Annotated in this window: 53 protein-coding genes, 2 tRNA genes, 1 pseudogene and 1 riboswitch (2 of these 57 running past the window's edge); of the genes and pseudogenes, 30 read left to right on the top strand and 26 right to left on the bottom strand. The window is 60.6% G+C overall.

The genetic code is table 11. From position 1 onward, the window contains the following. Positions 1 to 765, bottom strand: partial view of a GNAT family N-acetyltransferase gene (locus tag DMO26_RS25960; RefSeq protein ID WP_162895061.1) — the 5' portion only. Its footprint begins 75 nt before the window's first position; 765 of the gene's 840 nt are visible here — the first part of the coding sequence; its start codon is at positions 763 to 765; the stop codon falls past the left edge of the window. 28 nt (positions 766 to 793) lie between these two features. Then, a complete protein-coding gene (locus tag DMO26_RS25965) occupies positions 794 to 1,744 on the bottom strand; it encodes a D-2-hydroxyacid dehydrogenase (protein ID WP_117195236.1) in 951 nt (316 codons plus the stop codon). Positions 1,745 to 1,889: 145 nt separating this feature from the next. On the opposite strand from DMO26_RS25965, the gene DMO26_RS25970 reads away from it, so the two are divergent. After that, on the top strand, positions 1,890 to 3,005 hold the full coding sequence (locus DMO26_RS25970; RefSeq protein WP_205421264.1) for an NAD(P)/FAD-dependent oxidoreductase: 1,116 nt from the start codon (positions 1,890 to 1,892) through the stop codon (positions 3,003 to 3,005). A gap of 74 nt (positions 3,006 to 3,079) precedes the next feature. Here the strand turns inward: DMO26_RS25970 and DMO26_RS25975 are convergent, their stop codons facing one another. Next, positions 3,080 to 4,006 (bottom strand): dihydrodipicolinate synthase family protein, encoded by a 927-nt coding sequence (locus tag DMO26_RS25975; protein WP_117195237.1) that lies wholly within the window; start codon positions 4,004 to 4,006, stop codon positions 3,080 to 3,082. Further along, the gene (locus DMO26_RS25980; protein ID WP_117195238.1) at positions 4,003 to 4,710 is read right to left on the bottom strand and encodes a ribonuclease activity regulator RraA; all 708 of its coding nucleotides are present in this window, start codon (positions 4,708 to 4,710) and stop codon (positions 4,003 to 4,005) included. Before DMO26_RS25980 ends, DMO26_RS25975 begins: the two co-directional genes overlap by 4 nt. 174 nt (positions 4,711 to 4,884) lie before the next feature. Here DMO26_RS25980 and DMO26_RS25985 point away from each other — a divergent pair, with 174 nt between their 5' ends. From DMO26_RS25985 to DMO26_RS26005, 5 genes are all read left to right on the top strand, one after another. Then, positions 4,885 to 5,916: a uroporphyrinogen decarboxylase family protein gene (locus DMO26_RS25985; RefSeq protein ID WP_117195239.1), complete on the top strand. Its 1,032-nt coding sequence runs from the start codon at positions 4,885 to 4,887 to the stop codon at positions 5,914 to 5,916. Positions 5,917 to 6,138: 222 nt separating this feature from the next. Next, complete coding sequence (locus tag DMO26_RS25990) at positions 6,139 to 7,056, top strand: metal-dependent hydrolase (RefSeq protein WP_162895062.1); 918 nt, start codon at positions 6,139 to 6,141, stop codon at positions 7,054 to 7,056. A 14-nt stretch (positions 7,057 to 7,070) separates the two neighbouring features. Continuing rightward, positions 7,071 to 7,889 carry a class I SAM-dependent methyltransferase gene (locus DMO26_RS25995; RefSeq protein ID WP_117195241.1) on the top strand — a complete coding sequence of 273 codons (819 nt, stop codon included), beginning with the start codon at positions 7,071 to 7,073 and terminating at the stop codon, positions 7,887 to 7,889. A gap of 244 nt (positions 7,890 to 8,133) precedes the next feature. Then, positions 8,134 to 8,367: a helix-turn-helix domain-containing protein gene (locus DMO26_RS26000; RefSeq protein WP_117195242.1), complete on the top strand. Its 234-nt coding sequence runs from the start codon at positions 8,134 to 8,136 to the stop codon at positions 8,365 to 8,367. Next, complete coding sequence (locus tag DMO26_RS26005; protein ID WP_117195243.1) at positions 8,364 to 9,218, top strand: hypothetical protein; 855 nt, start codon at positions 8,364 to 8,366, stop codon at positions 9,216 to 9,218. The genes DMO26_RS26000 and DMO26_RS26005 overlap by 4 nt, the downstream gene beginning before the upstream one ends. Here DMO26_RS26005 and DMO26_RS26010 read toward each other — a convergent pair. From DMO26_RS26010 to DMO26_RS26020, 3 genes are all read right to left on the bottom strand, one after another. After that, entirely contained in the window at positions 9,196 to 10,677 is a 1,482-nt protein-coding gene (locus tag DMO26_RS26010; protein ID WP_117195244.1) for an Eco57I restriction-modification methylase domain-containing protein, read from the bottom strand. The two genes, DMO26_RS26005 and DMO26_RS26010, sit on opposite strands and share 23 nt — an antisense overlap. Positions 10,678 to 10,936: 259 nt before the next feature. Continuing rightward, a tRNA-Thr gene (locus DMO26_RS26015) sits at positions 10,937 to 11,012 on the bottom strand. A 131-nt stretch (positions 11,013 to 11,143) separates the two neighbouring features. Then, a complete protein-coding gene (locus tag DMO26_RS26020; RefSeq protein WP_117195245.1) occupies positions 11,144 to 12,100 on the bottom strand; it encodes an NAD(P)H-dependent flavin oxidoreductase in 957 nt (318 codons plus the stop codon). A 265-nt stretch (positions 12,101 to 12,365) separates the two neighbouring features. On the opposite strand from DMO26_RS26020, the gene DMO26_RS26025 reads away from it, so the two are divergent. Further along, positions 12,366 to 13,634 carry a hypothetical protein gene (locus DMO26_RS26025; RefSeq protein ID WP_162895063.1) on the top strand — a complete coding sequence of 423 codons (1,269 nt, stop codon included), beginning with the start codon at positions 12,366 to 12,368 and terminating at the stop codon, positions 13,632 to 13,634. Between the two features lie 10 nt (positions 13,635 to 13,644). Here DMO26_RS26025 and ppk2 read toward each other — a convergent pair whose 3' ends face one another. Continuing rightward, complete coding sequence (gene ppk2, locus DMO26_RS26030) at positions 13,645 to 14,526, bottom strand: polyphosphate kinase 2 (protein ID WP_117195247.1); 882 nt, start codon at positions 14,524 to 14,526, stop codon at positions 13,645 to 13,647. 211 nt (positions 14,527 to 14,737) lie between these two features. Between ppk2 and phoR the strand changes: the two genes are divergently transcribed. The 8 genes from phoR (at position 14,738) to DMO26_RS26070 (ending at position 23,255) form a co-directional block, all read left to right on the top strand. Further along, positions 14,738 to 15,973, top strand: coding sequence for a phosphate regulon sensor histidine kinase PhoR (phoR, locus tag DMO26_RS26035; protein WP_226951427.1), 1,236 nt, complete (start codon positions 14,738 to 14,740; stop codon positions 15,971 to 15,973). Positions 15,974 to 16,167: 194 nt separating this feature from the next. Continuing rightward, a complete protein-coding gene (locus DMO26_RS26040) occupies positions 16,168 to 17,202 on the top strand; it encodes a substrate-binding domain-containing protein (RefSeq protein WP_117195248.1) in 1,035 nt (344 codons plus the stop codon). Positions 17,203 to 17,391: 189 nt separating this feature from the next. Next, complete coding sequence (gene pstC, locus DMO26_RS26045) at positions 17,392 to 18,876, top strand: phosphate ABC transporter permease subunit PstC (protein ID WP_117195249.1); 1,485 nt, start codon at positions 17,392 to 17,394, stop codon at positions 18,874 to 18,876. Next, positions 18,873 to 20,192, top strand: a complete 1,320-nt coding sequence (gene pstA, locus DMO26_RS26050; RefSeq protein WP_117195250.1) for a phosphate ABC transporter permease PstA — start codon at positions 18,873 to 18,875, stop codon at positions 20,190 to 20,192. Before pstC ends, pstA begins: the two co-directional genes overlap by 4 nt. A 16-nt stretch (positions 20,193 to 20,208) precedes the next feature. Then, positions 20,209 to 21,024, top strand: coding sequence for a phosphate ABC transporter ATP-binding protein PstB (gene pstB, locus DMO26_RS26055; protein ID WP_117195251.1), 816 nt, complete (start codon positions 20,209 to 20,211; stop codon positions 21,022 to 21,024). A gap of 46 nt (positions 21,025 to 21,070) precedes the next feature. Continuing rightward, entirely contained in the window at positions 21,071 to 21,784 is a 714-nt protein-coding gene (gene phoU, locus DMO26_RS26060; RefSeq protein ID WP_117195252.1) for a phosphate signaling complex protein PhoU, read from the top strand. A gap of 29 nt (positions 21,785 to 21,813) precedes the next feature. Beyond that, positions 21,814 to 22,497, top strand: a complete 684-nt coding sequence (gene phoB, locus DMO26_RS26065; RefSeq protein ID WP_113125638.1) for a phosphate regulon transcriptional regulator PhoB — start codon at positions 21,814 to 21,816, stop codon at positions 22,495 to 22,497. A gap of 104 nt (positions 22,498 to 22,601) precedes the next feature. Further along, positions 22,602 to 23,255, top strand: a complete 654-nt coding sequence (locus DMO26_RS26070; RefSeq protein ID WP_117195253.1) for an NAD(P)H-dependent oxidoreductase — start codon at positions 22,602 to 22,604, stop codon at positions 23,253 to 23,255. A gap of 9 nt (positions 23,256 to 23,264) precedes the next feature. On the opposite strand, the gene DMO26_RS26075 is transcribed toward DMO26_RS26070, so the two are convergent. Then, entirely contained in the window at positions 23,265 to 23,699 is a 435-nt protein-coding gene (locus DMO26_RS26075) for a PACE efflux transporter (protein ID WP_117195254.1), read from the bottom strand. A 215-nt stretch (positions 23,700 to 23,914) separates the two neighbouring features. After that, positions 23,915 to 24,451 (bottom strand): GcrA family cell cycle regulator, encoded by a 537-nt coding sequence (locus tag DMO26_RS26080; RefSeq protein ID WP_117195255.1) that lies wholly within the window; start codon positions 24,449 to 24,451, stop codon positions 23,915 to 23,917. Positions 24,452 to 24,849: 398 nt separating this feature from the next. Between DMO26_RS26080 and DMO26_RS26085 the strand changes: the two genes are divergently transcribed. The 3 genes from DMO26_RS26085 (at position 24,850) to DMO26_RS26095 (ending at position 28,189) form a co-directional block, all read left to right on the top strand. Then, on the top strand, positions 24,850 to 26,046 hold the full coding sequence (locus DMO26_RS26085) for an aspartate aminotransferase family protein (RefSeq protein WP_117195256.1): 1,197 nt from the start codon (positions 24,850 to 24,852) through the stop codon (positions 26,044 to 26,046). Between the two features lie 53 nt (positions 26,047 to 26,099). Beyond that, positions 26,100 to 27,017, top strand: coding sequence for an ornithine carbamoyltransferase (argF, locus tag DMO26_RS26090; protein ID WP_117195257.1), 918 nt, complete (start codon positions 26,100 to 26,102; stop codon positions 27,015 to 27,017). Between the two features lie 182 nt (positions 27,018 to 27,199). Beyond that, a complete protein-coding gene (locus DMO26_RS26095) occupies positions 27,200 to 28,189 on the top strand; it encodes an Hsp33 family molecular chaperone (RefSeq protein ID WP_117195300.1) in 990 nt (329 codons plus the stop codon). Positions 28,190 to 28,332: 143 nt separating this feature from the next. Here the strand turns inward: DMO26_RS26095 and apaG are convergent, their stop codons facing one another. Both apaG and DMO26_RS26105 read right to left on the bottom strand, forming a co-directional pair. Then, on the bottom strand, positions 28,333 to 28,725 hold the full coding sequence (gene apaG, locus DMO26_RS26100) for a Co2+/Mg2+ efflux protein ApaG (RefSeq protein ID WP_117195258.1): 393 nt from the start codon (positions 28,723 to 28,725) through the stop codon (positions 28,333 to 28,335). A 159-nt stretch (positions 28,726 to 28,884) separates the two neighbouring features. Further along, positions 28,885 to 30,069, bottom strand: coding sequence for an O-succinylhomoserine sulfhydrylase (locus DMO26_RS26105; protein ID WP_117195259.1), 1,185 nt, complete (start codon positions 30,067 to 30,069; stop codon positions 28,885 to 28,887). A 44-nt stretch (positions 30,070 to 30,113) separates the two neighbouring features. Beyond that, positions 30,114 to 30,192: riboswitch (SAM riboswitch) on the bottom strand. 84 nt (positions 30,193 to 30,276) lie between these two features. Between DMO26_RS26105 and DMO26_RS26110 the strand changes: the two genes are divergently transcribed. From DMO26_RS26110 to DMO26_RS26120, 3 genes are all read left to right on the top strand, one after another. Further along, positions 30,277 to 31,371 (top strand): 2'-deoxycytidine 5'-triphosphate deaminase, encoded by a 1,095-nt coding sequence (locus DMO26_RS26110; protein WP_117195260.1) that lies wholly within the window; start codon positions 30,277 to 30,279, stop codon positions 31,369 to 31,371. Between the two features lie 151 nt (positions 31,372 to 31,522). Then, complete coding sequence (locus tag DMO26_RS26115) at positions 31,523 to 32,956, top strand: COG3904 family protein (RefSeq protein ID WP_117195261.1); 1,434 nt, start codon at positions 31,523 to 31,525, stop codon at positions 32,954 to 32,956. A 236-nt stretch (positions 32,957 to 33,192) separates the two neighbouring features. Further along, positions 33,193 to 33,266: transfer RNA gene (locus DMO26_RS26120), tRNA-Gly, on the top strand. 389 nt (positions 33,267 to 33,655) lie between these two features. On the opposite strand, the pseudogene DMO26_RS26125 reads toward DMO26_RS26120, so the two are convergent. The 3 genes and pseudogenes from DMO26_RS26125 to DMO26_RS26140 form a co-directional block, all read right to left on the bottom strand. Then, positions 33,656 to 35,346, bottom strand: a pseudogene (locus DMO26_RS26125) (hypothetical protein). Positions 35,347 to 36,261: 915 nt separating this feature from the next. After that, complete coding sequence (locus DMO26_RS26135) at positions 36,262 to 36,750, bottom strand: three component ABC system middle component (protein WP_117195262.1); 489 nt, start codon at positions 36,748 to 36,750, stop codon at positions 36,262 to 36,264. Positions 36,751 to 36,756: 6 nt separating this feature from the next. Next, positions 36,757 to 37,923, bottom strand: a complete 1,167-nt coding sequence (locus tag DMO26_RS26140; protein ID WP_117195263.1) for an ABC-three component system protein — start codon at positions 37,921 to 37,923, stop codon at positions 36,757 to 36,759. Between the two features lie 339 nt (positions 37,924 to 38,262). Here DMO26_RS26140 and DMO26_RS26145 point away from each other — a divergent pair, with 339 nt between their 5' ends. The 3 genes from DMO26_RS26145 (at position 38,263) to DMO26_RS26155 (ending at position 40,632) form a co-directional block, all read left to right on the top strand. Further along, positions 38,263 to 39,369 (top strand): nucleotidyltransferase family protein, encoded by a 1,107-nt coding sequence (locus DMO26_RS26145; protein WP_117195264.1) that lies wholly within the window; start codon positions 38,263 to 38,265, stop codon positions 39,367 to 39,369. Positions 39,370 to 39,514: 145 nt separating this feature from the next. Next, a complete protein-coding gene (locus tag DMO26_RS26150) occupies positions 39,515 to 40,096 on the top strand; it encodes a hypothetical protein (RefSeq protein ID WP_117195265.1) in 582 nt (193 codons plus the stop codon). Next, positions 40,093 to 40,632: a hypothetical protein gene (locus DMO26_RS26155; protein WP_162895064.1), complete on the top strand. Its 540-nt coding sequence runs from the start codon at positions 40,093 to 40,095 to the stop codon at positions 40,630 to 40,632. Before DMO26_RS26150 ends, DMO26_RS26155 begins: the two co-directional genes overlap by 4 nt. Before the next feature lie 235 nt (positions 40,633 to 40,867). On the opposite strand, the gene DMO26_RS26160 is transcribed toward DMO26_RS26155, so the two are convergent. From DMO26_RS26160 to DMO26_RS26170, 3 genes are all read right to left on the bottom strand, one after another. Then, on the bottom strand, positions 40,868 to 41,137 hold the full coding sequence (locus DMO26_RS26160; protein ID WP_117195267.1) for a hypothetical protein: 270 nt from the start codon (positions 41,135 to 41,137) through the stop codon (positions 40,868 to 40,870). Between the two features lie 121 nt (positions 41,138 to 41,258). Beyond that, on the bottom strand, positions 41,259 to 43,253 hold the full coding sequence (locus DMO26_RS26165) for a methyl-accepting chemotaxis protein (protein ID WP_117195268.1): 1,995 nt from the start codon (positions 43,251 to 43,253) through the stop codon (positions 41,259 to 41,261). Positions 43,254 to 43,418: 165 nt separating this feature from the next. Next, complete coding sequence (locus tag DMO26_RS26170; protein WP_117195269.1) at positions 43,419 to 45,362, bottom strand: glycosyltransferase family 2 protein; 1,944 nt, start codon at positions 45,360 to 45,362, stop codon at positions 43,419 to 43,421. Between the two features lie 60 nt (positions 45,363 to 45,422). Between DMO26_RS26170 and DMO26_RS26175 the strand changes: the two genes are divergently transcribed. After that, the gene (locus tag DMO26_RS26175; RefSeq protein ID WP_117195270.1) at positions 45,423 to 46,307 is read left to right on the top strand and encodes a transporter substrate-binding domain-containing protein; all 885 of its coding nucleotides are present in this window, start codon (positions 45,423 to 45,425) and stop codon (positions 46,305 to 46,307) included. Between the two features lie 80 nt (positions 46,308 to 46,387). On the opposite strand, the gene DMO26_RS26180 is transcribed toward DMO26_RS26175, so the two are convergent. The 3 genes from DMO26_RS26180 to DMO26_RS26190 form a co-directional block, all read right to left on the bottom strand. After that, positions 46,388 to 47,053, bottom strand: coding sequence for a S24 family peptidase (locus DMO26_RS26180; protein WP_117195301.1), 666 nt, complete (start codon positions 47,051 to 47,053; stop codon positions 46,388 to 46,390). A 189-nt stretch (positions 47,054 to 47,242) separates the two neighbouring features. Then, on the bottom strand, positions 47,243 to 47,890 hold the full coding sequence (locus DMO26_RS26185; protein ID WP_117195271.1) for a response regulator: 648 nt from the start codon (positions 47,888 to 47,890) through the stop codon (positions 47,243 to 47,245). Positions 47,891 to 47,979: 89 nt separating this feature from the next. Beyond that, positions 47,980 to 48,378 carry a hypothetical protein gene (locus DMO26_RS26190; protein ID WP_117195272.1) on the bottom strand — a complete coding sequence of 133 codons (399 nt, stop codon included), beginning with the start codon at positions 48,376 to 48,378 and terminating at the stop codon, positions 47,980 to 47,982. A 122-nt stretch (positions 48,379 to 48,500) separates the two neighbouring features. Between DMO26_RS26190 and DMO26_RS26195 the strand changes: the two genes are divergently transcribed. Together DMO26_RS26195 and DMO26_RS26200 are read left to right on the top strand one after the other, a co-directional pair. Continuing rightward, a complete protein-coding gene (locus DMO26_RS26195; RefSeq protein ID WP_117195273.1) occupies positions 48,501 to 48,851 on the top strand; it encodes a DUF952 domain-containing protein in 351 nt (116 codons plus the stop codon). Next, on the top strand, positions 48,848 to 49,939 hold the full coding sequence (locus tag DMO26_RS26200; protein WP_117195274.1) for a quinone-dependent dihydroorotate dehydrogenase: 1,092 nt from the start codon (positions 48,848 to 48,850) through the stop codon (positions 49,937 to 49,939). Before DMO26_RS26195 ends, DMO26_RS26200 begins: the two co-directional genes overlap by 4 nt. Here the strand turns inward: DMO26_RS26200 and DMO26_RS26205 are convergent. From DMO26_RS26205 to DMO26_RS26215, 3 genes are read right to left on the bottom strand one after another with little or no spacing between them, the layout of a single operon-like run. Beyond that, on the bottom strand, positions 49,915 to 51,267 hold the full coding sequence (locus tag DMO26_RS26205; RefSeq protein ID WP_117195275.1) for an MATE family efflux transporter: 1,353 nt from the start codon (positions 51,265 to 51,267) through the stop codon (positions 49,915 to 49,917). The genes DMO26_RS26200 and DMO26_RS26205 overlap by 25 nt on opposite strands. Before the next feature lie 18 nt (positions 51,268 to 51,285). Beyond that, positions 51,286 to 51,768, bottom strand: coding sequence for a CAP domain-containing protein (locus tag DMO26_RS26210; RefSeq protein ID WP_117195276.1), 483 nt, complete (start codon positions 51,766 to 51,768; stop codon positions 51,286 to 51,288). A gap of 1 nt (position 51,769) precedes the next feature. Beyond that, complete coding sequence (locus tag DMO26_RS26215; RefSeq protein ID WP_117195277.1) at positions 51,770 to 52,036, bottom strand: DUF6460 domain-containing protein; 267 nt, start codon at positions 52,034 to 52,036, stop codon at positions 51,770 to 51,772. A gap of 138 nt (positions 52,037 to 52,174) precedes the next feature. On the opposite strand from DMO26_RS26215, the gene DMO26_RS26220 reads away from it, so the two are divergent. The 3 genes from DMO26_RS26220 (at position 52,175) to DMO26_RS26230 (ending at position 54,514) form a co-directional block, all read left to right on the top strand. Further along, positions 52,175 to 53,119 (top strand): class I SAM-dependent DNA methyltransferase, encoded by a 945-nt coding sequence (locus DMO26_RS26220; protein WP_117195278.1) that lies wholly within the window; start codon positions 52,175 to 52,177, stop codon positions 53,117 to 53,119. Between the two features lie 193 nt (positions 53,120 to 53,312). Beyond that, positions 53,313 to 53,873: a YitT family protein gene (locus DMO26_RS26225; protein WP_226951428.1), complete on the top strand. Its 561-nt coding sequence runs from the start codon at positions 53,313 to 53,315 to the stop codon at positions 53,871 to 53,873. Then, positions 53,873 to 54,514, top strand: coding sequence for a YitT family protein (locus tag DMO26_RS26230; protein ID WP_117195280.1), 642 nt, complete (start codon positions 53,873 to 53,875; stop codon positions 54,512 to 54,514). Before DMO26_RS26225 ends, DMO26_RS26230 begins: the two co-directional genes overlap by 1 nt. A 52-nt stretch (positions 54,515 to 54,566) precedes the next feature. Here the strand turns inward: DMO26_RS26230 and DMO26_RS26235 are convergent, their stop codons facing one another. Both DMO26_RS26235 and DMO26_RS26240 read right to left on the bottom strand, forming a co-directional pair. After that, positions 54,567 to 55,031: a carboxymuconolactone decarboxylase family protein gene (locus DMO26_RS26235; RefSeq protein WP_117195281.1), complete on the bottom strand. Its 465-nt coding sequence runs from the start codon at positions 55,029 to 55,031 to the stop codon at positions 54,567 to 54,569. A 28-nt stretch (positions 55,032 to 55,059) separates the two neighbouring features. After that, positions 55,060 to 55,440 carry the 3' portion of an RrF2 family transcriptional regulator gene (locus tag DMO26_RS26240; RefSeq protein ID WP_117195282.1) on the bottom strand. The gene runs 120 nt beyond the window's last position, so the window shows 381 of its 501 coding nt (coding positions 121-501); its start codon lies off the right edge, out of view; it ends in the stop codon at positions 55,060 to 55,062.

The raw sequence follows: 55,440 nt of genomic DNA on the forward strand, positions 1-55,440 counted from the left end.
CAGAAGCCCTGCGGGGACGTTTTCGATGAAGAAGAGCCTGCGTCCCGGATAACGGGCGGCGAGCGCATCGGTCGCCGCCCTGCCGATGCCCTGGCGACGACGGACAGGATCGACGGCCAGCCCGAAAAGACGGACGTCCTTGCCCGTGTCGTCCAGCAGCGCCACGGCTTTGCCGTCAAAGGAAAACCCTTTGAGCGGCGGCCCGGCCGCCGCGAAACTGAGCGGGTCGGTCTGCCAGGAAAGATCCGCATCGGCAAACCGGGCAAGCAGGCTGGTTGCCGTTCCGAGATCGCATTTCTCCGCCGGCGCCACGTCCGGCGCAGCGTGTTTGCGGCTCCGGCCGAAACCGACCAGCTTGCGGGTGATGGAAAACCCGAGCGACAGATAAAGCGCGCGCGCCCGTTCGTTGGAGTCGATCACTTCGAGGACGAGTTTCCGGTCTCCGCGCGCCCTGGCCGCATCGATCGCCTCCCGCATGACGCGGCTGCCGAAACCCTGGCCGCGGATCGTCGGTCCCATACCAAGTGCGCCGACCCTCGAAATATCGCCGCGCCGGCCGATCAGCAGGATGCCGCTCGGCGCCTCGCCGTCGAAATAGACGAAGCTCTCGTCGGGATCGACATGGTCGCGATCAATCCTGAGCTGGATCGAATGCGGCGTCGCGTTAATAGGCACCACATAACCCGAGAATCCGACGGTGAAGCCGGTCGCGGCGTCTTCCAGGCTGCATTCCGAAAGGCGCCGGCGGGATATGGCGGATGTCATGGTCGCTCTCTCCGGTTTCTGCCCCGTATCACAGCACGTTCGTCGGCATGCCCTTTTCGAAATTCTCGACATGGCTGATGACCTGCGCCCAGAGGGTCTGCATCGCCTCGTCGCTGGCCCAGGCCACATGCGGCGTCAGGATGAAGTTCGGGCGTTCGAGGATCGTCAGCAGCGGATTGTCCGGAGCCGGAGGCTCCTTGGTCAGCACGTCGAATCCAGCGCCGGCGATCAGGCCCTCGTCTAGCGCTGTCACCAGATCGGCCTCGTTGACCAGCCCGCCACGCGCCGTGTTGATGATCAGCGGGTGCCTCTTCATCCTGCGGAATTCAGCGATGCCGATGAGGTTGCGGGTGGCAGGCGTCAGCGGCATGTGAAAGGTGATGATATCGGCGGTTTCCAGCACCTCATCGAACGCCGTGTAGCCGGGCTCGATTGTCTCCGCATCCTTGCGGGCCGCGAAAAGGACCTTCATGCCGAAGGCTTCGGCGATCTTCGCCACCGACTTCCCGAGCGTGCCGCGGCCGAAAATGCCGAGCGTCGAGCCGGCGAGATCCTTGATCGGATGGTTGAAGAAGCAGAACTGGTTGGCGCGCTGCCACTCGCCGGCGATCACGTCCTGGCGGAAACCGACGATCGAGCGGCGGAGCGCGAAGATCAGGCCGAACGTATGCTCCGGCACGGTGTTGACCGCGTAGCCGCGCACGTTTGAAACAGTGATGCCGCGCTCCTTGGCAAAGGCGAGATCGATCACGTCGTAGCCTGTGGCGGCGACCGCGATCATCTTGAGTTTCCTGGCGTTGGCGATCGATTGCTCACGGACGGGCGCCTTGTTGGTGATGACGATATCCGCGTCGGCGATACGGGCCGCCACATCATCGGGCGCCGTCTTGCCGTATTCCACCCATTCATGCGTAAAGGCCGGCTTCGTGACCGTCACCGATGGGCCGATCGTGTCGCGGTCGAGAAACACAACCTTCATCGCGAAAATTCCTGCATGATTTGAAATTCCTCCCCAATTGAATCTCGGCCCTGGCGAACCCCAAAGCCACCGAAACGCTGGCCGGGATGGTTTTCTCGTATATCATCCCGCCTGATAATCGGAAGGCCAAATTGCGGAGAAGTGCATGGGGGAGGTGCTGGAGCTTGATTGCGTCGTCATTGGCGGCGGCGTGGTGGGGCTGGCAATCGCGCGCGAATTAGCAATCTCCGGGCGTGAAGTCGTGCTGCTCGAAGCCGAGCCGATGACCGGCAGCATCACCTCGGCCCGCAACAGCGAGGTCATCCATGCCGGACTTTATTACCCGACAGGCAGCCTGAAGGCCGAACTCTGCGTACCCGGAAAACGAAAGCTCTACGACTATTGCAAGGAGCGCTACATCCCGCACCGGCGCTGCGGCAAGCTGGTCGTCGCCTCCGACGAAAGGGAGGTCGCCTATCTCGAAAAGCTGCTGAAACAGGCCGAAGCGAATGACGTGAACGATTGTTATCTGATCGACGGTACCGAACTTGCCCGGCTGGAGCCGCAGATAAAGGGTTTCGCGGCCCTCGTTTCTCCCTCGACCGGCATCATCGACAGTCACCGCCTGATGGAAACCTATATCGCCGACATAGAGGCACATGGCGGCGCGATCGTACAGAGTTCGCCCGTTCTGCGTGGTGCGCTCCTGGCGGATACACTCCGGCTTTCGGTGGGCGGCCGCGATCCGGTGGAGATCGAGGCAAGTCTGGCGGTGAATGCCGCCGGCCTCAACGCTTGGACGATTTCCGAAAACATCGCAGGCCTCGACCCGGCGACGATACCCGGGCGTCACTACGCCAAGGGTTGTTATTTCTCGCTTGCCGGCCGCGCCCCGGCCAGCCGCCTGATCTATCCGGTGCCGGAACCGGGCGGCCTCGGTGTCCACCTGACGCTCGATCTCGCGGGCCAGCCGCGTTTCGGCCCGGATGTCGAATGGGTGGAGACGATCGACTATGATGTCGACCCGCGCCGGGCGGATAAATTTTACGCCGCGATACGCCGCTATTGGCCGGCCCTGCCGGACGGCGCTCTGCAGCCGGCTTATGCCGGCATGCGGCCCAAGGTCGCCGGGCCGGATGGGGGAGGCGGCGGCGATTTCATCATCCAGGGATATGAAGCGACCGGCCACCCGGCCTATGCCGCGCTCTATGGCATCGAAAGCCCCGGCCTCACCTCATCCATGGCGATTGCGGAGAGAGTGAAAAGCCTGATGCTGGCCTGATGCTGGCCTGATGCTGGATTGAGCTCTGGCCGCATGGCCGTGTTCGACCCGACTATCATTGGGCGCTATCGAAATCAAAAGGCTGCACGCTTGTCCTTCTTCGCCATCCGGGCAAGCAGGTAATCCACCTCCGCCTTTGCCGTGGCCGACAGCATCTGCGACGGCTTGCGCTGGGCATCGGTGGCGATCACACCCCGGCGTTTCAGCACGTGCTTGCGAATGGCAAGGCCGACGCCGAGTTGCTGCTCATAACGGATCAGCGGCAGATGCGTGTCGAACAGGTCATGTGCCTCGTCCCGCTTGCCGTCCGCGAAGAGCTGCACCAGTTCCGTCAGCATGTCCGGGAATCCGTAGCCGGTCATTGCGCCATCGGCGCCGCGTTCCGGCTCGAAGTCGAGGAACAGGCCGCCATTGCCGCAGAGGATCGAGAATGGCCGCAACTCGCCGGCCTTCTGCATGGCCCGCAGCCTCGAAATCTTTTCGAGCCCCGGCCAGTCCTCGTGCTTCAGCATCAGGCAGGACGGATGGTTGGTCATGATCCTGGCGACCACGCCCGGCGACATGACGACCGTCAGCGTCAGAGGATAGTCCTGCAGCACCCAGGGTACGTCCTCGCCGACCGCTTCGACGGCACCGGCAAAGTAATTGACGATCTGGTCGTCGGTGCGCAGCGAAGGCGGCGGCGCGATCATCACGCCGGCGGCGCCCATCTCCATGGATTCGCGTGCCAGCGAGCGCATGCCGGCAAAGCCCGGCGCCGAGACGCCGACGATGACCGGCACCTTTGCACGCGACACCACCCGTTTGACGATCGCCCGGCTTTCCTCCGGCTCCAGCTTCGGGGCTTCGCCCATGATGCCGAGAATGGTGATGCCGGTGCAGCCGCTTTCCTCGTAAAAATCCGTCAGCCGGTCGATCGAGGTGAAATCGATCGAACCGTCTTCGAAGAAAGGCGTGGTGGCGATGGCATAGACACCCTTGGATTCAATATTGAATGTCATTTCTGGCTGTCCTTCCAGGCCTGGTAGCGGGCCTTGGTTTCCGTATTCATGGGATAAAGGCCCGGCAGTGGCACGCCGCGATCGACTTCGGTCATGATCCAGGCTTCCATGCGTTCCTGCTCCGGTGCCTCGGCGAGCACCGCGTCGAGAAGTTTTGCGGGGATCAGGACGGCGCCGTCCTCGTCGACCACGACAATGTCATCGGGGAAGACCGCGACGCCGCCGCAGGCGATCGGCTCCTGCCAGCCGACGAAGGTCAGGCCGGCGACGGAGGGCGGCGCGGCGACGCCGTTGCACCAGACATTCATGCCGGTGCCAAGCACGCCTTCGGCATCGCGCATCACGCCGTCGGTGATGAGTGCGGCGACACCGCGCTTCACCATGCGGGCGCAGAGGATATCGCCGAAAATGCCGGCATCGAGCACGCCCATCGCATCGGCGACCGCGATGCAGCCTTCCGGCATGGCTTCGATGGCGGCACGGGTGGAGATCGGCGAAGCCCAGCTTTCAGGCGTGGCGAGGTCCTCGCGGGCCGGCACGAAACGCAGCGTGAAGGCGGGTCCGACGACGCGGCCCTGGCCCGGTTTGAGCGGCTTGGTGCCGCGCATCCAGACATTCCTGAGCCCCTTCTTCAAAAGCACCGTGGTCAGCGTTGCGGTGGAAACGCCCTTCAGCGTCTCGATGATCTTCGGGTCCAGCGACATGAATGCTCCTTGCGTATCGAGGATGCAGCCCGGGCAGGCGGCGGCGCGATATTCCTGCGGTCGCCCGCGTTCGTCAAGGAAAGTAACGCCCTGCCGATTATTGACTTGACGATGACCCGTTGCCGTATAACGTCTTTCAACATTGGCACATGCAATACCTGGGGAGGATGAACGGTGCTTTTTCCAACGACACTCGTCGGCAGTTACCCGCAACCCGAATGGCTGATCGATCGGGCCAAGCTTGCGGGTCGTTTCCCGCCGCGCGTCCGCGCCCGCGAGCTCTGGCGCATTCCCCAGGAATATCTTGCCGAAGCCCAGAATGACGCCACCATCATGGCGATCAAGGCGCAGGAGGAGGCGGGCCTCGACATCATCACCGATGGTGAAATCCGCCGCGAAAGTTATTCCAATCGGTTTGCCACCGCGCTCGAAGGCGTCGATCTCGACAATCCCGGCACCGCGCTCGACCGCTCCGGCCACCCTAACCCCGTGCCGCGCATCACCGGCAAGATCCGCCGTAAGCATGCGGTGGAGGCCGAGGACGTGAAATTCCTGCGCAGCCACACGGACCGCAAGATCAAGATCACCGTTCCCGGCCCCTTCACCATGTCGCAGCAGGCGCAGAACGATTTCTACAAGTCGGAGGAAGAAGCAGCCTACGACTATGCCGACGCGGTGAATGCCGAAATCCGCGATCTTTTCGCCGCCGGCGCCGATGTGGTGCAGATCGACGAACCCTATATGCAGGCCCGCCCGCAGAAGGCCGAGCAATACGGCCTCAAGGCATTAAACCGCGCGCTGGACGGCATCACCGGCACGACAGCCGTCCACATCTGCTTCGGTTATGCGGCGATCATCCACGAGCGCCCCTCGGGTTATTCGTTCCTGACCCAGCTTTCCGGCTGCTCCTGCCACCAGGTTTCGCTCGAAACCGCGCAGTCGAACCTCGATTGCTCGACGCTGACCGGTCTTTCCGGCAAGACGTTGATGCTCGGCGTCATCGATCTCTCCGACATGAATGTCGAAACGCCGGAAACGGTCGCCGGCCGCATCCGCCGCGCACTCCCTTACGTGGAGGCCAAGAACATTATCGTGGCGCCCGATTGCGGCATGAAATACCTGCCCCGCGAGGTGGCCTTCGGCAAGATGAGAGCCATGGTCGAAGGCGCAAAGATCATGCGCCGGGAACTCGGCGAAACCGCCTGAGGCAGCTTCGGAAGCGTCAGAGGTGCGGGGGCAGGGCCAGCACTTCTGACAGTCGAGTCAGCCCGTCTTTTTTGCCGCAAACGAAACGGCACATGGCGCGGCGTCGGTCGATCGGTTCGGCCGATGTTGCTCGCTTGTGCGGTATTGGCTATTGTCCGCCCGGATGAAACCACATATCGGCCGGTCCTTGCGGTGCCTTGGCCAGAATACGGGATGACGGCTATGGCGACGGCGACTTCCGGCGAAAGCGGCAGCGCGAAATGGGATGGTGCTTCTCCCGGCAATGACGACGAGGACATCATCCCGCGCGACATCCGCTTCGGGATTCTCGACAATCCGACACGGCATTGGCTGGAGGGCGATTTCCACAAGACCGCCCTGATCGACGGACTTTCGATCTTCCTGCCGGAAGGCGAACGTTACTTCATCCGCTCGCTGAAACATTACGCGCCGAAGCTCGAAGACAGGCAGCTGGCGGCGGAAATCAACGGCTATGCGGTGCAGGAGGCATTCCACACCCGCGAACATGTCGATTACAATCGCGCGCTGGCCAAGCTTGGTTATGACGTAGACGCGATGGAGGAGCCGGTACGAAAGACGCTGCACAGCGACAAGATTCCGATTTTCCGGCTGGCCGTCACCTGCGCCATCGAACATCTGACGGCGACGCTCTCGACCGTCACGCTGCGCAATCCGCAACTCCTCGACAATGCGGCGCCTGCCTATCGCCGCCTGTGGATGTGGCACGCGCTGGAGGAACTCGAGCACAAGGCCGTCGCATTGGACGTTTTCGCCTTTGCAACCCGGAACTATTCGAGCTGGCAGCGCTACATGCTGCGTACCATGGCCTTCAACGCTGTCGCCATCAAGTTCCTGATGATCACCCTGCGCAACCTGAAGCTCTTCGCCAGGGTCGACGGTGTCAGGACCGGGCCGAAATTCTGGCTGCGGCTGGTCTGGGTCCTGTTCTTCTCCCCAGGCTACTGGCGCAAGTGCGGGCCGCTCGTGTTGAAATATTACATGCCGGGCTTCAGTCCGCTGAACAAGGACGATCACGACCTGATCCGCAAGGGCCGGGACTGGCTCTACAAGGAGTTCACGGCGCTCAAGGCGCAAACAGCTCCGCCGCAGGCGGGCTGAAGGTTGTCGCGCACATGAGCAGCCGGTTGTTTTCCAGCGTCCTTGACATCGCCACACCCGGAAAATTTCCGCGGGCCCAGAAATGGGTCTGGCGGCGGGTCTACAATCTTCTCTCTCTGTTCTGGAACGATGCCGACTGGCGCTTCATGAACTATGGCTACCTGGCCGAGGGCGAGCCCTTTCCGCTGAAGCCGGAGGACGAGCCGGAGCGCGTCTTCATCGGTCTCTATCAGCAGGCGGTCGCGGGCTTGCCGCTTGAAGGCAGGCTCGTGCTCGAAGTCGGTTCGGGCCGAGGTGGCGGATCGCGCTATATCGCGCGTTATCATGCGCCGGCTTCCGTCACCGGCATGGACTATTCGCCCGAAACCGTGCGTCGCGCCCGCCAGCTCAATGCCGATACGCCGAACCTCACCTTCGAGAACGGCGATGCCGAGGGCATGCCCTTTCCAGACGGCTCTTTCGACATCGTCGTCAACATCGAATCCTCGCATTGTTACGGCGACGTGCCGGCTTTTGCGAAAGAGGTTGCCCGCGTGCTGAAACCCGGCGGCTGGTTCACCTTCGCCGATATGCGCCCGAAGAGCCAGCTCGCCGCCCTCGACGGCCATCTCGGCGCTCCCGGACTGCAACTCATCGAACAACGCGACATCAGTCCCCGCGTCGTCGCGGCCCTCGATGCCGCCGAAGGCCGCAAGAGCGAACGCATCGGCAAGGCCTGGGCCCTCCGCCGCTTCATGAGCGAGTTCTCCGGCTCGAAGGGCTCGATGCTCTACAAGGGCCTGAAGGGCGGCAGCGTGGTTTACGTGGCGCGGCGGTATCTGAAGGCGGAGTAGGAAAAGGCCTTCGCATCAAGCGGTCATTTCTTGGCTGGCAAGCCATCTCTGCTGGGTCATTAGATCGGACGTATTCTCAGCAATTTCATCAAAATTACTGGTACCGCTTACGTGAGATACGGAACAACGCGCCAACAGGGAAGCGCCGCCATTCATCTGCCCGCTTATTGCCTCGCCGGCCCAAGATCCCCGATGATACTTATCGTCCGTCGACTCATCATCGTCAACACTCAACTTTGTGTCAATGGTTTCCAAGGAACATGACCAAAGGATTTTGAAGAAGTTTGGCGCAAGAGTTCGAGCGCTTCGACTAAGCCAGTCTCTGTCGCAAGAGGTGCTTGCCGACCGAGCTGAACTCGACAGGACCTATATTGGAGGCGTCGAGCGAGGTGAACGCAATCTCAGTTTGATCAATATCTTCAAGCTCGCAACGGCTCTGGGCACCTCAATCACAGACCTAATGCGAGGTGTGGAATGAGCGTAGTCAAGAAGCTCAAAGGCGATTTTTCCCAGGAATTTCAGAGACTGGTTTCGGAACCCGTCGAACGAATTGCCAAACAAAAGGATAATCTCAGAAAGAAAGCCAAAGCAGTCAACACGATAGTTGCCGATGCCCGCGCAGTCATTGAGAGTAAGCTGGGCGCAACGAACCTTTCAAAACAAGATGAACTTATTATTCTAGAATATTGCACGACAGTCGCCAATCTTGAGTACAGAAACAAGGTGTGGCCATATGAGTACATGGCCCTATCTCGCCGCATGGGTGAGCTTTGGGAGCGGTTCTGCAAGTCTGCTTGGGAAAACCCAGCGAGGCCTGGCGTGAAAAGGGTAGGCGCGCCGAACTTCACTGAGGTAATGGCGAATATACACCGGCGTGTCGAGCCATCTGTGCCAAAAGGGATCAAAGACGACTTTAACAACCTGATCGGCCTAATCGATCCGATCAATATGCGCGAAGATGAGGTATTTGAACGCGATGGCAAGCTGTGTGTCATCGATTTCAAGAGCGGATTTGGCTCAAACGAGAAGGGGAATACATTACGCCTTCTGGCCGTTGGACGCGCCTACAAGCTCTACGACCCTGAGGTGTCGCTCATGTTTTTGGTTCGCCAAAAACAGAACAACAACTACCTTAACCGAATTCGCTCCTCAAAACTCTGGGAAGTGCATACAGGTGCAGACGCTTACGAAAAGATTGACGAGCTTACGGGTTCTAACATCTCGAAGTTAAGAGGGGAAATGATCGACTTTCAGAACGATCTCACCGGCGAGTTCTGGGGCAGCCTCGGATCTGAAATTGATGAGGTTAGGAAGTACTTCGATTGGTAAGGAGGCCGCTAATCGCATCGTCAATTGCACTTAGGCGCTGTTTTCGATCAGGTAAGGCTAGGATTTTTTGGTACTGCTCGTTTTGAGCGCATGCTTCTGCGTACCCTTCTGGCAGCGGAATGCGAGAGATATAGCGTGCGGAGTTGTTGGCGCTTGGGTTGATCGTCTCTTTCAGTACCCTTGATACGTACGTCGAATTTAAGTAGACCAGCAAAAACGGGAGAAGGTCCTTGCTGCGAGGGAAAACGCCGACCACTCCCTGATCAAAGACTGAGTTTTCCATATACGACGCAGTTAGGCGTCCGCTGGTAACCATCGGCAGAGCAATACCCTCACGGAAGTAGAAACGGGAGTTCTGTAGTCTTGCCTTCTTGTCTGTCCGGTAATGGTGGACTGCTGCATGATCCCATTTGATTGCCCAGAATGTTTGTTCGAACGGCTCGCGGTGTCCCCCACGTATCAGCGGAACATACAATTGCGCCGGAAAGCCGTTTGTCTTCTCGTCTTCCGTCAAGGGAGCGAATCGTACCTGTTCGCTCCAGCTGATGGCATGCCCGTTGGCCCTGCGCTGCAGCCTCATGGGATCAAATCCGAGATAAGCGGTGTTGTCGCCGGTGTATATTCCAGTTCTGCATTCGGCGACATCGCCTAGAGTTGTTGAATGAGCCACCATCGATGCCCGTCTCTTAGTCGGCGGAACCCAGCCGGTAGTTGTATGGGCGGCGAACTCATCTGCATTTTCGAAGTCCCACGAAACGCTTTCTATCTTTGGCAATGCGTTCTCGTTGCGTAGATCTGCCCAATGCACCGTTTGAGCACCCCGCTGGCGGTCACCGGCGATGATGCAAAAACTACCGTACCCAAACTGGACAGTTCCAAAAAGGCGAGACCGAAACAGTATAATATGGGATGGGCTGAAGTGGTTGATAAGAAATCTTCGCAGAGGTAAATGGTTGTTGCTGTTCAAGAAGGTGTCCGGTACAATAAATACGTAACGACCTTTTTCAATTAAACGTTCGAGAGCAAGCTTTATGAACAACCCGTATGATTCCCTGACATAGAAGTCTGGATATCGCGCCTTCAGTAAGCGGCGAAATTCTTTCGAAAATTTTAGCCCATACGGTGGGTTGCTGATAACGGCGTCGTAGCGCTTGAGAGGTGACTGTAGAAATAGGCCCTCTTCCATTGCCAACTCAATGAAGTCGCCGTGAATAAGATTTAGCGGACCGTGATAAAAACCTCTGGTGTGATCGAGTGCTGATGCGTCGATGTCCACTGCATCGATACTGGCAGGATCTCCCATAAAGTGAGCCAGAAAGGCGCCTTGTCCTACCGCAGGTTCCAGTACGCTCTTTCCCTCAACGCTTCCTAGTAGCGATCCCATGAATTCGGCGATGCGACCCCCGTTCGTGTAATGGGCCTGGATGTTGTCATCCGTATACAACGCGTGATTTAGCATAATGCCTCGTGAATGATACTTAAAAGCATCTATTCTAAGCGTGCAGCTGATTTCAAGGTTGGGTGGTAAATTTCAACAGATTTAAGGCCTTTGCTCAGTCCAATGTCTTTGCCAACCTGAGGTTAGTATCATAAAGGCCGGCGGAAGTAGAGCGCGCCATACGGGGACTTGAGGATGTTAGAGGACTGTACAAGGAAATGTCTCGCCCGAATACCCATCTGCGGAAGCCGAGCTCTCAAGTCACTGATCTAGAAGGAAATGGTGCCGCTTACGTGACTCGAACACGTGACCCCATCATTACGAATGATGTGCTCTACCGACTGAGCTAAAGCGGCACGAAGCAGCGAACGGCGCTGGCCGGGCTGCGAGTGATGCGGCTGATACAGGCAATGGCCTGCGATTTCAAGCGGGCTTTTTGTGTCTCCGGCGATTTTCCTTGAGGATGGTTGACGAGCCGGGGATCGCTTTAGAGCGAAAGCCGGCTACGGGCCGAATGATATTCGCTCTCCAGCCGGTCGACGAGTTCGGCGGTGGAAACCACCGCCTTCACGGCGCCGACACCTTGTCCCGCGCCCCAGATTTCCTTCCAGGCTTTCGGCCCGCTGACGGCCTGGTCGAAGTCCATCTTGCTGAGGTCGGCCACCGGCAGGGCTGCCGGGTCCATGCCCATGGCTTCGATCGACCCCTTCAGGTAGTTGCCGTGCACGCCGGTGAAATAGTTCGAATAGACGATGTCGGCGGCGTTCGAATCGACGATCATCTGCTTATAGCCCTCGACGGCACGCGCCTCGTGGGTGGCGATGAAAGGGGTGCCGATATAGGCCATGTCGGCGCCCATCGCTTGGGCCGCCAGGATGCCGCCGCCGGTCCCGATCGCTCCGGCCAGCAGCAGCGGCCCGTCGAACCACTCACGGATTTCCTGCACCAGCGCGAAGGGTGAAAGCATGCCGGCATGCCCGCCGGCACCGGCCGCCACCGCGATCAGCCCGTCTGCGCCCTTGCGGATCGCCGAATTGGCATGCCGGTTGTTGATCACGTCATGCAGCACGACGCCGCCATAGGAGTGGACCGCCGCATTCACTTCCGGAACTGCGCCGAGCGACGAGATGACGATCGGCACCTTGTATTTGACGCACATCATCAGGTCGTGTTCGAGCCGCTTGTTCGAGGTGTGCACGATCTGGTTCACGGCAAAGGGCGCGGCCGGTTTTTCGGGGTTCGCGGCATTGTAGGCGGCAAGCTCCTCGGTGATCATTGCCAGCCATTCGTCGAGCTGGCTTTCCGGCCGCGCATTGAGCGCCGGAAAGGCGCCGACGACACCGGCTTTGCACTGCGCCAGCGTCAGTTGCGGATGGGAAATGATGAAAAGCGGCGACGCGACCACGGGGAGGCGCAGGCCGTCCTTGAGGATTGGTGGAATCATCTTAGGCATAACCCTCCCGATTTACCTTTACGCAAACGTAAGACTGTCTAGCAGATGGCCTGGGACTCGGAAAGCCGCTGAAAGAATATTTACGATCCGCGACGGACGGCGGCCCCGTCGATTGCCGGCGCGATGCGGGAACATATCTTGACCTTATTTTTCCCCAAGGTGCAGGCGAGAGGGGACGCTTGCAGTTCCGCTGCGGAGAGGTTACCGAAACGTAAAAACTCCCGCGGTTGGGAACGAGTAGGAAGAAGGACCGGCAGTGAGCGGTTTGGAAACGGCCATAAGGAACGCGCTGGATCGCTCGGATCGAGCGGACCGGGAGATCAGGGCCCGTATTTATCAGTCGGCGCGGCAGGCGCTGGATGCCGGCCTTCGCAAGCAGGGCGTTTCCGACCGGTTGATCGTCATGCAGCAGCACGAGCGGCTGGAAGTGAAGATCCACGAGATCGAGATGGAGGAAATCCGCCGCCTGTCCGGGCCGCTGCCCGAACCCGAGCCCGCCATCGACCCCGATCCGTCGCTTCCTGAGGACATGTCGACCATGCCCGTCGAGCCTCCCATGGTGGAGGTGCAGTCAGAGCAAATGGTGCCCGCACGCGAGATGCCGGTGGAAGGCGAGGCTCGGTCCGGCGTATCTCCGGCCCCCTCGGTGATGCCTGCCGCTTCCGGCGCCCCGCGTCCGGCCGATGACTTCGGGGATTTTGCGGTCACCCGCGCCGAAAGCGTGGAGGCCCAGCCGCAGCTACAGAAAACGAGGGGCGGCAAACCGGCCAGGGCGCCCAAGCTGTCCAAGGCCGCGAAGACGAGAAGAGGGCAGGAGCGGACGTCATCCTCCGACACAATGCTCGACGGTCCGCCGGAGCGCGCTGCCAAGCCGCGCCGTCGCCGCAGCTTTCTTTCGCATCTTCTGACATGGTTCGTCACGCTTGCCGTCGTCGGCGGTGCCTGCTGGTGGTTCTACCAGTCCGGCATGGTGCAGTCCTTTATCGAGGAAGCGATGAAGGCCGCCGACCAGGAAGGGGGCAGCACCCAGGCCGGCGGCCAGGGCAGGATCGCTTTCGATCCGCGCCGCGGTTTCTCCGACGACTGGATGGAGATTTTCGTACCCTCGAAAGTGGCCGAACTGAAGCCCGGCGCCCAGGCGCGTGTCGATGCGGTCGCGGCATCGGAAGGGCAGGCGGTGCGCATCGTCTCCGCCGTGCCCGGCGAGGGTGGAGACGTGGCGGTCGACGTGCCCGTCGAAGTGCTGAGAGAAATGGCCGGCAAGAGTTCGACGGTGGCGCTGACGCTGCAATCGGGCGAAGACCGTTCCGCGCAGCTTTCGGTGCGCTGTGATTTCGGAAGCCTCGGCAGTTGCAGCCGGCATCGGTTCACAGCCACGCAGGAAAAGCTGGAGGCGCTCTTCCGGGTAAGCTTCGAGCGGTCGCTGGTGCCGAACCGGCCGGGACGGCTGATCTTCAACAGCGGCATAGAGGGCGCCGATCGGCCGGTCCTGCTTTATTCGGTCCGCATCCTGCCCGGTCAGTAAGGGTGAAATCCTATTTCAGGAATTTCGGCCCGAAGCCGAGGATCCTGTCGTCGATCTCGCCGATGGCATCCTTGTCCTTGCCTTCGTAATCGAGCGTCAGAAGGATGTGGCGGATCACGTTAAGCCGGGCGCGGCGCTTGTCGTTCGCCCGCACGATCGCCCAGGGCGTCTCCTTCTTGTGGGTCTTCTCGAACATCAGGTCGCGCTTTTCCGTATAGTCGTCCCACTTGTTGAGTGCGGCGATATCCATGGGCGAGAGTTTCCAGATCTTCAGCGGATCGTGCCGCCGGTCGTGGAATCGCTTCAGCTGCATCTCGCGGCCGATATCCAGCCAGAACTTGAAGAAGATGATGCCCTCGTCGGAGATCGTATCCTCGAAGCGCGGCACCGCCTTCAGGAAATCCCTGTATTGTTCGGGCGTGCAGAAGCCCATGACCGGCTCGACGCCTGCCCGGTTGTACCAGGAACGGTCGAACAGCACGATTTCGCCGGATGTCGGGAAGTGTTCGATATAGCGTTGAAAATACCACTGCCCGGCTTCGGTCTCCGTCGGCTTGTTGAGTGCCACGATCCGCGCCGAGCGGGGATTGAGATAGGCGTTGATGGAAAAGATCGTGCCGCCCTTGCCGGCCGCATCCCGCCCTTCGAAGAGTGCCATCAGCCGTGTGCCGGTCGCCTTCAGCCAGAATTGCACCTTGACGAGCTCGATCTGCAGCTTCTCGAGCTGTTTTTCGAACTTCTCCTTATTCAGCTTGTCGTCATAGGGGTAGCCGCCGGAACCCAGCGCATGCTCCTCGATCCAGCCCGGCAGTTCGGGATCGTCTATGTCGAACCGCCGCAGCTTGCCGTTGATGTCGAGGTTGACTGCTCTGCTTTCCTGGGCATCCGTCATGGTCTTCCTTTCGTCGATCCGCGGGGGCGATCCTTATATTTACCGCGCCTGCCGATTTTCGCTACCGACCTGCCCCAGTTTTTAAGCTATTCCACGGAGGCCGATGCATATCTGTCATGCAAGGGATATATGAGCGCGTGTTCAACCTGTGAAAGCTGCGAGTCGGATCGTGGAGTCGGTATTGGAGAAATGGCGTCGGGCCCTGGCCGAGATACCTCGGAGAGCCCGTCAGGAGCGGCCCTTGCTGCTGCTTCTCACGCTGCTGGCGTCCCTTGCATTGCTGGCCGGCATGGATTGGCCGGGCGTTCTGATCGGCTGGCTGCTTCTGGTTCTGGTCGTCGTCGGGCGCAGGCCCGTTCCGGTTCCCGCCGTCGAGCCGGAAGTCATTGAGGAGGAGCCGGCTTTCGATCCGCTTCCCCAGGTGGCGGCGACCCTCGGCGCGCTGGATATTCCCGCCTTCGTCCTCGGGAGCGATGCCACGGTTCTGTTTCAGAACAAGGCGGGGGAAAAAGCCTTCGGCGCGCTGCCTGCGGGCTCGCATCTTTCCGCAAGACTGCGCTCTCCCGGCATTCTCGACATGGTGCGTGAAACCATCGCGACCGACGAACCGAACCAGATCGAACATTCCGAGCGCCTGCCTTCCGAGCGGGTCTATACGCTCCGTGTTGCGCCGATCGATCTCGGTCAGCCGCCGCGTCGGGTTGCGGAGGGCGAGGCGCAGAAATTCTATCTCCTGTCCTTCCGCGATATCTCGGAATTGCGCCGCATCGACCGCATGCGCTCCGATTTCGTCGCCAACGCCAGCCATGAGTTGCGCACGCCGCTCGCCTCGCTCAGGGGCTTCATCGAGACGTTGCAGGGGCCGGCGCGCTCCGATCCTGCCGCGCAGGAACGCTTCCTCGGCATCATGTTCGACCAGGCGACCCGCATGAGCCGTCTTGTCGACGACCTCATGTCGCTGTCGCGTCTCGAACTCAAATCCCATATCGCGCCCGATCAGACGGTCGATCTGCGTCCCCTGATCGGCCACGTCCGGGATTCGCTCGTGCCGCTTGCCGATGATCTCGGCGTCGAGATCCGCACTCACCTGCCCGAAGGCAAGGTGGAGGTGCTTGGCGATCGGGACGAGCTGGTTCAGGTCTTCGAAAACCTCATCGAGAACGCCTGCAAATACGGTCAGGAGGGCAAGGTCGTCGACGTTTACCTCAAGAACGGTACCGCCGAACCCGTGGAGGTCAGCATCGTGGACCAGGGGCCGGGCATCCCTGCCGAGCACGTTCCTAGGCTGACCGAGCGCTTTTATCGGGTCAGCGTTGCCGACAGCCGTTCAAAGAAAGGGACGGGTCTGGGCCTTGCCATCGTCAAGCACATTCTGACCCGCCACCGCGCTCGCCTGATCGTGAAGTCCGAAGTCGGCAAGGGAAGCGAGTTTACCGTAAGGTTTTGACATATAAGACCGGTGATGCAAGGCCGTGCATAAATTTTTTCATTATAAATCAATGACTTGATTTGTCATAAATTTTTCATCGAACTGACATAAAAGGGACGGGCTATAGCCGCTAAGACAAGCGGGCCGAGCGTCGGCGAGAGCGAGAGCCGACGACGTCCGCATTCACACAAGCCCATGACGGGAGATTCCTCATGAACATTTTCAAACTCTCTGCAGCCGCTTTGGTGGCCTCCGTAGCGTTTGCCGGCGCCGCCGCCGCACGCGATCAGGTCCAGGTTGCCGGTTCGTCCACCGTTCTTCCCTATGCGAAGATCGTTGCTGAAGCTTTCGGTGAAGCTTTCCCGAAGTTCAAGACCCCGGTTGTTGAGTCGGGCGGCACGGGCGCTGGCCTCAAGGAATTCTGCAAGGGCGTCGGCGAAGCCACGATCGACGTTGCCAACGCTTCGCGTCCGATCAACAAGTCTGAAGCCGAAGCCTGCAAGGCCGCCGGCGTCAACGACATCATGGAAATCCGCATCGGTTACGACGGTATCGTTTTCGCCACCGACTCGTCGAACGGCGACATGAAGCTTGAGCCCAAGGATCTCTACAAGGCTCTCGCTGCCAAGGTCGTCGTTGACGGCAAGCTCGTCGACAACCCGTACAAGAACTGGTCGGAAATCAATCCGACCCTGCCGAAGGGTCCGATCGCTGCCTACATCCCGGGCGAAAAGCACGGCACCCGCGAAGTCTTCGAACTCAACGTTCTCGACGCCGGCTGCAAGGACTCGGGCGCCAAGGACGTCATCGCCAAGGAAATCGCTGAAAAGCCTGCCCAGGCCAAGGCTTGCGTCGCTGTTCGCAAGGACGGCGCTGCGGTCGACATCGACGGCGACTACACCGAAACCCTCGCTCGTATCGCTGCCAACAAGACCGGCGTCGGCGTATTCGGCCTCGCCTTCTTCGAAAACAACATGGACAAGCTGAAGGTCGCCACCATGCGCGGCATCAAGCCGACCTCGGCGACGATCGCTGACGGCACCTATCCGGTTTCCCGTCCGCTGTTCTTCTACGTCAAGAAGGCTCATCTGGGCGTTGTTCCGGGCCTCAAGGAATATGTCGAGTTCTTCACCTCCGACGAAATGGTAGGCCCGGACTCCCCGCTCGTAGAATACGGCCTGGTTGCCGCTCCGGACGCGCAGCGCGAAAAGGTCCGCAAGGACTTCGCTGCCGGCAAGACCATGTAATCAATCCTGAGGATCGGCGCTGCTCCAGGGCGGCGCCGGTCTTCCTTCGGTCGGATCAGGGGTTCCGGCTGGGAACGCAGGCTCTGATGCGGTGATTGTTGCGCGTTGCGCGACGGCGAATGCGATCGGTTTCGATGAGCGGAACTGGGCGGTGAAGGTGCCGCCGAAGGCGGTAGCCGGGGGATTGTGATGAATACATCATTGATATTGTTGATTTTGGCGTTCGTCGGGTTGGTTGGCTACTTTGCCGGCGGCCGTCATGCCATGGCGCTGGTCGGGGGGCTGTCGTCGAAGCTTCATTCGCGGCCTGGCTATTACGGTTCCTTCGTGGCCATATGGGCCATCGTTCCGGCCGTGGTCATTCTTTTCGTATGGCTTGTTGCAAGTCCGATTTACATAAGTTCATCGATCCGCGGCGCGTTCCCCGAGGACGTGAAAGCTCAATCGGAAGCCGAACAGGGTCTTGCCTATGGCATGATCTCCTCGATCGCGCGCGGCATGAACGCCCTGACGAACGAAGAAATCGAGCGTATCGGCAGCAATCCGGTCGATCTTCGTGCGGCGCTCGCCACCAAGGGTGTGCCGCTTGCCGGTGATCCGAAGCCTTACATGGTCAAGGCCGCGGGCGACCTGAACGTCATGACCGACATCAGCCGCATCACCATGACGATCGTCGTGCTCGCGGCTTCCCTCGCCGGCGCGTTTCTCGCCTATCGCCAGATCGCGCCGCGCTTCCGCGCCCGCAATCGGGTGGAAAAGGCCATCCTGGTCAGCCTGGTCGTCGCCTCTTCGATCGCCATCCTGACGACCGTCGGCATCGTGTTGTCGATGTTGACCGAGGCAACCCACTTCTTCACGCACATTCCCGCCTGGGAGTTCTTCTTCGGCACCGTTTGGGATCCGCGCTTCGCCGCTGCCGGCTCGGGTGGCTCGGAAGGCCAGTTCGGCCTCATCCCGCTGCTGCTCGGCACGCTCTATATCGGTTTCGTGGCGATGCTCTTCGCCGTGCCGATCGGCCTTTTTTCGGCCATCTACATGTCGGAATACGCCTCTCCCAAGGTTCGCTCCGTCGCAAAACCTTTGCTCGAAGTCCTGGCCGGCATCCCGACCATCGTCTACGGCTTCTTCGCGCTCACGACGGTCGGTCCGTTCCTGCGTGACCTCTCCTCGCAGCTCAACGGTCTCGTCACCGGCAACTATTCCAACTTCATCCAGGCGCAGAGCGTTCTGACGGCCGGTTTCGTCATGGGCATCATGCTGATCCCCTACGTTTCCTCGCTGTCGGACGATATCATCACCGCCGTTCCGCGCGCCCTGCGGGACGGTTCGCTCGGCCTCGGCGCCACCCGTTCGGAAACCATCAAGAAAGTCGTCCTGCCGGCCGCTCTGCCGGGCATCGTCGGCGCTCTCCTGATGACCGCATCCCGCGCCGTCGGCGAAACCATGATCGTCGTGCTCGCGGCCGGTGTTGCTGCCCGCATGCAGATCAACCCGTTTGAACCGATGACCACCGTGACGGTCAAGATCGTCAACCAGCTGACCGGCGACCTTGAGTTCACCTCGCCGCAGACCCTGGTTGCCTTTGCCCTCGGCATCACGCTGTTCGTCATCACGCTTTGCCTCAACATCTACGCGCTCTACATCGTGCGCAAATATCGGGAGCAGTACGAATGACCGATGTGGTTTCTCCCGTCGCCGGCATCTCCAAGCCCAAGGCCGCCCGTCGCGATATCGGTATCAAGCGCCGCTATGCCGCCGAACGCCGCTTCCGGGCCTATGGCATTGCCGCCCTTGCCTTCGGCATCATCTTCCTGATGGTCCTGCTCTGGTCCGTCGTCTCGAAGGGCTATACCGCCTTCCAGCAGACGATGATCACCATGCCGGTCGAGTTCTCGCAGCAGGTCATTGATCCACAGAACGAGCGGGCCGCCAATCCGCAGAAGTTGATGACCGCCAATTATCCGATCGTCGCCCGCAATGCGCTGGCGAAGGTCCTCGGCGTCGGCGCCGACGACCGCGTCGGCTTGCGCTCCGTGGGGCAGATGCTGTCGGACGGCGTCCGTGTCCAGCTACGTGACATGGTCGTGGCCAATCCTGCGATCATCGGTACGACGCAGACCGTCACCCTGCTGGCATCCGGCGACATCGACTCCGCCTTCAAGGGCCAGATCGACCTGAACGTTGCCCAAGAGAACCGCAAGGTCAACGACCAGCAGATCAAGTGGATGACCCAGCTCGCCGATAGCGGCGCGCTTGCCAAGCATTTCAACGGCGGCATCTTCGTCAACGGCGCATCGAGCCGCCCGGAAGCCGCAGGCGTCGGTGTCGCCCTGATCGGCTCCTTCTATATGATGCTGATCGTGCTCGTGCTTGCGCTGCCGATCGGCGTCGCCGCCTCGATCTACCTCGAAGAGTTCGCGCCGAAGAACAGGTTTACCGACCTGATCGAGGTGAACATCAACAATCTCGCGGCGGTTCCTTCGATCGTCTACGGCCTTCTCGGTCTCGCCGTCTTCGTCAACTTCATGGGCATGCCGCGCTCCGCGTCCTTCGTGGGCGGTCTTGTGCTGACCCTGATGACCCTTCCGACGATCATCATCGCGACACGTGCGGCGCTGAAGGCCGTGCCGCCGTCGATCCGCGCCGCGGCCCTCGGCCTCGGGGCATCCAAGATGCAGGCGATCTTCCACCACGTCCTGCCGCTCGCCATGCCGGGCATTCTCACCGGCACGATCATCGGTCTCGCCCACGCACTCGGCGAAACCGCGCCGCTGCTCCTCATCGGCATGGTGGCCTTCGTCGCCAACTATCCGACTACGCCGCTCGACCCGTCGACGGCCCTGCCGGTGCAGATCTACATGTGGGCGAATGAGGCGGAACGCGCCTTCGTGGAACGCACCTCGGGAGCGATCATCATCCTGCTCCTGTTCCTCATCCTAATGAATGTTGGCGCAATTCTCTTGCGGCGCCGCTTCGAGCGGCGTTGGTAGAAGGAGGAAGACTCAGATGAACATGATGTCAGAAGCAGCAGTTGAAAAGGCGCTGGACCAGAAGATGAGTGAAGTTTCCTACAAGATGATCGGCAAGGACGTGTCGGTCTATTACGGCGAGAAGCGCGCGCTTTTCGACGTGAACCTCAATGTCCGCGAAAACACCGTCACGGCGCTCATCGGTCCCTCCGGTTGCGGCAAGTCCACCTTCCTGCGGACGCTGAACCGCATGAACGACACGATCGAGAACTGCCGCGTCACCGGCAAGATCACGCTCGATACGGACGATATCTACGATGCGAATATCGACGTCGTCGAATTGCGCGCCCGCGTCGGCATGGTCTTCCAGAAGCCGAACCCGTTCCCGAAGTCGATCTACGAGAACATCTCCTACGGTCCGCGTATCCATGGTCTCGCCCGTAACAAGGCCGACATGGACCAGATCGTCGAGGCGAGCCTGCAGCGTGCCGGCCTCTGGACCGAAGTCAAGGACCGTCTGCATGAATCCGGCACCGGCCTCTCCGGCGGTCAGCAGCAGCGTCTGTGCATCGCACGCGCCGTCGCTGTTTCGCCGGAAGTCATTCTGATGGACGAGCCCTGCTCAGCGCTCGATCCGATCGCGACCGCCAAGGTCGAGGAACTCATCCATGAGTTGCGCGCCAACTACACGATCGTCATCGTGACGCATTCGATGCAGCAGGCTGCTCGCGTTTCGCAGCGCACCGCGATGTTCCATCTCGGCAATCTGGTCGAGGAAAACGATACCGACAAGATGTTCACCAATCCCGACGACCAGCGCACCCAGGACTACATCATGGGTCGTTTCGGCTGATTTCCAGCCGACTGAGCCGCCTGACATCAATTTTGAGGACCAGAAGATGGCATCGACCCATATCCTTTCGGCCTACGACGACGAACTGAAATATCTGAGCCGCCGCATTTCTGAAATGGGCGGCCTCGCCGAGCAGATGTGCTCGGATGCGGTGCGCGCACTCGTCAATGCAGACTCCGCGCTTGCCCAGAAAGTGATCTCCGACGACGTGATCCTCGACCACGCCGAGCGCGAGATCGGCGACAAGGCGATCGTCACGATCGCCCGCCGCCAGCCGGTTGCGACCGATCTTCGCGAAATCGTCGGCTCGCTGCGCATCGCCTCCGACCTGGAGCGCGTCGGCGACCTTGGCAAGAACACTGCCAAGCGCGTCATAGCGGTCCAGGGCACCGGCGTTCCGCGCAAGCTGGCCCGCGGCCTCGAACATCTCTCCGACCTGGCATTGGTGCAGTTGAAAGACGTGCTTGACGTCTATGCGACGCGCTCGGCCGAGAAGGCGGAAGCGATCCGCAGCCGCGACGAGGAAATCGACGCGATGTACACCTCGTTGTTCCGCGAACTCCTGACCTACATGATGGAAGATCCGCGCAACATTACCACCTGCACGCATCTTCTGTTCTGCGCCAAGAACATCGAGCGCATCGGCGACCACGCCACCAACATCGCCGAGACGATCTACTACATGACGACCGGCGCCCAGCCGGAAGGCGATCGTCCAAAGGATGACTCGTCCAATACCCTCGGTGCGATCACCGAATAAAGATGGAATGCTGACGGAGCAGAGCCGAAATGCTGCCTAAAATCGCGGTGGTGGAGGACGAGGAAGCGCTGAGCGTGCTTCTTCGCTACAATCTCGAAGCTGAAGGTTATGAGGTCGAGACGATCCTGCGGGGGGATGAAGCCGAAATCCGGCTTCAGGAACGGACGCCGGATCTCCTGATACTCGACTGGATGCTGCCTGGCGTTTCCGGCATCGAACTCTGCCGCCGGCTGCGCATGCGCCCGGAAACGGAACGCCTGCCGATCATCATGCTGACGGCCCGCGGCGAGGAGAGCGAACGCGTTCGCGGCCTCGCCACCGGCGCCGACGATTACGTGGTGAAGCCATTCTCGACGCCGGAGCTGATGGCCCGTGTCAAGGCGATGCTCCGCCGTGCCCGGCCGGAAGTGCTCTCCAGCGTGCTGCGTTGCGGCGATATCGAACTCGACCGCGAGACCCATCGCGTTCATCGCAAGAGCCGCGAGGTCCGCCTCGGGCCGACGGAGTTTCGTCTTCTGGAATTCCTGATGGCCTCTCCGGGCCGCGTCTTCTCGCGTTCGCAACTCCTGGACGGCGTCTGGGGCCACGACATCTATGTTGATGAACGCACCGTCGACGTGCATGTCGGCCGACTCCGCAAGGCGTTGAATTTCTCGAACATGCAGGATGTCATCCGCACCGTCCGCGGCGCGGGTTATTCGATGGAATCCTGACGATCGGATGCCGCGCGGTTCTGTCGCGCGGTCCCCTCATTTCTACGCATTGAACGGGACCGTTTTTCCAATAGGCTGCTTTCGGAACGCACGGAGGCGCAGCCGTGAATGTCTTGATTATCGATGGCCACCCCGATGAGGGGCGGCTTCTCAGCCACCTTCTCGATCACTATGAGGGCGCACTGACGGGTGCCGTGGCCGTCACCCGTTTCGCGGTTCGCGATCTTTCCTTCGACCCCGTCCTGCATCGAGGATATTCTGCCGATCAGCCCTGGGAGCCCGACATCGAGCGAGTGGCGGAGGCGATCGATGCCTGCGACCATCTGGTGGTCGGTTTTCCGCTGTGGTGGGGTGCCGAGCCGGCGGCCTTGAAGGGGCTCATGGACAGGCTCCTGCTGCCGGGTTTCAGTTTCCGGTATCATCGCGAAGACGTTTTCTGGGATCGCCTGCTCGCCGGCCGCTCGGCCGATGTCATTATCACCATGGATACCCCGCCGTGGTATCTCAGGTGGATTTATGGCGATCCCGTCATCCGTCGCCTGAAACATCAGGTGCTCGGCTTCTGCGGCTTCAAACCGCTGCGGTTCCTGAAGCTCGGCGTCACCCGCCGGGGTGGGGCCGCTCGCCAGCTCGACGCCTGGCGGCGCGAAGTCGCGCGGGCAGCCATCTCTGCGGGAGGACTGAAGCGGGGCAGCAAACGGATCACGCTGACCGGGCGGCAGCATTTTGCCGATGCGATCCGGGAACGGCAATCATAGGAGGGCGGGCTATTTCGCCTCCGCCTGCCGCCATTCCGGCAGCGGGAAGAGCCTGTCGTAGGCCCAATTGAAGACGAAAGCATAGACCACGTAGAAAAGCGCGAAGGCCACGTCCATCAACAGTGCTTCCCAGAGGCTGATGCCAAGATACCAGGCGACGAACGGCAGAAGCACGATGAGCAGTCCGAATTCGAACAGGATGGCATGCGCGACGCGGATTGCCGGGTTTTTCCGCGTTCCTCCGGTCAGCCGCCGCATCAGATGGTCGAAGGCGAGATTGTAGAGATAGTTCCACCCCGTCGCGATCGTCGCGCCGCCGATGGCGATGACACCGATGTCGAAGATCGGCTTGCCAAACAGAAGCGCACCAGCCGATGTGACGATTAAAAGGGCGATGAGTTCGAAGCTGAGGGCGTGACGAATACGGTCGCCTGTCGAGCGCATGGGGTAACCCCTATGGGTTGTTCCGGGTCGTCCCGGAGTTTTGGCCCAATACGGGGGAGGTCGTCCTCGCGAGGCCTTGAAATAGGTGATCCGGACGCGGGGAGCAAGGGCCATGGGGGCACGGCAGCAATGCCCATGGAGAAGGCCGAGCCCCTTCGGCAAAAAAAGCGGGCCTGGGCCCGCTTTCGGTCTTATCCTCGTGAAATTCCGTCCGCTCAGGCGCGGACGGCGACCTTGCGACGGTCGTGGACCGGCTGGTACGCAAGCCGCGCATGGTAGCTGCAATAGGGGGACGAATCCGGGGACTCGCAGCCGCAGAAGTGGAAATCTTCCTTCAGCGGATCGCCGACCGGCCATTTGCAGGTGCGCTCGGTCAGCTCCGTCAGCGTCAGGCGGCGGGAGATCGGCACCACCACGTTGGAAGCCGGACGATATTCCACTTCCTGATAGGCTTCGACTTCGACCTCTTCCTTGACCATTGTCGCACCGACGGCGCGGGCGACGGTCCGGGTCGTTACCCGCGACGCATAGTTCGGGGCACGCGGCGCCGAGGTGGTCCGCTTGGCCGCCGCCGACCGGCCGGTCGCCACGGTGCCGCCGGCCTTTGCCCGGCCGGGCAGGCTAAGGCGATGCACCTTGCCAATCACAGCATTGCGGCTCACGCCTCCAAGTTGTGCAGCGATCTGGCTGGCGCTCAGGCCCTCCGACCACAATCGCTTGAGTTTTTCGACACGCTCGTCTGTCCAGTTCATGCCCGTTCTCCGCCTTTGAACGTTGCTGGCATGCAGAATCCTTCCACCTTTGCTGCGAATTCATTCCGCAGCACCCACTACATCTATGATTTAGGTGACTAGTTCCGCCGCATGCGTTCTAGTAATTGATCGTTAACCTAGTGTGAGGCTGACTCCGTGGCAAGAGTCGGAAGAATCTGCTGGAATCGATTTCGTGGTTTTCCCCAACTTGCTGTCCGGGAGAGTCATTTTTGTCACAGATGCGGGTGCTTGCCTGCTTCTCGGCCAAAATGCCGAGATTTGTTGACATTCCGGGCCTGAACCCCGATAGTGCCCCCGCCGCCCAGTGGGCGGCATTTTTGATTTTTTCGGGCCGGTTCTGCCGGCTTTCATGAGTTGCCTGAAGGAGTGATGTCGCCATGGCTGAAACCGCGCTTTTCGACACTTTCGCCCGGGCTCCGCTGCGCTTCGAACGCGGTGAGGGCGTATGGCTCGTGACGGAAAGCGGCGAGCGATATCTCGATTTCGGTTCGGGCGTCGCCGTCAATTCGCTGGGCCACGCCCATCCTCATCTCGTCGAGGCGTTGAAGGCGCAGGCCGAGAAGGTCTGGCACACGTCGAACCTTTATGAAGTTCCGGGTCAGGAAAAGCTCTCCCGTCGCCTCGCCGACAGTTCTTTCGCGGATAAGGTGTTCTTTACCAATTCCGGCGCCGAGGCGCTGGAATGCGCCATCAAGACGGCCCGGCGCTACCAGTATGTGAAGGGCCATCCGGAGCGCTTCCACATCATCACCTTCGAAGGCGCCTTCCATGGCCGCACGCTTGCGACGATCGCTGCCGGCGGCCAGGCGAAATATCTCGAAGGTTTCGGTCCCAAGGTCGAAGGCTTCGACCAGGTGCCGTTCGGTGACCTGGAGGCGCTGAAGGCTGCGATCACCGAAAAGACGGCGGCGATCCTGATCGAGCCGATCCAGGGCGAGGGCGGCATCCGACCGGTTCCGAAGGAATTTCTGCAGACGCTGCGCAAGCTCTGCGATGACGACGGCCTGCTCCTGATCTTTGACGAAGTCCAGTGCGGCATGGGCCGGACGGGCAAGCTCTTCGCTTATGAACTGGCGGGTGTCGCTCCGGACATCATGGCGCTCGCCAAGGGTATCGGTGGTGGCTACCCGCTCGGCGCCTGCCTGGCGACGGCCGATGCTGCGTCCGGCATGACCGCCGGCACCCATGGCACGACCTATGGCGGCAACCCGCTCGGCATGGCCGTCGGCAACGCCGTCCTCGACGTCATGCTGGCCGATGGCTTCCTGGAAAACGTCCGGAATGTGTCGCTGATCTTCCGCCAAGGGCTGGCCAGCCTCAAGGACCGGTTTCCGAATATCATCGAGGAGATCCGGGGTGATGGCCTGCTGCTCGGCATCAAGGCCAAGATTCCCGCCGGCGATCTGGTCGCCGCCATGCGTGCGGAACATATGCTGGGCGTTCCGGCGGGCGACAATGTCGTGCGCCTCCTGCCGCCGCTGACGGTCACCGTGGAGGAGGCGCGAGAAGGGCTCTCTCGCCTTGAGAAGGCGGCGGAAAAGCTCTCCGCTTCCGAATTGAAGAAATCGGCCTGAGGGGCAGGAAGAGGGCGCCATTGATGGTTCCCTCTTCTGTAGGGAACATCACGATGGCATCTCCCAAGCATTTTCTCGATCTTTCTGCCGTTTCCGCGGCGGACCTGCGGACCATTCTCGACGACGCGAAAGTCCGCAAGCAAGCCACCAAGGCCGGCACGGCGGAAAAGCCGCTCGCCGGCAAGGTGCTGGCGATGATCTTCGAAAAACCATCCACCCGCACCCGCGTATCCTTCGATGTCGGCATGCGCCAGCTTGGTGGTGAAACGCTCTTCCTCTCCGGCACGGAAATGCAGCTCGGCCGCGCCGAGACGATCGGCGATACCGCCAAGGTTCTTTCGCGCTACGTCGATGCGATCATGATCCGCACCACGGATCATGATCGCATGCTGGAACTCGCCGAACATGCAACCGTCCCGGTCATCAATGCCCTAACCGACGACACGCATCCCTGCCAGATCATGGCGGACATCATGACCTTCGAGGAGCATCGCGGTCCGGTCGCCGGCAAGACGATTGCCTGGACCGGTGACGGCAACAACGTGCTGCATTCCTTCGTGGAAGGGGCCGCCCGTTTCGGTTACCGCATGAACATGGCGGTGCCGATGGGCTCGGAACCCCACGACAAGTTCTTGAACTGGGCGCGCAACAATGGCGGCGAAATCATGCTCTGCCATGATGCGGAGCGCGCGGTGGCCGGCGCCGATTGCGTCGTGACCGATACCTGGGTCTCCATGAACCAGGAGCATAAGGCGCGCGGTCACAACATTTTCCAGCCCTACCAGGTCAACGGAACGCTGATGAAGCGCGCCGACAAGGAGGCGCTGTTCATGCATTGCTTGCCCGCGCATCGCGGCGAGGAAGTCACCGACGAAGTGATCGACGGCCCGCAATCGGTCGTCTTCGATGAGGCGGAGAACCGGCTGCACGCCCAGAAATCCATTCTCGCCTGGTGCCTGGGCGCTCTCTGAGCATCGCGCCCAAACCTTGAATTCCAGTAAGGCCGGGCCCATCTACCGGCTTTCAAACGCGCCGCATCTTCGGATGGAAGGCGCTTCAACGAACATCGTCGATGCTTTTCCACACGGCCCAGCGGTTCCGCTCGGGCCGTCGCATGTGTAAAAGTCTGAGCGTCGGCGCGAAGGAGTGGAACATGGCGGAAGCGACTGTGGAACTGAAGGAACTCGACTTTGCCGGAGACGATCGTGTCGTGCCCTTCCAGGTCGAGGGGCTCGATGTGCGCGGCCGGGCGGTCCAGCTCGGGCCGCTGCTCAATGCGATCCTCGGCCGTCATGATTATCCGGCCCCCGTGGCGCGGCTGCTCGCCGAAGCGATCGTGCTGACGGCGCTGCTCGGCACCTCGCTGAAATTCGATGGCAAGTTCACGGTGCAGACCAAGGGCGATGGCCCGGTCGACCTTCTGGTCGCGGATTTCTCGACGCCGGACGCTTTGCGCGCCTACGCCCGCTATGACGAGGAAGCGCTGGCTACCGCGGTCAAACAGGGCCGCACCGCGCCGCCTGACTTGCTTGGCGAGGGCGTGCTCGCTTTCACCATCGATCAGGGCCGCGGCATGCAGCCTTACCAGGGCATCGTGCCGCTTGACGGTTCCTCGCTGGAAGAGATTGCCGGCGTCTATTTTCGCCAGTCGGAACAGATTCCGACCAAGGTGCGCCTTGGCGTTGCCGAACTCTTCGATCGGGATGCGGAAGGCAGGCCGCGCCACAACTGGCGGGCGGGCGGGCTCGTCGCGCAGTTCCTGCCGCAGGCGCCGGAACGTATGCGCCAGCCGGACCTGCATGGCGGTGACGGCGACGAACGCGACACGGACCTTGCCGACGACGATGCATGGTCGGAAGCGCGCACGCTGGTGGAAACGATCGACACCGACGAGCTGACCGATCCCCAGGTGCCGATCGAGCGGCTGCTCTTCCGGCTCTTCCACGAGCGCGGCGTCCGCGTCTACGAACCTCAGACGGTGCACGACCGCTGCAGCTGTTCGCGCGAGAAGATCAAGAGCGTCCTGACCGGCTTCAGCGCCGAGGAAATAGAAGAAAGCCAGGAGGACGGCCAGATCGCCGTCACCTGCGAGTTCTGCTCGACGACCTACCGCTATGAAGCAGCCGAGTTCGCCGCGGCCTGATTTTCAAAAGAGCGCAAGGCGCTTTGGGAGCTTGCGCCGAATGCCGTCAGCCGCCTTTGGGTTCGGATGGGTCTTCACGCCGATGCGGAGAAGCGGCTTGGACCGAACGCTTGGCAGCCGTCGCTTTGCCAGTCCCTGAGGGATCAGTTGAGGACGCGCATCAGCCCTGGGCTGTCTAGCGAAAAGGCGGGGATCGTCACCTTGAACGTGTCGCCCTCGTCGGTCTGCATGTCGTAATGGCCGAACATCATGCCGGAAGGGGTGTCGAGGGGACAGCCGGAAGAGTATTCATAGCTGTCGCCCGGCTTGAGCCGCGGCTGCTCGCCGACGACGCCGGGGCCGTCGATCTCGTCCACGATGCCGTTCTGGTCGGTGATGTGCCAGTAGCGATGCACGAGCTTGATTGTCAGCATCGAGTGATTTTCGATGACGATGCGGTAGCCCCAGACATAACGGCTCTCTTCCGGATTGGATTGCTCCTCCAGGTAGTAAGGCTCGACGACGACCTCTATGTCTCTTGTCCGGGCGCGATACATGTGGCACCTCAACAAAAACGCTTCCAGGATTCGATATTGTACGCACATGCGGAAACGTCAAGAATTCTCACGGCTTGAACAACCGCGTGTGAGTGATTCTTGAAGTTAAGGATAACCGTGATGGTGAATCCTTCGGCAGGTTTCACCATCGCGCAATGATCAGGCACCGGTCTTGGAGAGCGCCTGCGCGAAATCCTCGATCAGGTCGTCGGTATCTTCGATCCCGGCGGAGAGGCGTACGGTACCGGGGGAGATGCCGAGTTCGGCGCGTGCCTCGTCGGTCAGGTTCTTGTGCGTCGTCGTCGCCGGATGGGTGATCAGGCTCTTGGCATCGCCGAGGTTGTTGGAGATGCGCACGATTTCGAGCGCGTTCTGCAGCTTGAAGGCTGCTTCCTTGCCGCCCTTGAGTTCGAAGCACACCAGCGTCGAGCCGCCGGTCATCTGCCTTGCGATGATATCGGCCTGCGGATGGTCCTTGCGACCGGGATAGATGACCCGCGCCACCTGGCTCTGGTCGGCCAGGAAGTCGGCGATCTTAGAGGCGTTTTCGGTCTGCTGCCTGACGCGCAGCGGCAGGGTTTCGATACCCTTTAGGAGCGTCCACGCATTGAACGGCGACATGGCCGGGCCGGTATGGCGGAAATAGTCGTGCAGGTTCTCGTCGATCCAGGCCTTGTCGGAAAGAACCACCCCGCCGAGGCAGCGGCCCTGGCCGTCGATATGCTTGGTGGCCGAATAGACGACGATATGGGCGCCGAGCTCCAGCGGCTTCTGGAAGAGCGGGGTGGCAAACACGTTGTCGACCACCACCCTGGCGCCGATCTGGTTGGCAAGCCTGGCGACGCCGGCGATGTCGACCACTTCGAGCGTCGGGTTGGTCGGGCTTTCCAGGAAGAAGACCTTGGTCTTGGGTGTGATCGCCTTTTCCCAGTTTTCGAGGAAGCGGCCGTCGACCAGCGTGCATTCGATGCCGTATTTCGGGGCAAGCGTCTCCACCACCCAGCGGCAGGAGCCGAACAGCGCCCGGGCGGCGACGATATGGTCGCCGGCCTTCAGCTGGCAGAGGATCGCCGCGGTGACGGCCGCCATGCCGGACGCCGTGGCGCGGGCGTCTTCCGCGCCTTCCAGCATGCACATGCGCTTCTCGAACATGTCGTTGGTGGGGCTGCCGTAGCGCGCGTAAATGAAGCCGTCCGTCTCGCCCTTGAAGCGCGCTTCGGCGGCTTCCGACGTGTCGTAGACGAAGCCTTGGGTCAGGAAGATCGATTCCGAGGTTTCGCCATATTGCGAGCGCAGCGTGCCGCCGTGAACGAGCTGGGTTGCCGGGCGCCATTTGTTTGTCATGCTAGTCCCCATTCCAAAACAAAAAACCGGTCGCAAAAAGCAGACCGGTTTCGCACCCGGTCCTTTTAGCCACTTGTTTAACGTGGCTGCAAGCCGACCGGCCAAATCACCACGGGATAAGAGTGGCATAGCGCCGCGCCCCGCTTGCGTCAATGGCCCGCATTTGGTTTTGTCGCCTCCGGCAATGAATGAAGCCAAGGATAGAGCATGACGGCTCGTGAGACGGGAATTCTGGCGGACCGCGCGATCGCGGCACTTTTCGAAACGGGCCGGTTGATATCGGAGCGGACGCTTGATCGCGATCAGATCCAGCCCGCAAGCTTGGACCTGCGGCTGGGTGCGAAAGCCTTTCGCGTCCGCGCCAGCTTCATGCCCGGCCCGAACCATCTCGTCGCCGACAAGCTCGACCGGCTGAAGCTGCATGTAATAGACCTGTCCGAAGGCGCCGTTCTGGAGACCGGCTGCGTCTATATCGTGCCGCTGATGGAGCGGCTCGACCTGCCGGCCGGCATGTCCGCATCCGCGAACCCGAAGAGCTCGACGGGCCGTCTGGACATCTTCACCCGCGTCATCACCGATTATGCGCAGGAATTCGACAAGATCCCGGCCGGATATTCGGGGCCGCTTTATCTGGAAATCTCGCCGCGCACCTTCCCGATCGTCGTGCGCCGTGGTTCGCGGCTGTCGCAGATCCGGTTCCGCATCGGCAATGCACTGCTCGGCGAACCCGAACTGCAGAAACTGCACGACGCAGAGACCCTGGTGGCTGCCGCCAAGCCGAACGTTACCGGCGGCGGGATCGCGCTGTCGATCGATCTTGCCGGCGACAAGCAGGGCCTGATCGGTTATCGCGGCAAGCACCACACGGCCGTCGTCGATGTCGACAAGAAGGCGCAGCACGATATCTTCGATTTCTGGGAGCCGCTCTACAGCCGCGGCCGCAGCGAACTGATCCTCGACCCCGATGAATTCTACATCCTCGTCTCGCGCGAAGCCGTGCACGTGCCGCCTCTATACGCGGCCGAGATGACCCCTTTCGACCCGCTGGTCGGTGAATTCCGTGTCCATTACGCCGGCTTCTTCGACCCCGGCTTCGGCCATGAAGCCGCCGGCGGCCGCGGCAGCCGCGCGGTGCTTGAAGTCCGCAGCCACGAAGTGCCCTTCATCCTCGAAGACGGCCAGATCGTCGGTCGCCTCGTCTACGAACACATGCTGGAGCGTCCGGAAGGCCTCTACGGCACGGGCGTCGGCTCCAACTACCAGGCGCAAGGGCTGAAGCTCTCCAAGCATTTTCGGGTGTAACTGTTCAATCTATCTTGTGCCGTGGGTATGCGTAAAGCATTCCATCTGTTTGCGCACGGCCAAGCCAATGGCCGGAGCAGCAGCTTTTTGCGCGATTGCATTTTTTACGTACCAAAGATAGCCATAGTTGCATTCGTTTCGAAGGCTCAGCATGATCATCCGTAAATATATTCAAATTTTTCTGTTCACTCTCGTTGCAAATCTAATTCTGCCAGTAGTTGGTAGTGCCGGTGCTACGGCTACGGCAGGCGATCGTGGGTTCGGGAACGAACCCATGGATTTTGCGCTGGTACAGAATGATGGCTGCCAGGAAACCTGTATCCAATGGATATCCGCAGAAGGCGAGATAATGCCGGATACGCCTAAGGTTTTCAGGAGGTTTCTGAAAAGGCTGGGCGGCAGGAAACTTCCTGTTGTCTTCCAGTCTTACGGCGGAGACGTCAAGGGAGCTCTTTCCATTGGACGCATCATCCGCAAGGAAGGCCTGGAAACGGCGGTTGGAAGGACGCGGTTGAAGGGTTGCCCGATGGAGGAGCCTCGCTGCAGGGACAAGATAGTTCGAAACGGCTGGTCAACAGGCGAAGTTCGTGCTGGAGGCGCGTATTGTTTTTCAGCGTGCCCGTTTGCTTTTGCCGGAGGCCAAATTCGTGCCGCCGCTCAGAATGCCGCTATCGGTCTTCATCAAATATCAACAGTACATCGAACAGCCGAACGTTCGGCAAGGGGAAAGAAGGTTATTAATGAGACAAGATCAACCAAGATTCGGCCGGCTTTGAAGAAAGAGCTTTCTGAATATTTCACGCAAATGGGGGTCGGCGAGGATGTATTTTTCTATATGGATCTAGCTAGCCCGCAAGGCATGTATCGTGTTCCGACAGAACTGGCGCTCAAATTGGGCTTGGTTACAAAAGTATTCTCGTATCAGGACGACCCAGGCTACGTCATTTGCCTATCAAGCGGTCAAAGAGATGCAGCCTGCGGCGGCGCAAAAGCTAAAGAAACGGACCTAAGGACCAGTATCAATGGTAATCTTCCCAACAGCCACAAGGGAAAAGATGCCGGATTTGAAGACAGCAGAGCGAACGGATCGGATTCGCATGAAATTGGTGAGGACCCGTCGTGTGACATGCTCAACCGAGCCTACATGCGTACCCGGAACACCGGCCGCTATTCGGCTTATCATTATGTGCTGGACCAGAATGGTGAGGAAGTTCTTGCCCTCCAACAGCGCTACATCGATCGGGCTCTGTACTCCAACTCTATGAATACCTCTTGGAAGATATGGCCTCGAGTTGTCCTTGGTACCGTTGAAAATGGAGCCCCTGTTTTCCGGCATTGCCTTCGGTTGCTTGACAAAGTTGTTAACGGCGTTGATGCCTATCATTTCAGCGCGGCGTGGACACGGGGCGCTCGTCGGGCCCACGCGGAAGTTTGGGTTGCGAAAGATACTTTGCGTACCTTGGTCGTTGAGTTGACCGACGGTGCGGCGAAGCAGACGCTTCCGTCTCGTAAGGTGTTTGAACGGTTTGATTTCAGCAGGGAGGTCGTGATCCCGACCTTGGATGCTTCGTCCGCTGCCCCTTGAAAGAAGGCCGGCATCGATAAGACACCATCGGTTAACCGAGCCAACGCCGATGATCTTGATGATACTGGTCGAGCAGCTCCGCCCCGTCTACGAACGTGTGGATAGCGGAAGCATTCTTTGATCCGGCGTCGGCTCGAACTGCCGCGTTCCGGGCCTAAAGCTTCCCGCCCATTTTCGAGCGCGACAAGACTTCCGCTTGACAGGGGAGGCAGTCTGTTGGAAATCTCAGGCCCGCTGCGGGTGTAGCTCAATGGTAGAGCAGCAGCTTCCCAAGCTGAATACGAGGGTTCGATTCCCTTCACCCGCTCCAATTTTTTTCTATAAAGCTTAGATATTGGACATAACAAACTGAATCTAAAAGATTTTTTTGAAAATCAAAAGTTCTTTCGGAACCTTAAAGCCAAGAATCGAACTGGTCTGTTAGATTGGAAAGATGAATACTATCTTTTTGATAAATATGCATTTTCTTTGATCTGGCGGGAGGCGATTCTATGCCGGTTTCCCGTTGTGTATCATCAACAATGCCCTAGCCTTCCTAAAGAAGCTGATTTCCAAATTAGAGAAACCAGCGAATGAACTTCGGCTCATAGAATGAGGAGCCGGGGCCGAATCCTTTCAAGAGTTCTCACGAACAGATGAGGAAATCATTTCCGCATCTGTTCTCTGTAGCTTGGTGGTTTGTCGTTGGATTGGGCCGATCTACGCCGCCTCCCAAACTTGGTTCAAAATCTTGGCTGCCAGTGCCGCCTTGTCCTGCGGCAGGAACCGACCATAGTGCTGCTGCACCACATCCGGCGTATCTTGGATTGCGTAGCTTGCCTGCTCATACGACCCAGTCTGTTTGAGGATATGGGTCGCCAGAATGTCACGTAAGTTATGAGGACCATGCGGCAGCAGGCCCTTGATGGCGCCGCGACCGGTATAGGGATTGTAGATGCCATACCGCTGGATCACGGTCCGCCAGGCTTCGTAGAAAGTTGTGGAGTCATACGCCGCATCCAGACTGGTCGTCTTACGGTTTTGACGAACAGCGTGCCGGGATCTTTTGCTGGGCCGAGCAGGACGCCACGATGGCGATCGATATAGGCTTCGAGGTATTTGTAGAGATCGAGCAAGTCTGGCAGGATGAGCCGGAATGGCTTCTGTCCGAAGAAGGAAGAACCGGAGTTCTTGAAGGCGACCGACGGGATCAACACCTCCCATCCTTGCTCCCGATCACTCCAGCGCAACTCGCCGCATTTCATATCTTGGAGCCGTCGCTCGGATGTCGGGAAATGCCCGCGCGGGCAGACGCGAAGCTGACGAAGATTCTTTTGCCGAAGCCCGAGATGCAGGCCAAGACGAAGCAGAAGGAAGGATCGAACGGCTTCCGCCGCCGCTCGAGGATAGCGGTCTTTGTCCGGCATGCGGTTCAAAATCTCGTCGGTGATCTTGCGATATTCTGCCAGAGGACTGTCCGCTTCCAGAACGCACATGATCGGCTCGAAGGGATCGCGATGCACGCGCATGACCCGCTGCACCTCCTTGGATCGATTGGCGGCATGCCGGTGAAACGCGTCGCAGGCGCCGTGCCAGTCGCGTATGGCGAATTCGATCTCCTCGGGTGCGATGAGGCCCTCGAGCGGCCTGACATTCTTCAGAAGCTCCGGGTGCTGCCGGATCCAGCCCACCTCTGCCCGAGTGAGCGCTTGCGCCACCATCAGCATGTCCTCTTCCCATTTGGTGTAGAAGCCACGCCGCTGTTCCCGCCATTGCAGATACCAGTCCCAGACTCCGGGGAAGATCAGTAGGCCGAATGTCAGGTGGCTGAGTGGGACGCCACGGCCTTTGACGCCGCCGGCGGGCGAGGCTGCCAGCGCCCCGAACATCAAGCCGAGATGCTCGATCTTCTGCGATGCGGTTTCCTCGCCCCAGACGCCGTTGCGCTGAAAGCCGATCGCAGTCAGGGTCGAGGTCTTGAACCGGATCAGATCGGCCATTTCCATTGCCAACCGCGGCGGCGCGTCGACGACGCCGGACAGGAGGTCGGGGTCTTCTAGCGTTTCGGTGGTATTTTTGTTGGCTGTGATTGCCAAGGTGGGCGATCGAGGAGACAGCGGTCCTCCGCCGTAGGTGACACCTGGAAAACGGATAGCATAACGCTGTTTGGTTGCCGCAGCCTGGTAGCGCCTGTAATCGGTCGAACCGGAGATGATGACCCGGCGCACCCAGTCGAGGATTTCCTCCCGCTTGGTGAACGGCAGACTGCTGAAATCGTCCGGAAGGTGCAATGCAATCCTCCGCCTTTCGGCGGGGCTGATATCGCCAACCAGCAATGTCGAGCCGATCACGCTGGATCCTGATCGCCGAGCCATAGGATTCGCTGCTTCCAAGAAGGCGCTGAACTTCATTCAGCCTTTGACGTCTCTCACCAAGATCGGCGGCCGCCTGGCGCTCCTCGTTGCGGAGGGTTTCCAGTTCGTCGAGACTTGGAGCGATGGATTCGAGGGTGGCGAAGGACTCGCGAGTGTTGGCCCCGACGACGCGTCGAAGCATGTCGACGACGGACTCCCAGTCCGTCGGAACAACGGTATCGGCGGGGAGAAGTCCCAACTCGATCGCGTTGCGTAACCAGGCCTGCGTCTCGTTCTGCCAAGCCCGTACGGCGGACCGTGTCGTATTCAGCGCCGATTCCTTTCGGCGAAGCTCGCGGAGCAGGCGGTCGATTTCCCATCGCGCGGCCAACATCTCCGGCGTCAGGGCTCCTAGGACATACGGATAGATCGACTTAAGTTTCTCCCGATGTTCCGTGGTGTCTGCATTGAAATACAGGACCATGGGATTGGCGACGATGTATTGAGGTTGAAAGGTGAATGCAGTGAGGTCTCTGAAACTCACGCGGGCCACGTCGCCCTCCGGAACAAGACCAAGCTGGGAAAGACCGGCGAGGCGGTCCAGCGATTTCTTAACGAAATCCGCAGTCGTATTCTTCTCAGGCGCCTGTAAGGGGACTTCGATCCGGTCCCCTTCCAGGATAAACATGTCACCGGTCTGGCGGGCGTCTCCAGGTTCGCGACGAGCAAGAAGTTTCTGCCCTTCGATCGTTTCGATTATCACTCCGAACCATGAGCATGATTCTCGGATGGTACCCACCGGGATGCTGCACTTTCCAGAAGCCAAGCAGTAATCGATGATCGGAATGACCGCGGATTTGCCAGTTTTAGATGCTCCGCTGACCACATTCACCATGCCGGGCTCGAAACTAACCACGCGAGGAGGATGACCGGATCTTGACCACAAAATGAGCTTGAGGATCTGGAAATGCATCAGGGCTCGACCTTTAGGAGGGAAAACACGTTGCCGGCTGGCAGTCGCGCGCACCAGCGTCCGAGCTTTTCCGCGGACGCCATATGGTGCTTGAGCCGCTCCGGCGGGTTGCGCATGGTGACATCGTTCGCATGCGCTGCTGCGGCTTCATAATCCACCGCGAGCAGCTTGGTGACGACGGCGGCCGAAATCGACTCCAACGTGAGGCCGCGTAACGCGAGTGCCCGTTCGTGAATAGAAAATAGCAGCTCCCGTTCTGCTCCAAGTTTTTCAACGAACTTCGCCAGCCCGGAAGATTGATTGGTCGACCGCAACTTCTCCATGGTGATCCGGTGCAGGATGAGCGGAAGAACAAGAAAGAGCAGTTGCAGGGTGGGCTTGGAGCCAGGTTTTTCTAGCTCGTAGCCTCGGGCAAATCGCCAGATCAGTGTTGCACCGAAGGCAGGGTTCTGAACCTGCGCCACTGGGGAGAGGACGTGATCGGCCATCGCTTATCAGTCCACCGGAAACAATGTCGCGAAATCAGGATGCCAACCTACTCGCTTGCTGTCGGCGAGATGGTTGAATGCTCCGGCTACGAAATGGCCAGGAAGGGTCTGCCCGTCCAAAGGCACGACTGCGGAGGCGCATTTGCGATAGAGAGTCCTGCCGCGTATAGGCTGGCTCGACGTACTTTGGAGATCTTCGATCTCGTCGCGGTTGATCTTGTGTAGCCTGACAAGCTGCTCATCGAACTCGTCAAAGCTATTTACCAGGATCCTGCCGTCGTCGGCCCATTCCACCTTGTCGATCTGCGTTCGAAGGTAGTCGCTCACAGCGGTGAGCAGCATGTCTTCCGTTGCTTCGACCGCATAAAGTTGCCTGACGAAAGTTGGCTCGTTGCTGACCGTCGACGCCACGACGTCGTCCGTAGGTGGAGGCGTCTTGGATACGAGCAGGTTGCCCAGGTCGGACCTTCGTGAAAAGGATTGGAACGATCGTCGAAACTTGGTCGCATCGACTATGGGCGCTTCCCTCGACCGGATGAGATTGTCGACCCGATCGCGCGCGATACCGATCGCCGCTGCGGTGAGTTCCTGCAGTGCGGCAGGCGAGGCGCCGGGACGCACGTACTGTCTTACGGCCTCGAGCGATTCGTCCTCGCTAGAGAATGTGAAGCGGGAGATGATCGATCCGCAGAGAACGTCACCGGCTGCCAAGAATTTGGAGATATGTGGGTGGCAGAGGGCGTCGCTTGGTGTGCTGTTCGCGAGCTTTTTCAGTCGCACGATCACCGCAGCGACATCGCTGCTATTCTCTGCAGACGACATTTGCTTCACGATGCTCCCTGATTTCGAAGGAGTCACATAGTAGTGAAAGCTGGTCGACTGAACATCCACAACACCGTCTTTGCAGAGGGTGCTCCAGTTGGCGAATGTCTTCCAGAGATCAACTGATCGATCGGCCGCCGGATTTCCGGAAAGCGCGCTTTTACACTGCTCAAGCAGTACGGAGCCGTCGGCACGATGTATCGCGACGTCGTCAAGGTACTCCAGCGACACGTGGTCACCGTCCGGGACGCGTAACAGATAGTAAGTGAGGCGGAGCTGTTGGAGCGAAAAGCCCAGATATTGTCCTGCGGCACTTGTCTTGAGCGGCTTATCGAGTTCGACGACAGTCATTTTTCCAAGTTAAGCGATTTTATTTGACGTAGCCAAGAATGTAACTCTGGGTTATCTAAAATTGAAAGTGCTGATTTCTTTCGCGCGCAGAATGTCCACCGGATTTCAATGTGATCTTGAGCTTCGGGAGCGATCACCAAACCCGCCGTGCGTTTGTTGAGGAAGGTTAGACTTAACTAAACAAGGGAAAGATCAATATCTGGCGATGCGGTTCCCCTGAGGTGCTGGTCTCGGTTGTGAGTTATAAGGTTTTATCGATTTTCTTATAATAATTTCCTTGTCTGCTAACGGGAGAATGCGTTATAAGAAATATGCGTAAATCTTATAACGCGGTGCCCGATGAAAATAATCGACCTTGTTTACCGAACGATGTTTGCCGAACTGGTGCAACGGAGCCTTGATGCATCGTTCGAGACCGATTTCTCGACCGCGGGCAATTTTGTCCGGGTGCCTGTGAAGGGGCGGGATTACTGGTATTTCGAGGAAACCCAACCGAACAAGACGCGGAAATATGTCGGCCCGGCTGATGATCCCGAGATTGCCGGCAGGGTAGCTGCTTTCAAGGAGATCAAGGAAGACCTGCGCGGGCGGCGGAAGCTGGTGTCCACCCTGACACGGGAAGCCGGGCTGATAGCGCCCGATCGTTTTACAGGCGATATCGTGGAAGCGATCGGCAATGCGGGCATCTTCCGTCTGAGGGGCGTTCTCGTCGGAACGGTCGCCTTCCAAGCCTATGCCGGTTATCTCGGTATCAGATTGCCGGGCGCCTCGCTGCAGACGGGCGATGCGGATTTCGCCCAGCATTATTCCATATCCTCATCTGTTGAAGACAGCCTTCCCCCCATACTCGAAATTCTCAAAGGCGTTGACCCGACTTTTCGGGCAATTCCCCATCGGTCCGATCCCGCACGCGTCACGCAGTTCGAGAACGCCGCGAGATACAAGGTTGAGTTCCTGACTCCGAACCGGGGATCCGATGACTATGCCGATCATGCGAGCCCGATGCCGTCTCTCGGCGGTGCATCTGCGCAGCCGCTGCGTTTTCTGGATTTCCTGATCCATGAGCCCATACGCACAGTGATGCTGCATCGGTCCGGGGTATCCGTGACAGTGCCGTCGCCCGAGCGTTATGCCGTCCACAAACTGATCGTCGCCTCGCGTCGTCAGTCCGATGCGAACGGTATTTCCAAACGCGAGAAGGACGTCCATCAGGCAAGCCTCCTGATCGAGGCGTTGAAGATCACGCGTCGTCAGGATGAACTTGCTGAAGTTTTCGCGGAAGCCTGGAACAGAGGGCCGCAGTGGCGAGGGGCGATTGAAAAAGGTCTCGATCTTATACCGGACAAGCAGCGTATGGCGACCGATATGATATTGAAGGAAGCCTTGATATCAATCGGTGAGAAACTTGATGGGTTTACAGATGTTGGATCAGGTTTGGCCGGTTAATTTCATAAAGGGGAACGGTAAGCGAGGAGTCCAGCACATACGGCCTTAGGCTGTCTTAGAGGGAATGTTCAGATTCAGCAGCAGATGTCATCTGCCTGCATAAATTGTCGCTATGGTGACGAAGTCTCTGTGCAGGACGAATGGTATGCTGCTTTCCTTGGCCCAACGCCGTGGTCTTGACGGCAAGGATACAATTTTCCGGCACATCGAGCGGACCGGCTTTACGATTGCCGGTGCGCCGATATGGACATCCGCAGAACTGGGCATTTTGCAGCGTCTTTACCCTGATCTGGATGCGGTTGCCCGGGCATTGCCACAACGCACGCCGACGGCCATCACGCACAAGGCGCGGCAAATAGGTCTGGTTCCTCCATTGCGTATTTGGTCGGCCAGCGATGCGCAGAAATTGCGGAAGCCATATGTTGCCGGGGTGCCTATAGACACGCTGTCAGAAATGTTTCCGAGGAAGAGCAAGCGGCAGATATGGCACACGGCGAACAGCATGGGGTATCGCCGTCCTCGTCGGGCTCCGAAGATCACCGGGATGCCTTTGGTGGATAGTATTCGCCGCCGCGCCTTTGATCTTCATATCACGATGACCGAACTCGATGCTATCGTTGGAAAGGTGCAGTACTTTGTCTGTCCCCGCCACGTTGACTGGGGCGCATTACAGCGTGCGATGGAATTTCTGGGTGGTCGGCCTATGGTCTGCTGGCGGGAGAGATGAAAAATGGAAAATCACACCGGAGCGTGAGCCAGGTTATGGCATTGCCATGGACGTCCTTGGAAGACGATCAAGTCCGGGCAGGCTATCCCTCTTATGACCTTCTGCAAAAGAACCTGCCGCATCGCAGCCTTTCGGCCTTGAAGCATCGGGTACGTGTTCTGGGTATCGTACGGCGTCGCCATGTTTGGACCAATCAGGAAGTTCGACGCGTTCATGCCGCGTTTGAAGCCAATCTGTCCGCTGCGGAATTACTGGCTTTGTTTCCGAGCCTGACCCTGTGCCAGATCAAAAGCAAGGCCGGACACGTGAAGGCCGCCAGACGCAAGGTACGATTGGTGCCATTCGGTATTCCCGTATTGGACGCTATTCGCTCGCGGGTACAAAATGAGGACATGTCTCTTGCCGAATTGGACCGTCGCGCCAAGACGGGACGCTTCTTTCAGAAGTCATGCCGGAAGCAGAATTTACGCTACATTGTTCGCGCAGCCGGTGTCCTTGGTGGTGATGTAGAGATTGAATGGCCTGACGAGGAATGACCAGGAAGAACGAGCCAAGATGTCGTCGGATGTCCATGCCTTGCTTATGGTAAGAGACTTTGACAGATGTTAGCAGAACAAGGTGGACAAAAATGCTATTGGAACGCTTGTCAACGGGAAGAAACAAGTCCAGAATTAAGTCCATTCCTGCCGAGTGGCGGCAGGAAATGCTTTGACAGACAATGAGTTACGGGCTCGATGTGAAGATCGCTACCCGCTCCATGTCTACATCGGATCACATCAGTCTGCCCCATGCGGGGTTCCATTCCACGCCCTCCGAAAGCTCGACGAAGATGGGCGGCTTGTCCGGGCCGCGGTTCTTGTTCTCGGCCATGCGGAATGCCGTGTCCGGCTCCATCTCTTCGCCCGGGAAGATCGCATCGTCTTCCGCTTCATCCGCGACCTTGCGGATGAAGCCGCGGATTTCGTCGCCGGAATGGTAGAACTTGATGATCAGGGCGCCGGCAGCGGGCACTCCGCCCTGATAGCGGCGATAGGTATGCATTGCGTTTCCTCCGTTGTCGCACTCTCTACCTGACAATCGCGGGCGGGAAATGTTCCGGCGTTTCGAAACAGGAAGGGCGGCCGACGGCCGCCCTCGATCATGTTGCCGGGTGAGGCAGGGCTCAGAATTCGGTCCATTCGGCGTTTTCGCCGGCCGCCCCTGAGCCGCCGAAGGCGCCGGCGAGTTTCTGTCCGAGTGCGCGCGCCGGAGAGGCTGCCGGGCGTGCGTCATTGCCGGTCACGGCCCGGACAGGCGGCTTTGCCGGAGTCGGAGCGGCTGCCGGCCGCGACACGCTGCGCGGTGCGGACGGGGCGGCAACGGATACCTGTCCTCCGGTACCCGTCAGTCTGAACTGGCCGAGCAGTTCGGCAAGCGCTGTCGCTTCCGTCGCAAGCGTATGGCTGGCGGCCGTCGATTCCTCCACCATCGCAGCGTTCTGCTGGGTGCCCTGGTCCATCGCGTTGACCGTGGTGTTGATCTCCTGCAGCCCGAGCGACTGTTCGCGCGAGGCATCCGCGATCGCATGGATATGGCTGTTGATCTCCTGCACCTCGTGGAGGATGGTCTCCAAGGCCTTCCCGGTCTCGCCGACCAGTGCGACGCCGGTTTCGACATGCGAGCCGGAGGTGGTGATCAGCGCCTTGATTTCCTTCGCCGCGTTGGCGGAGCGCTGCGCGAGTTCGCGGACTTCCTGGGCAACGACCGCAAAGCCTTTGCCCGCTTCGCCGGCACGCGCCGCTTCGACGCCGGCGTTCAAGGCGAGCAGGTTGGTCTGGAAGGCGATGTCGTCGATCACCCCGATGATATTGGAGATTTCGCCGGAGGATTTCTCGATCTCCTGCATGGCGCCGACCGCCTTGCGCACCACTTCGCTGGATTTTTCCGCACCTGTGCGGGTGCGGGTCACGAGCTGGCTGACTTCCGCCGCCCGCTTTGCCGCATCCTTGACCGTGGTGGTGATTTCTTCGAGCGCGGCGGCGGTTTCTTCGACCGAAGCGGCCTGCTGCTCGGTGCGCTTCGAAAGAGCATCCGCCGAGGAGCGGATTTCGTTGGCGCCGGCATTGATGGCCGTCGCATTGGCGCCGACGGCAAGCATCGTGTTGTTGAGCGTGCTGACCGAATTGTTGAAGTCGAGGCGCAACGCATCGAGATGGGTGGCGAACGGCGTATCGATCCGGGTAACGAGATCGCCCGCGGCAAGCCGGCGCAGGCCTTCGCCGAGCGCGCTCGTGGCCCGCTCGAGGTCGCTTGCATCGGCATTGCGCTGTGCCTCCCGCTCCTGTCGCTCCCGGTCGCTGAGATTGCGGTCCGCAGTGGCGCGGGCTTCTAGGTTGACACGCTCGATCTCGTTGCTGCGGAAGACCTGCACGGTTTCGGCCATGAGACCGATTTCGTCGCGCCGGTCCAGACCGGCGATCTCGTCTTCCGTGTTGCCGTCGGCAAGCTTCCGCATCCGCTCGCTCAGCCTGTTGAGTGGCGTCGCGATGCCCGTCTGCGCCACGTAGATGCCGAAGCCGATGAGCGCAAGGGTCGCAATCCCGATGATGGCGAAGCAGACGTTGATGCGCTGATTGACGCGGGCGGAAAGCGCGTCGCCGCCGTCGTCCAGCAGCTTCATCAGCGCGTCGTTGTTGGCGATCATCTTCGGCGTCAGCGTCGCCACGCCGGCGCTCACCTTGGAAATGGCCTCCACGGCCGCCTTCTCGTCGCCCGCCTTGCGCAGATCGAGCGCCTTCTGGGTTACCTGTTCGAGCGCCGTGATCTCGGCGATGAGTTCGTCGGCGGCCGCCTTGCGGCTCGGCACCAGTTCGGCGGCCGACTGGAGGCGTTCGCGGGCCTGCCCGAATTTGGAAGCGGCCTTGGCGGCTGCTTCCGACTCCTTCGAACCGGCCGGCAGGTTCAGCGAGAAGCTCGCCTGCAGTACCGATGACAGGATCGACGCATTGGCGCGCGACGCCTGCATGGAGGCAAGCGCCTCGTGGTCGATGAACGTGCTGTAGCTCTGGTCGGCGGATTTGAATTCATGGACGATATAGACGAGGCCGGTAACCGAGATGAAACCAAGGAGAACGACGACCGAAAGGATCTTCGTCCGGATTTTCATATTCTTCAACATGGGGTTTTGCCTGCGCGGGAGTATCCGCCGCCGTGGGGTGAAAACTGGAGGTGGAGGAATGACGGTCGCATCATGCGCTCGGCCGGAGGAGGCAGCCGTTTGTCATACAATACTAAATGGGAGAATGTTTAACGCCGGGCTAACACCGAGTGCCGGTAAATTGCCCTAGACGCCTGGTTTCCGGCCGGTCGGCACATGCGAAGTCTTGTTCCAGAAGAAGGGCTTGGAATGCAGCTCCACGACGGCAAGCCAGGCCGCCGCGGACGTCATCAGCCAGTAGAGCGGCAGCCCGGCCCACCGACGGCCGATCATCCGCTTTTCATGGGAGATCATCGAGCCCATGCCGAGCGCGAGGAATATGGCATAGCTTCCCAGAATGTTGACGAGATCGATGATGAAGAGCGACAGCATCCCTGTGGGAATGTCTTCCGTCGGCGCCTCCGTCATCGCATAGGCGCCCATTGCCACGAAGACCAGGATGAGGGGATGCAGCAGCGATGACATCAGCATCCCGCCGATCATCAGTTGAAAGATGCAGAAGGCGCCTGCCCCCATCTCGCGCATCAGCCTGCGGGGTGCCCGCATCAGGACCAGCCATGTCTGCAGCCAGCCCTTGAACCAGCGGCTGCGCTGACCCATCCAGACGCGCATCGCGGTGGGCGCATCCTCCAGCGTCTGCCGCATCAGCGTTTCCGCCCTGTAGCCCAGCCGATAGAGCCTCATGCCGAGATCCGCGTCTTCGGTGACGTTGAACGGGTCCCAGCCGCCCGCTGTGCGCAGGGCTGCCGTCCGGAAGTGATTGGACGTGCCGCCCAGCGGCAAGGGCATGCCCCAGCGTGCCAGCATCGGAAGAAGCCCGCGGAACAGGCCGGCATATTCGAGCGAAAAAAGCGCGCTGATCCAGCTTTCCTGCGCATTGGTGATGATCAGCGGCGCCTGCAGGCAGGCAACGCGGTCCGGGCTGTTCCGGAAATGCCGGTAGGCCTCCCGCAATTGCTGCGGATGCGGCCGGTCTTCCGCGTCGTAGATGGCGAGGAACTCGCCGCGTGCGGCGCTGAGTGCATAGGTGAGCGCCTTCGGCTTGGTGCGAGGGCCGGAGGGTGGAACCTCGACGATCTCGAAATGCGGATCGAGATGCAAGGCCCGCAACGCCGCGATCGTGGCATGGTCGTCCGCTTCGCAGACGAGTTTGATGTCGAGAAGCGGGCGCGGCCAGTCGATCCGCCGCAGGCTGCCGACCAGTTGTCGTGCCACGTCCGCCTCGCGGTAGAGTGCGACCATGATCGTGTATCGCGGCAGAGGCTCCTCCGGGTCGTGGATATAGGCATAGGAGCGCTCGGTGAAATGTTGGGCTGTCAGTGCCGCCAGCCGGAGCAGCAGGGACGCGAGGTAGATGAGGGACAGCGTCACGTGCAGGATGCCGAGCGTCTCGATCGGGATGACGACGAGTGCCGAGAGCAGTACGGCAAACCCGAGCCCGGCGTAAAAACCCTGCCGGCCGGCCAGCACGATACGGGCGGAGAATTGCGGAAAACGGTCGAAGAGATCGGTGACGGCATGACGCACGCGACGCCCGGCCCCGGCCTTCCAGACCGCCTGGCGGATGGCGGAAGGCGTGGTGACGACCAGATTCCTGCGGAGCATGGGCATGGCGGCGAGCGTAGCGGCGAGATCGGCCAGCCGCATCGCCTCCGGCACGATCGCCACTTGCGGTGCCCGGTACCGGTAGGTGATCCTGACCTGGTTCGGATGCAGCAGTTGCGTGTCGATGAACGGCGTGTCGGGCAAGCTTTGCGGGTCGATCACATCGATGAACGGCAACCGCAGGAAGCGGGCGACCGCACCGTAATAGGCATTCTCGCCGACTTCTCCGCTATTGAGGAGTTCGGCCTCGAGACTCGTGCCGTTCTGCCGGGCCTTTTTCGCAAGCGATGCCAGCAGCGGCTTGGAAAAACCGAGTGCGGCAAGCGCGGCGGCCTCCGAGTTCCCGATGTCGGGGTCGTGGGAGGAGGATGCCTCTTCTTCGGAATCGCTGACGATCCGGGCGAAATTCGTCCGCGCGCCATCCTGTGCCCGCGGCGATGCCGCTGGATATTCCCCTGCATACATGTTTCTGTTACACCGCCCGCAAGCGGACGTCCCATCCCTGTCCCGATCTGGATCATAGAGATGCGCCCTGTGATTGCATCCCCGAAAACCCGGGGGTTTTTCAACCTTTTGCAGCTCTGCCTTGTGGCGGGGGGATTGTTTGTGGCTGCCCTGCCCGCGGCAGCGGCCGAAGGCGAGGGCACGTTGCCGCTGATGTTCGATGCCCGTGAGCGGCTGTCGCGGCCCGATCTCTCCACGCTTGTCCGGGTACGCATCCTGACGAGCATCGATTTCCCGCCATTCAATTTCGCCGACCAGACCGGCCGGCTTTCGGGCTTCAATGTCGATCTCGCCCGCGAAATCTGCACTGAACTGAAGATAGAGGCGAAGTGCCAGATCCAGGCCCTCCCCTTCGGCGAACTCGAAAAGGCGTTGGAAAGCGGTGCGGGCGAAGCGGCGATGGCGGGCATTGCCGTCACCGCGGAAAGGCGCAACCGCTTCGCCTTTTCTCGCCCCTATCTCGGCGTGCCGGCGAGGTTCGCCCGCAATCTGTCCGCGAGAATCGGCGGCGATACGGCCGCGGCACTGGCCGGCAGGCCCGTCGGGGTCGTTCGCGGCACCGCTCACGAACTGATGCTGAAGGCCTTTTTCCCGAAGGTCGCCGCAACGCCCTTCGACAACGCCGATGCCATGCTGGAGGCGCTCAAGGCGGGCAAGGTGGATGCGGTCTTTTCGGATGGGTTGCGATTGCCCTTCTGGGTGGCGGGTGAGACCTCGGCAAGATGCTGCGCGCTGTTCGATGGCCCCTATCTGTCGCAGAAGTTCCTGGGGGAAGGGCTGGCAATTATGCTGAGAAGAGGCGATCCGGTGCTTGGCCAGGCCCTTGACCAGGCACTCGGCGTGCTCTCGCGCAATGGCCGCCTGCAGGATATCTATCTGCGCTATTTCCCGAACGGCCTTTATTGACATCGGTGGGTAGGAGCAATTTCCTACCCACTACCCACTACCCACTACCCACTACCCACTACCCACTACCCACTACCCACTTATTGGCTCGCCCAGATGATCCGGGCCATCCATTCCACGTCGGAAAGATCGAAGGTCCGGTTCGGATGTTCCGGATTGAGGGAGAGCAGTTCCACCGTCCGGGCGCTCTGGCGGGCCAGAACCTTGGCCATCACCTCGCCCTCCTTGGTCTTGAGCACGACCCGGTCGCCGCGGCGCACCTGCGCGCCGGGTTCGACGATCAGAACGTCGCCGTCCCGATAGAGCGGCATCATCGATTCGCCCTGTACCTCGAGCGCATAGACGCCGGACTTGCGCGACGGATCGACGGGGAATTCGACCACGTCCCAGCCTTGGCCGGCCGGAAATCCGCCATCGTCGAAAAAACCGCCCGCGCCGGCCTGCGCGAAGCCGAGGAGGGGGATCGTGCCGCCCTGCGGGGGGAAATTCCCGTCCGGAAATGCCGAGCGGCCAGGTGGCGATGGAAGATAGCTCATGAACTGGTCGATGGTCGCACCGGTCGCTTCCAGTACCTTGGCGATCGATTCCGTCGAAGGCCAGCGCAGACGCCCGTCCGGTCCGAGCCGTTTCGATTTGTTGAACGAGGTCGGATCGAGACCGGCCCGCCGGGCAAGGCCCGAGGGCGTCAGCTGATGACGTTCGGCAAGCGTGTCGATCGCGCTCCAGATCGTTTCATGTGACAGCATCTTGCCCGTACCCGTGATCGGCGTATGGCAGAGACCGGACGAACCGGCGCTCGGCGGCACCCTTGATCAAAACCCTTGCGTGCGGCCTTCGAAAGATCGGCAGCTCGCACAGACACCCCCAAATCTAGCGGAATTGCCGCCTTTCGTAAAGAGAGATGAGGAATAAAATCCTGTCTTGGGTGCCTCGTGTCAGGCCACCAGCGCCATGTTGATCTTGCTGAGCTTGATCACCGCCTGGGTGCGGCTGTCGACATTGAGCTTGAGGAGGATTGCCGAGACATGCGCCTTGATGGTCGCCTCGGAAACGCCGAGTTCGTAGGCGATCTGCTTGTTGAGCAGGCCTTCGGCGAGCATGGAAAGGACGCGGTTCTGCTGGGGCGTGAGCGTTTTCAGCCGGTCCATGAGTTCGGCAAGCCCGGGGTCCTCTTCCGGGGCGGCGAGATCGCCCTTGGGCGCCCAGATATCGCCTTCCAGCACTGCCTGGATGCCGGCGCGGATATCGTCGAGCCCGGAGGACTTGGAGATGAAGCCGGATGCGCCGAGTTCGAGGGCCCGACGGATCGTGGTACAGTCGTCGCTTGCGGAAACGATGATGATCGGCAGGCCGGAAAATTCGGCGCGCAGGGACATCAGTCCGGAAAAGCCGCTGACACCGGGCATGGCGAGGTCGAGCAGCATCAGGTCCACGTCGGGATTGTTTTCTGCCGCAAGCCGCGCGGTTTCGAAATCGCCCGCCTCGATGATGACCAGTTCCTCGGCAATGCCTTGGACGGCCTGGCTGAGTGCGCCCCGGAACAGCGGATGATCGTCTGCTATGATGATTGTCAGTGTCTGCATTCCCACGCTCCCTCCCAAGAGCATAGTCGTGCTGTTCGTCTCTTTAGGAAGTTGTAAACCTCTCGATAGGCGGAAACAAGTAGGGGAATTCACGTACGATTGGGCTGTGGCTTGTCCGCCTCCCGCCTGTCCTCGAATTCTCCGACGATCCCCATGAAGGTCCGCATGAACCTTTCCATGATCGAGAGCGAACGGTCCACCTCCGCATCGGTCGGCAGCGCGTTGGGAGGCGTGTGGCTGAACCGCTCCTCAAGCGCCGTTACGCGCTTTTCGAGCCTGTCGAGTTCCTGCTCGTAGGCCGCCCGTTCGTCCGGCTGCATGCGGCAGGAAAGCGTGCCGTTCTCGTCGCGGCAGAGCGTCATTGCGCCTGTCTGGGTATCGAGGCGAACCACGCCGTTTTCGGTCCGCTCGAGCTGGAAACGGTTCGCCTGTGGCTGCTGCGCTTCCGATCGTTCGGCGGGGGTGCTCACCAAGACGAGAAGCGCCATGGTTGCGGGTGCCAGCTTTTTCGGTGCTGGTATTTTCATTGTGCAGTCCTCCTTGTGGTTCCGGTGGACAAGCGCCGGGCTTTGCGGCAAACGGTCGGAGCATAACAGGCCTCCGAGAGTTGATGATGACGGATATAGTGTACAAGATCGTGCCGGAAACGCTCTGGCGCCAGGCAAAGGAAAAAGGTGTCTTCGAAGGCGCCGGGATCGATCTCCGGGACGGCTATATTCATTTTTCGACCGGCACCCAGGCGCGCGAGACGGCACGGCTTTATTTCGCCGGCGTCGCCGGCCTGATGCTCGTCGCGGTCAATGCGCCGGCGCTTGGGGAAGCCCTGAAATTCGAGCCCTCGCGCGGCGGCGATCTTTTTCCGCATCTTTATGGGCCGCTTTCGCTGGCGGCCGTGCTCTGGGAAATGCCGCTCCTGATCGGCGCCGATGGCGTGCACGCCTTTCCGGAGAAAATGCCATGATTGGTCCTCTCGCCGGCGTCGCCTCCCGCAGCCTCTTCGTCTTCGATCCGGAAACCGCCCACGGTCTGTCGATCGCGGCCCTGAAAACAGGCCTTGTACCCGCCTGCCGGCTGGCCGCCGATCCGCGGCTTGCCCAGACGGTCGCCGGCATCCGTTTTCCGAATCCGATCGGCCTTGCCGCCGGTTACGACAAGAATGCCGAAGTGCCGGATGCCATGCTGAAACTCGGTTTCGGTTTTACGGAAGTCGGCACTGTCACGCCCAGGCCGCAGGCCGGCAACGACAAGCCGCGCATCTTCCGCCTCGTCGAGGATCGCGGCGTTATCAACCGGCTCGGCTTCAACAATGAAGGCCATGACGCGGCTCTCGCGCGCCTGACCGCCAGGCGCAGCGCTTCCGGTATTGTGGGCGTCAATATCGGCGCCAACAAGGACGCCGCCGACCGTATTGCCGATTACGTCGCCGGCATCCGCAAGTTCTATGGCCTCGCCACCTACTTCACGGCCAATATCTCGTCGCCCAACACGCCTGGCCTTCGCGATCTTCAGGCCCGCGACAGCCTGAAGGCGCTGCTCGACGCGGTGCTTGCCGCCCGCGACGAGGAAGCCGTCCGCTACGGCCGCTCGGTGCCGGTCTTCCTGAAGATCGCTCCCGACCTGACGGAAGAGGGGCTGGATGACATCGCCGCGGAAGCGACCGCGCATCCGCTTGACGGTTTGATCGTGTCAAACACCACGCTCGCCCGCGATGGTTTGAGGAATAAGGTTGAAGCGAAGGAGACGGGGGGCCTTTCGGGCGCGCCGCTCTTCCGGCGTTCGACGGCGGTCCTCGCCAAGATGCGCAGGCGTATCGGTCCGGCTCTGCCGATCATCGGCGTGGGAGGTGTTTCGAGCGCCGGGGATGCTCTGGAAAAGATTTGCGCCGGGGCCGATCTGGTCCAGCTTTATTCCTGCATGGTCTATGAAGGCCCGGGCCTGCCCGCGGCGATCGTCAAGGGCCTTTCGAGCCTTCTCGACCGGGAAAAGGTCTCCTCGATCCGCGAGTTGCGCGGCAGCCGCACGGATCAATGGGCCGATACGAAACTCTGACGCGCCTTGCGCGGCACCATGGCCGCCAGGAAGAAGCCGCGCATCAGCAGGAAAAGGTTGAGCGACAGCCAGAGTCCGTGATTGCCGAACAGCGGCACGAGCACGGCGAGACTTGCGCAATAGCCGACGAATGATGCCAGCATCATGTCGCGCATTTCGCGTGACCACGTGGCGCCGATGAAGACGCCGTCCATCTGGAAGGCGAGCGCTCCGGTGAGGCCGGTCATGGCTGCCCAGGCGAGATAGGTGGCCGCCTCCTGCCGTACCTCATGGGATGTGGTCAGCAGATGGATGATCGGCTCCCCAAAGGCGAGGAAGAAGAGCCCGACCGCGCCTGCCATGGCAAACGACCAGAGGCCGGTCAGTCTGTGGGCCCGGTCGAAGGAGGGCCGGTACTGCGCTCCGACTGCCCGGCCGGCGAGCTGCTCGGCGGCGCCGGCCAGCCCGTCGAGGAAGAAGGCGGAGAGCATGAAGATGTTCATCAGCACCGCGTTGGCAGCCAGCGTCACCGCACCGAAGCTCGATCCGACGCGCGTCAGCAGCGCGAAGGAGGCATTGAGCGTCAGCGAGCGGATCAGGATGTCCGCATTCATGTGGAAGAGCTGCTTCAGCTTGGCCGTGTCAAGGATATCGACGCGGCGCGGTCTGTGATCGGCGGAGAACTGCCGGCTGATGATGGTGAGCCCGATTACGACGGCCGTGACCTCCGCGATCGCCGTGGCCCAGGCGACGCCTGCGACTCCGTAGCCGAGCACGAGACCGAGCAGGATGGCGAGCGCGATGTTCGTGCCGTTCAGGATGATCTGCAGCGCCAGCCCCAGCACGCCCTGGCCGCGGCCGAGCACGAAGCCGAGAATGGCGAAATTGGCAAAGGTCGCCGGGCTGGTCAGCACCCGGATGCCGAAATATTGGCGCGTCACGTCCGCGACTTTGGGGTCGCTCGTCATCAGTTCCGGGGCAAAGGCGAGAATGAGCGGCGAAAGCGCCAGCATGACGATGCCGAGCCCAAGCGCACTCAGGAGCGCTCGCCAGAAGATCGCTTGCTGTTCGCGCTGGTCGCCCCGGCCGTAAGCCTGTGCCACGAGCCCGGTCGTCGAGGTCCGCAGGAAGCTCAGGCTGCCATAGATGAGATCGAAAAGAATGGCGCCGATCGCCAGGCCCGCCAAGGCCTCCGGTTGGCCGAGATGGCCGACGACCGCGGTGTCGGTGAGGCCGAGAAGCGGCGTCGTCAGGAAGCCTAAGGTCATCGGGATCGCGATGCCAAGCACCAGCCGATGCGTCACATCGAATGGCCTGACTGCGTATCCCTCTTGCCCCCGCCCGTCCATCGTGCAGTCTGTCCTTGTTCAGCCGGAAAGCACCATCGCCCAGTACGGGCGGTTGTCTCGGGCCCGTGCCACGGCGACACCGAGGCCGCGATAGCTGCCGAGCATGTTTTCCAGATGTTTGGGTGAATCGATCCAGGCTTGCACGACCGCATCGACCGAAGTCTGGCCACTCGCGATATTCTCCGCCGCCGGCAGTGCCACGTCGCTCTTCTTCATCCGCGCGCCGAAATCGTCACTGAGGCCGATCAGGTGCTTCATCTGGTCGGCCTTCGCCATGCGGATGGCCTGGATGGCCGCAGCCTTGCGGGCCGGCATGTCGAGTGCCAGCGCGGGCAGATCCTTCGATTGCCTGAGCCTGTTGACCATCGGAAGGGCCGCCTGCGTCTCGTCCTCGGCGCCGGGCGTCGGCGTCAGCACGGTGGTCGTGGAACAGCCGGCCAGAAGACCGAGACCGGACAGGACGAGGAAACGCCGCCGCGCGGGAAGAAAGGTGGCGGTCATGTCAGCGGCGGTAGCTCAGGAGACGCAGGACGACGAAGATCGGAATGACGATGATCGCGCCGAGCACCAGATAATCGCCGATCCGGCCGAGCGCCTTGAAGCCGTTGTACCAGAGATCGAGGAACCAGTAGCGGATCGTATCGACGATATTGTCCGGCGTGAAGCCGAAGATCGCCAGCACGAAACCGACGATCAGGCACACGACGATCAGCTTGACGATCGTGCGACCCGGCGTATCGCCAAGGAACCTGTTGACCCCGTCCGCCATTCTTTTCCTTCTCCGAAATTGCGATTGAGAAATAGTCGGCCACCACCGAGGCCGCAAGCCATTCACTGCTCCCTTGGATAGAACTTGAGTTTTTTTGTGGCTTCGGCGAAGAACCCGCATCTTCGAAGGACCATTTCCATGCCGCCCAAGCCCGCCCAGACCGGTCAGTTCTCCTCCGGCGACGTGATCGCCGACCGCCGCGCCGATTATGCCCGCATGCTGGCGGAGGGCGCCGATTTCGTCGCTGCCGCCGAACTGATCGAGCAGGCGCTGGAAATCACGCCCGGCTGGGCCGCCGGCTGGTTCCGGCTCGGCGAGTACCGGGAGAAGGCGAGGCTTGGGACCGCCGCCGGGGCGTACCGCCAGGCGCTCGCCCTTGCGCCCGACGACGTCTTTGGCGCCCGCCTGAAGCTCGCATTCCTCGGCGCGGAGGAGATGCCCGACCGGCCGCCGAGCCGTTACGTCGAGGGACTGTTCGACGACTATGCCGACCGCTTCGACACGGCGCTTATCGAAAAGCTCGAATATTCCGTGCCCGGCAAGCTTGCGGCTCTGGTCGCCTCCCATGCGCCGTTCAGGAACACCGTCGATCTTGGGTGCGGCACCGGCCTGTTCGGTGCGGAAATCCGAGCTCGTACCGAACGTCTCGAAGGTTTCGACCTCTCCGCCAATATGCTCGCCCGGGCCGAGGCCAAGAACCTTTACGATCATCTCGGCCAGTCCGATCTGAGTCTTGCACCAGAGGCTTCAGGCCTGTTTTCGGAAGGCTTCCCAAAACATCGCGCCGATCTCGTTTCCGCCGCCGACGTGTTGATGTATCTCGGCTCGCTGGAAACCGTCTTCCCGCTGGTTCTGGAGCTTCTCGCGCCGGCCGGCCTCTTCGCGTTTTCGGTCGAGGATGCCGGTGAAGGGGAGGGATTCGTGCTTCGGGGTTCCCTGCGCTACGCCCATTCCGAACTCTTCGTCCGTACCCTGCTCGTCCGCCACGGCCTGGAACTTCTGCAGGTCGAGAAGACGGTCATTCGCATGGATGCCGGAAAGCCTATCCAGGGCATTCTGTTTCTGTCGCGAAAACCCCTCTGACATCGCCGTTTCTTGCTTTTTTGTTTGCCGGCTCATCATCGCTTGAATGCACTTGATGGCGGTTATATTGCAGTGCAATATATCCTCAAGACAGGGGCAGCAATTGGCTGAAGAAAAGCAGGTCCAGAGGCGCAATCTCGGCTTCTACAGCGCCGATCCGTCGCAGCACACGCCGGTGGAGGATGTGCAGGGCATGATCATCGGCGCGATGACGGCCGCCCTCGGCCTTTACCTGCTGAACCAGGTCGGGTTGCTCACCAGCGGTACGGCGGGTGTCGCCTTCCTGCTGCACTACAGGTTCGGCATTCCCTTCGGCCTCCTGTTCTTCGTCGTCAACCTGCCGTTCTATTATCTGTCGTTCAAGCGCCTCGGTCTCGCCTTTTCGCTGAAGACCTTCGCGGCGATCGTCATGGTGTCGTTCATCACCGAGATCGAGCAGCGTTTCCTGCTGATCGAATACCTGCATCCGCTCTGGGCGGCCCTGCTCGGCGGCATCCTGATCGGCTACGGCCTGCTCGGCCTTTACCGTCACCGGGCTTCGCTCGGCGGCATCGGCATCCTCGCCATTTACCTGCAGGACCGGTTCAGGATCCCGGCAGGCCTGGTGCAGCTCGCCTTCGATCTCTGCGTCATGCTGGCCGCCTTCTTCGTCGTCAGCCCCGAAACGGTGCTGTGGTCGCTCCTCAGCGCCGTGGTGCTCAATCTGCTGCTCGCGGTCAACCACCGCTCCGACCGTTATATCGTGGTGCGCTGATGGCCGATGTGGATGAAAAATCGCCCGTCGGGTTCTGGACATCGAGCTCCGGGCGTCATTCCATCCTCGAGGATATCCAGGGAATTGTCGCCGGCAGCATGCTGGCGGCTCTCGGGGTGACGCTGCTTTCCGCCGCGCATCTGCTGATCGGCGGAACCGCCGGCCTCGGCTTCCTGCTGCGCTACTCCGCGAACCTCAGCTTCGGTACCGCCTTCTTCCTCCTGAACCTGCCGTTCTACTGGCTGGCCTACAGGCGGCTCGGGTTCGTCTTCACGGTGAAGACCTTCGCGGCGGTCACCACCACCTCGGCGCTCACCGGCCTCCTGCCGCAGCTGATCGCCATCGAACACATCCAGCCCGTCATGGCCGCCCTTTTCGGCGGCCTGCTGATCGGCTGCGGCATGCTGATCCTCTTCCGCCACCGGGCGTCGCTTGGCGGCTTCGGCATCCTGGCGCTCTATCTTCAGGAAAGGTTCGGCTGGCGCGCGGGCTTCGTCCAGCTCGGGCTCGACGGCGTGGTGCTGGCGCTCGCCTTCTTCGTCGCCAGCCCCCTTGTCATCATCTGCTCGATCCTTGCGGCGGTGACCTTGAACCTGACGCTCGCGATCAACCACCGCACCGACCGCTACATCGTGCGATAAGCGGGTCCGGGAAAAGTGTGCAGTGGTTTTCCGGAATTGCGCCGGCAGAAGATCAGGCCGCCTGTGCCGGCTTGTCGATCGGATGCTGTGCGCGGAAGCCGACGGCGAGCCGGTTCCAGATGTTGATTGCGCCGATCGCCACCGTGATCTTGGTCATTTCCTCTTCGGTGAAATGCGCCTTCAGGGCCTCGTAGGCGCTGTCGGGAATGCCCGTGTCGGCAATGCGGGTCACGGCATCGACCCAGGTCAGCAGGGCGCGTTCCCTGTCGTCATAGACCGGCGATTCCCACCAGACGCTCATCAGATTGATCCACTGTTCGGACAGCCCGTCATGACGGCTTTCCTTGGAATGCATGTCGACGCAATAGGCGCAGCCGTTGATGATCGAGGCGCGAAGTTTGATCAGGTGGATGAAGCGCCGCTCGAGGCCGGATTTCTGGACATAGTTCTCAAGATCGAGAACGGCCTTGTAGGCATCCTGCGAGGCCTTGGCGAAGTTCATACGGGGATGATGCATGGGGTGTCTCCTTCTGGTTTGGCCGCTTTCAGCGGGCCGTCTTGCGCTCATGAAGTTCGAGGAAAGCGCAGCCGCGGGCGGCGATCCCGCCGTCGTCGGATGCGTGGAGATCCGCCAGGATGTCGGCGATCGTCACCCTGGCGAGTTCGGCGCGATAGGCTTTTTCCGCCCTCAGCATCGCGGCATTGATCTGGCAGGGTTTGGTGAAATAGCGGCCCGGCAGCGGGTTCGGCCCGCGCTGGCGGATTTCGGCGCAGCGGAAAGCCGGCTGCGGCCCTTCCACGGCCAACACGATGTCGAGCAAAGTGATCTCCTCCGGCGTCTTCGCCAGCCGGTAGCCGCCCTTCGGCCCGGGAACCGTCTCCAGTAGCCTGGCGCCGGAAAGCGCCTGCAGATGCTTCAGCAGATA

This window comes from Rhizobium terrae (assembly GCF_003425685.1).
Classification (GTDB): domain Bacteria; phylum Pseudomonadota; class Alphaproteobacteria; order Rhizobiales; family Rhizobiaceae; genus Neorhizobium; species Neorhizobium terrae.

Bases quoted from the DNA above. Each gene is read 5' to 3' on its own strand.
- DMO26_RS25965 (WP_117195236.1), bottom strand. From the start codon at position 1,744: ATGAAGGTTGTGTTTCTCGACCGCGACACGATCGGCCCATCGGTGACG.
- DMO26_RS25970 (WP_205421264.1), top strand. From the start codon at position 1,890: ATGGGGGAGGTGCTGGAGCTTGATTGCGTCGTCATTGGCGGCGGCGTG.
- DMO26_RS25975 (WP_117195237.1), bottom strand. From the start codon at position 4,006: ATGACATTCAATATTGAATCCAAGGGTGTCTATGCCATCGCCACCACG.
- DMO26_RS25980 (WP_117195238.1), bottom strand. From the start codon at position 4,710: ATGTCGCTGGACCCGAAGATCATCGAGACGCTGAAGGGCGTTTCCACC.
- DMO26_RS25990 (WP_162895062.1), top strand. From the start codon at position 6,139: ATGGCGACGGCGACTTCCGGCGAAAGCGGCAGCGCGAAATGGGATGGT.
- DMO26_RS25995 (WP_117195241.1), top strand. From the start codon at position 7,071: ATGAGCAGCCGGTTGTTTTCCAGCGTCCTTGACATCGCCACACCCGGA.
- DMO26_RS26000 (WP_117195242.1), top strand. From the start codon at position 8,134: ATGGTTTCCAAGGAACATGACCAAAGGATTTTGAAGAAGTTTGGCGCA.
- DMO26_RS26005 (WP_117195243.1), top strand. From the start codon at position 8,364: ATGAGCGTAGTCAAGAAGCTCAAAGGCGATTTTTCCCAGGAATTTCAG.
- DMO26_RS26010 (WP_117195244.1), bottom strand. From the start codon at position 10,677: ATGCTAAATCACGCGTTGTATACGGATGACAACATCCAGGCCCATTAC.
- DMO26_RS26020 (WP_117195245.1), bottom strand. From the start codon at position 12,100: ATGATTCCACCAATCCTCAAGGACGGCCTGCGCCTCCCCGTGGTCGCG.
- ppk2 (WP_117195247.1), bottom strand. From the start codon at position 14,526: ATGACGGATGCCCAGGAAAGCAGAGCAGTCAACCTCGACATCAACGGC.
- DMO26_RS26040 (WP_117195248.1), top strand. From the start codon at position 16,168: ATGAACATTTTCAAACTCTCTGCAGCCGCTTTGGTGGCCTCCGTAGCG.
- pstC (WP_117195249.1), top strand. From the start codon at position 17,392: ATGAATACATCATTGATATTGTTGATTTTGGCGTTCGTCGGGTTGGTT.
- pstA (WP_117195250.1), top strand. From the start codon at position 18,873: ATGACCGATGTGGTTTCTCCCGTCGCCGGCATCTCCAAGCCCAAGGCC.
- pstB (WP_117195251.1), top strand. From the start codon at position 20,209: ATGAACATGATGTCAGAAGCAGCAGTTGAAAAGGCGCTGGACCAGAAG.
- phoU (WP_117195252.1), top strand. From the start codon at position 21,071: ATGGCATCGACCCATATCCTTTCGGCCTACGACGACGAACTGAAATAT.
- phoB (WP_113125638.1), top strand. From the start codon at position 21,814: ATGCTGCCTAAAATCGCGGTGGTGGAGGACGAGGAAGCGCTGAGCGTG.
- DMO26_RS26075 (WP_117195254.1), bottom strand. From the start codon at position 23,699: ATGCGCTCGACAGGCGACCGTATTCGTCACGCCCTCAGCTTCGAACTC.
- DMO26_RS26080 (WP_117195255.1), bottom strand. From the start codon at position 24,451: ATGAACTGGACAGACGAGCGTGTCGAAAAACTCAAGCGATTGTGGTCG.
- DMO26_RS26085 (WP_117195256.1), top strand. From the start codon at position 24,850: ATGGCTGAAACCGCGCTTTTCGACACTTTCGCCCGGGCTCCGCTGCGC.
- argF (WP_117195257.1), top strand. From the start codon at position 26,100: ATGGCATCTCCCAAGCATTTTCTCGATCTTTCTGCCGTTTCCGCGGCG.
- DMO26_RS26095 (WP_117195300.1), top strand. From the start codon at position 27,200: ATGGCGGAAGCGACTGTGGAACTGAAGGAACTCGACTTTGCCGGAGAC.
- apaG (WP_117195258.1), bottom strand. From the start codon at position 28,725: ATGTATCGCGCCCGGACAAGAGACATAGAGGTCGTCGTCGAGCCTTAC.
- DMO26_RS26105 (WP_117195259.1), bottom strand. From the start codon at position 30,069: ATGACAAACAAATGGCGCCCGGCAACCCAGCTCGTTCACGGCGGCACG.
- DMO26_RS26110 (WP_117195260.1), top strand. From the start codon at position 30,277: ATGACGGCTCGTGAGACGGGAATTCTGGCGGACCGCGCGATCGCGGCA.
- DMO26_RS26115 (WP_117195261.1), top strand. From the start codon at position 31,523: ATGATCATCCGTAAATATATTCAAATTTTTCTGTTCACTCTCGTTGCA.
- DMO26_RS26135 (WP_117195262.1), bottom strand. From the start codon at position 36,750: ATGGCCGATCACGTCCTCTCCCCAGTGGCGCAGGTTCAGAACCCTGCC.
- DMO26_RS26140 (WP_117195263.1), bottom strand. From the start codon at position 37,923: ATGACTGTCGTCGAACTCGATAAGCCGCTCAAGACAAGTGCCGCAGGA.
- DMO26_RS26145 (WP_117195264.1), top strand. From the start codon at position 38,263: ATGAAAATAATCGACCTTGTTTACCGAACGATGTTTGCCGAACTGGTG.
- DMO26_RS26150 (WP_117195265.1), top strand. From the start codon at position 39,515: ATGCTGCTTTCCTTGGCCCAACGCCGTGGTCTTGACGGCAAGGATACA.
- DMO26_RS26155 (WP_162895064.1), top strand. From the start codon at position 40,093: ATGAAAAATGGAAAATCACACCGGAGCGTGAGCCAGGTTATGGCATTG.
- DMO26_RS26160 (WP_117195267.1), bottom strand. From the start codon at position 41,137: ATGCATACCTATCGCCGCTATCAGGGCGGAGTGCCCGCTGCCGGCGCC.
- DMO26_RS26165 (WP_117195268.1), bottom strand. From the start codon at position 43,253: ATGTTGAAGAATATGAAAATCCGGACGAAGATCCTTTCGGTCGTCGTT.
- DMO26_RS26170 (WP_117195269.1), bottom strand. From the start codon at position 45,362: ATGTATGCAGGGGAATATCCAGCGGCATCGCCGCGGGCACAGGATGGC.
- DMO26_RS26175 (WP_117195270.1), top strand. From the start codon at position 45,423: ATGCGCCCTGTGATTGCATCCCCGAAAACCCGGGGGTTTTTCAACCTT.
- DMO26_RS26180 (WP_117195301.1), bottom strand. From the start codon at position 47,053: ATGCTGTCACATGAAACGATCTGGAGCGCGATCGACACGCTTGCCGAA.
- DMO26_RS26185 (WP_117195271.1), bottom strand. From the start codon at position 47,890: ATGCAGACACTGACAATCATCATAGCAGACGATCATCCGCTGTTCCGG.
- DMO26_RS26190 (WP_117195272.1), bottom strand. From the start codon at position 48,378: ATGGCGCTTCTCGTCTTGGTGAGCACCCCCGCCGAACGATCGGAAGCG.
- DMO26_RS26195 (WP_117195273.1), top strand. From the start codon at position 48,501: ATGATGACGGATATAGTGTACAAGATCGTGCCGGAAACGCTCTGGCGC.
- DMO26_RS26200 (WP_117195274.1), top strand. From the start codon at position 48,848: ATGATTGGTCCTCTCGCCGGCGTCGCCTCCCGCAGCCTCTTCGTCTTC.
- DMO26_RS26205 (WP_117195275.1), bottom strand. From the start codon at position 51,267: ATGGACGGGCGGGGGCAAGAGGGATACGCAGTCAGGCCATTCGATGTG.
- DMO26_RS26210 (WP_117195276.1), bottom strand. From the start codon at position 51,768: ATGACCGCCACCTTTCTTCCCGCGCGGCGGCGTTTCCTCGTCCTGTCC.
- DMO26_RS26215 (WP_117195277.1), bottom strand. From the start codon at position 52,036: ATGGCGGACGGGGTCAACAGGTTCCTTGGCGATACGCCGGGTCGCACG.
- DMO26_RS26220 (WP_117195278.1), top strand. From the start codon at position 52,175: ATGCCGCCCAAGCCCGCCCAGACCGGTCAGTTCTCCTCCGGCGACGTG.
- DMO26_RS26225 (WP_226951428.1), top strand. From the start codon at position 53,313: ATGATCATCGGCGCGATGACGGCCGCCCTCGGCCTTTACCTGCTGAAC.
- DMO26_RS26230 (WP_117195280.1), top strand. From the start codon at position 53,873: ATGGCCGATGTGGATGAAAAATCGCCCGTCGGGTTCTGGACATCGAGC.
- DMO26_RS26235 (WP_117195281.1), bottom strand. From the start codon at position 55,031: ATGCATCATCCCCGTATGAACTTCGCCAAGGCCTCGCAGGATGCCTAC.